Origin of the sequence: Aquipuribacter nitratireducens (assembly GCF_037860835.1) — a bacterium.
GTDB lineage: Bacteria > Actinomycetota > Actinomycetes > Actinomycetales > JBBAYJ01 > Aquipuribacter > Aquipuribacter nitratireducens.
On sequence record NZ_JBBEOG010000008.1, the window covers coordinates 1 to 55,120 of the forward strand.

General features: G+C 76.4%; 57 protein-coding genes (1 of these 57 cut by a window edge). 26 read left to right on the top strand and 31 right to left on the bottom strand.

Annotation, left to right across the window (positions count from 1 at the left end; genetic code table 11):
* Positions 1-242 precede the first annotated feature (242 nt).
* From WAB14_RS14210 to WAB14_RS14230, 5 genes are read right to left on the bottom strand one after another with little or no spacing between them, the layout of a single operon-like run.
* Entirely contained in the window at positions 243-1,034 is a 792-nt protein-coding gene (locus WAB14_RS14210) for a putative protein N(5)-glutamine methyltransferase (RefSeq protein WP_340270756.1), read from the bottom strand.
* On the bottom strand, positions 1,031-2,188 hold the full coding sequence (locus WAB14_RS14215; RefSeq protein WP_340270757.1) for a class I SAM-dependent methyltransferase: 1,158 nt from the start codon (positions 2,186-2,188) through the stop codon (positions 1,031-1,033). The genes WAB14_RS14210 and WAB14_RS14215 overlap by 4 nt, the downstream gene beginning before the upstream one ends.
* A gap of 1 nt (position 2,189) precedes the next feature.
* Positions 2,190-3,572 carry an MFS transporter gene (locus WAB14_RS14220; protein WP_340270758.1) on the bottom strand — a complete coding sequence of 461 codons (1,383 nt, stop codon included), beginning with the start codon at positions 3,570-3,572 and terminating at the stop codon, positions 2,190-2,192.
* Positions 3,569-4,024 carry a MarR family winged helix-turn-helix transcriptional regulator gene (locus WAB14_RS14225; protein ID WP_340270760.1) on the bottom strand — a complete coding sequence of 152 codons (456 nt, stop codon included), beginning with the start codon at positions 4,022-4,024 and terminating at the stop codon, positions 3,569-3,571. Before WAB14_RS14225 ends, WAB14_RS14220 begins: the two co-directional genes overlap by 4 nt.
* A 54-nt stretch (positions 4,025-4,078) precedes the next feature.
* The gene (locus tag WAB14_RS14230; protein ID WP_340270762.1) at positions 4,079-4,837 is read right to left on the bottom strand and encodes an SDR family NAD(P)-dependent oxidoreductase; all 759 of its coding nucleotides are present in this window, start codon (positions 4,835-4,837) and stop codon (positions 4,079-4,081) included.
* Between the two features lie 35 nt (positions 4,838-4,872).
* Here WAB14_RS14230 and WAB14_RS14235 point away from each other — a divergent pair, with 35 nt between their 5' ends.
* Positions 4,873-5,247, top strand: coding sequence for a DUF2530 domain-containing protein (locus WAB14_RS14235; protein WP_340270764.1), 375 nt, complete (start codon positions 4,873-4,875; stop codon positions 5,245-5,247).
* On the opposite strand, the gene WAB14_RS14240 is transcribed toward WAB14_RS14235, so the two are convergent.
* The 3 genes from WAB14_RS14240 to larE all read right to left on the bottom strand — a co-directional run bounded on the left by WAB14_RS14240 (position 5,136) and on the right by larE (position 7,331).
* Positions 5,136-6,002 carry a DUF3027 domain-containing protein gene (locus tag WAB14_RS14240; protein WP_340270765.1) on the bottom strand — a complete coding sequence of 289 codons (867 nt, stop codon included), beginning with the start codon at positions 6,000-6,002 and terminating at the stop codon, positions 5,136-5,138. The genes WAB14_RS14235 and WAB14_RS14240 overlap by 112 nt on opposite strands.
* Positions 6,003-6,004: 2 nt before the next feature.
* Positions 6,005-6,388, bottom strand: coding sequence for a cold-shock protein (locus tag WAB14_RS14245; RefSeq protein WP_340270766.1), 384 nt, complete (start codon positions 6,386-6,388; stop codon positions 6,005-6,007).
* 70 nt (positions 6,389-6,458) lie between these two features.
* Complete coding sequence (gene larE, locus WAB14_RS14250) at positions 6,459-7,331, bottom strand: ATP-dependent sacrificial sulfur transferase LarE (RefSeq protein WP_340270767.1); 873 nt, start codon at positions 7,329-7,331, stop codon at positions 6,459-6,461.
* Between the two features lie 44 nt (positions 7,332-7,375).
* Between larE and WAB14_RS14255 the strand changes: the two genes are divergently transcribed.
* The 10 genes from WAB14_RS14255 to WAB14_RS14300 all read left to right on the top strand — a co-directional run bounded on the left by WAB14_RS14255 (position 7,376) and on the right by WAB14_RS14300 (position 19,780).
* Positions 7,376-9,784: a helicase-associated domain-containing protein gene (locus WAB14_RS14255; RefSeq protein ID WP_340270769.1), complete on the top strand. Its 2,409-nt coding sequence runs from the start codon at positions 7,376-7,378 to the stop codon at positions 9,782-9,784.
* A 31-nt stretch (positions 9,785-9,815) separates the two neighbouring features.
* Positions 9,816-10,709, top strand: coding sequence for a hypothetical protein (locus tag WAB14_RS14260; RefSeq protein WP_340270770.1), 894 nt, complete (start codon positions 9,816-9,818; stop codon positions 10,707-10,709).
* 6 nt (positions 10,710-10,715) lie between these two features.
* The gene (locus WAB14_RS14265) at positions 10,716-12,380 is read left to right on the top strand and encodes a DNA repair helicase XPB (protein WP_340270771.1); all 1,665 of its coding nucleotides are present in this window, start codon (positions 10,716-10,718) and stop codon (positions 12,378-12,380) included.
* A gap of 10 nt (positions 12,381-12,390) precedes the next feature.
* Positions 12,391-12,831: a hypothetical protein gene (locus tag WAB14_RS14270; protein ID WP_340270772.1), complete on the top strand. Its 441-nt coding sequence runs from the start codon at positions 12,391-12,393 to the stop codon at positions 12,829-12,831.
* A gap of 241 nt (positions 12,832-13,072) precedes the next feature.
* Positions 13,073-13,984: a type IV toxin-antitoxin system AbiEi family antitoxin domain-containing protein gene (locus tag WAB14_RS14275; RefSeq protein WP_340270774.1), complete on the top strand. Its 912-nt coding sequence runs from the start codon at positions 13,073-13,075 to the stop codon at positions 13,982-13,984.
* Positions 13,985-14,129: 145 nt separating this feature from the next.
* On the top strand, positions 14,130-15,578 hold the full coding sequence (locus WAB14_RS14280) for a phosphatase PAP2 family protein (RefSeq protein WP_340270776.1): 1,449 nt from the start codon (positions 14,130-14,132) through the stop codon (positions 15,576-15,578).
* A complete protein-coding gene (locus WAB14_RS14285; RefSeq protein ID WP_340270778.1) occupies positions 15,575-16,597 on the top strand; it encodes an alpha/beta fold hydrolase in 1,023 nt (340 codons plus the stop codon). Before WAB14_RS14280 ends, WAB14_RS14285 begins: the two co-directional genes overlap by 4 nt.
* A complete protein-coding gene (locus WAB14_RS14290) occupies positions 16,594-17,535 on the top strand; it encodes a metallophosphoesterase (protein WP_340270780.1) in 942 nt (313 codons plus the stop codon). Before WAB14_RS14285 ends, WAB14_RS14290 begins: the two co-directional genes overlap by 4 nt.
* Positions 17,532-18,236 carry a response regulator transcription factor gene (locus WAB14_RS14295; RefSeq protein WP_340270782.1) on the top strand — a complete coding sequence of 235 codons (705 nt, stop codon included), beginning with the start codon at positions 17,532-17,534 and terminating at the stop codon, positions 18,234-18,236. Before WAB14_RS14290 ends, WAB14_RS14295 begins: the two co-directional genes overlap by 4 nt.
* Positions 18,233-19,780: a sensor histidine kinase gene (locus WAB14_RS14300; RefSeq protein ID WP_340270783.1), complete on the top strand. Its 1,548-nt coding sequence runs from the start codon at positions 18,233-18,235 to the stop codon at positions 19,778-19,780. Before WAB14_RS14295 ends, WAB14_RS14300 begins: the two co-directional genes overlap by 4 nt.
* Here the strand turns inward: WAB14_RS14300 and WAB14_RS14305 are convergent.
* A complete protein-coding gene (locus WAB14_RS14305) occupies positions 19,765-21,582 on the bottom strand; it encodes an ABC transporter ATP-binding protein (RefSeq protein ID WP_340270784.1) in 1,818 nt (605 codons plus the stop codon). The genes WAB14_RS14300 and WAB14_RS14305 overlap by 16 nt on opposite strands.
* A 93-nt stretch (positions 21,583-21,675) precedes the next feature.
* Here WAB14_RS14305 and WAB14_RS14310 point away from each other — a divergent pair, with 93 nt between their 5' ends.
* Complete coding sequence (locus WAB14_RS14310) at positions 21,676-22,938, top strand: S1C family serine protease (protein WP_340270786.1); 1,263 nt, start codon at positions 21,676-21,678, stop codon at positions 22,936-22,938.
* 72 nt (positions 22,939-23,010) lie between these two features.
* Entirely contained in the window at positions 23,011-23,691 is a 681-nt protein-coding gene (locus WAB14_RS14315) for an HD domain-containing protein (RefSeq protein WP_340270788.1), read from the top strand.
* On the opposite strand, the gene WAB14_RS14320 is transcribed toward WAB14_RS14315, so the two are convergent.
* A complete protein-coding gene (locus WAB14_RS14320) occupies positions 23,654-23,935 on the bottom strand; it encodes a DUF4031 domain-containing protein (protein WP_340270790.1) in 282 nt (93 codons plus the stop codon). The two genes, WAB14_RS14315 and WAB14_RS14320, sit on opposite strands and share 38 nt — an antisense overlap.
* Positions 23,936-24,099: 164 nt before the next feature.
* Here WAB14_RS14320 and WAB14_RS14325 point away from each other — a divergent pair, with 164 nt between their 5' ends.
* Positions 24,100-24,390 carry a WXG100 family type VII secretion target gene (locus WAB14_RS14325; protein ID WP_340270792.1) on the top strand — a complete coding sequence of 97 codons (291 nt, stop codon included), beginning with the start codon at positions 24,100-24,102 and terminating at the stop codon, positions 24,388-24,390.
* A 19-nt stretch (positions 24,391-24,409) separates the two neighbouring features.
* On the opposite strand, the gene WAB14_RS14330 is transcribed toward WAB14_RS14325, so the two are convergent.
* The gene (locus WAB14_RS14330) at positions 24,410-25,771 is read right to left on the bottom strand and encodes a GH1 family beta-glucosidase (RefSeq protein WP_340270793.1); all 1,362 of its coding nucleotides are present in this window, start codon (positions 25,769-25,771) and stop codon (positions 24,410-24,412) included.
* A gap of 59 nt (positions 25,772-25,830) precedes the next feature.
* Between WAB14_RS14330 and moaA the strand changes: the two genes are divergently transcribed.
* Positions 25,831-26,916: a GTP 3',8-cyclase MoaA gene (moaA, locus tag WAB14_RS14335; RefSeq protein WP_377002457.1), complete on the top strand. Its 1,086-nt coding sequence runs from the start codon at positions 25,831-25,833 to the stop codon at positions 26,914-26,916.
* Positions 26,909-27,199: a MoaD/ThiS family protein gene (locus WAB14_RS14340; RefSeq protein WP_340270794.1), complete on the top strand. Its 291-nt coding sequence runs from the start codon at positions 26,909-26,911 to the stop codon at positions 27,197-27,199. The genes moaA and WAB14_RS14340 overlap by 8 nt, the downstream gene beginning before the upstream one ends.
* Here WAB14_RS14340 and WAB14_RS14345 read toward each other — a convergent pair.
* Together WAB14_RS14345 and WAB14_RS14350 are read right to left on the bottom strand one after the other, a co-directional pair.
* Positions 27,186-27,764 carry an RBBP9/YdeN family alpha/beta hydrolase gene (locus WAB14_RS14345; protein ID WP_340270795.1) on the bottom strand — a complete coding sequence of 193 codons (579 nt, stop codon included), beginning with the start codon at positions 27,762-27,764 and terminating at the stop codon, positions 27,186-27,188. The two genes, WAB14_RS14340 and WAB14_RS14345, sit on opposite strands and share 14 nt — an antisense overlap.
* Positions 27,761-28,219, bottom strand: a complete 459-nt coding sequence (locus tag WAB14_RS14350) for a molybdenum cofactor biosynthesis protein MoaE (RefSeq protein ID WP_340270796.1) — start codon at positions 28,217-28,219, stop codon at positions 27,761-27,763. Before WAB14_RS14350 ends, WAB14_RS14345 begins: the two co-directional genes overlap by 4 nt.
* Before the next feature lie 110 nt (positions 28,220-28,329).
* Here WAB14_RS14350 and WAB14_RS14355 point away from each other — a divergent pair, with 110 nt between their 5' ends.
* Positions 28,330-28,812 (top strand): hypothetical protein, encoded by a 483-nt coding sequence (locus tag WAB14_RS14355; RefSeq protein WP_340270798.1) that lies wholly within the window; start codon positions 28,330-28,332, stop codon positions 28,810-28,812.
* Between the two features lie 69 nt (positions 28,813-28,881).
* On the opposite strand, the gene WAB14_RS14360 is transcribed toward WAB14_RS14355, so the two are convergent.
* On the bottom strand, positions 28,882-29,187 hold the full coding sequence (locus WAB14_RS14360) for a hypothetical protein (RefSeq protein WP_340270799.1): 306 nt from the start codon (positions 29,185-29,187) through the stop codon (positions 28,882-28,884).
* 94 nt (positions 29,188-29,281) lie between these two features.
* Positions 29,282-29,923 carry a hypothetical protein gene (locus WAB14_RS14365; RefSeq protein ID WP_340270800.1) on the bottom strand — a complete coding sequence of 214 codons (642 nt, stop codon included), beginning with the start codon at positions 29,921-29,923 and terminating at the stop codon, positions 29,282-29,284.
* A gap of 68 nt (positions 29,924-29,991) precedes the next feature.
* On the opposite strand from WAB14_RS14365, the gene WAB14_RS14370 reads away from it, so the two are divergent.
* Positions 29,992-31,452 (top strand): GAF domain-containing sensor histidine kinase, encoded by a 1,461-nt coding sequence (locus WAB14_RS14370; RefSeq protein WP_340270802.1) that lies wholly within the window; start codon positions 29,992-29,994, stop codon positions 31,450-31,452.
* Between the two features lie 71 nt (positions 31,453-31,523).
* Here the strand turns inward: WAB14_RS14370 and groL are convergent, their stop codons facing one another.
* The gene (gene groL, locus WAB14_RS14375; RefSeq protein WP_340270804.1) at positions 31,524-33,149 is read right to left on the bottom strand and encodes a chaperonin GroEL; all 1,626 of its coding nucleotides are present in this window, start codon (positions 33,147-33,149) and stop codon (positions 31,524-31,526) included.
* 317 nt (positions 33,150-33,466) lie between these two features.
* Here groL and WAB14_RS14380 point away from each other — a divergent pair, with 317 nt between their 5' ends.
* The 3 genes from WAB14_RS14380 (at position 33,467) to WAB14_RS14390 (ending at position 34,515) form a co-directional block, all read left to right on the top strand.
* Complete coding sequence (locus tag WAB14_RS14380; RefSeq protein WP_340270806.1) at positions 33,467-33,619, top strand: hypothetical protein; 153 nt, start codon at positions 33,467-33,469, stop codon at positions 33,617-33,619.
* A 111-nt stretch (positions 33,620-33,730) separates the two neighbouring features.
* Positions 33,731-33,913, top strand: a complete 183-nt coding sequence (locus tag WAB14_RS14385) for a hypothetical protein (protein WP_340270807.1) — start codon at positions 33,731-33,733, stop codon at positions 33,911-33,913.
* Positions 33,910-34,515 (top strand): type 1 glutamine amidotransferase domain-containing protein, encoded by a 606-nt coding sequence (locus WAB14_RS14390; protein WP_340270808.1) that lies wholly within the window; start codon positions 33,910-33,912, stop codon positions 34,513-34,515. Before WAB14_RS14385 ends, WAB14_RS14390 begins: the two co-directional genes overlap by 4 nt.
* A gap of 114 nt (positions 34,516-34,629) precedes the next feature.
* On the opposite strand, the gene WAB14_RS14395 is transcribed toward WAB14_RS14390, so the two are convergent.
* Positions 34,630-34,833, bottom strand: coding sequence for a cold-shock protein (locus WAB14_RS14395; RefSeq protein ID WP_336922595.1), 204 nt, complete (start codon positions 34,831-34,833; stop codon positions 34,630-34,632).
* Between the two features lie 345 nt (positions 34,834-35,178).
* Between WAB14_RS14395 and WAB14_RS14400 the strand changes: the two genes are divergently transcribed.
* Positions 35,179-35,649 (top strand): hypothetical protein, encoded by a 471-nt coding sequence (locus WAB14_RS14400; RefSeq protein ID WP_340270811.1) that lies wholly within the window; start codon positions 35,179-35,181, stop codon positions 35,647-35,649.
* On the opposite strand, the gene WAB14_RS14405 is transcribed toward WAB14_RS14400, so the two are convergent.
* The 3 genes from WAB14_RS14405 to WAB14_RS14415 form a co-directional block, all read right to left on the bottom strand.
* Positions 35,585-36,211, bottom strand: a complete 627-nt coding sequence (locus tag WAB14_RS14405; RefSeq protein ID WP_340270812.1) for a LytR C-terminal domain-containing protein — start codon at positions 36,209-36,211, stop codon at positions 35,585-35,587. The genes WAB14_RS14400 and WAB14_RS14405 overlap by 65 nt on opposite strands.
* 28 nt (positions 36,212-36,239) lie before the next feature.
* Entirely contained in the window at positions 36,240-36,536 is a 297-nt protein-coding gene (locus WAB14_RS14410) for a DUF3263 domain-containing protein (protein WP_340270813.1), read from the bottom strand.
* Positions 36,537-36,604: 68 nt separating this feature from the next.
* Positions 36,605-37,051: a DUF6992 family protein gene (locus tag WAB14_RS14415; RefSeq protein ID WP_340270814.1), complete on the bottom strand. Its 447-nt coding sequence runs from the start codon at positions 37,049-37,051 to the stop codon at positions 36,605-36,607.
* Positions 37,052-37,126: 75 nt separating this feature from the next.
* Here WAB14_RS14415 and WAB14_RS14420 point away from each other — a divergent pair, with 75 nt between their 5' ends.
* A complete protein-coding gene (locus WAB14_RS14420; protein WP_340270815.1) occupies positions 37,127-37,912 on the top strand; it encodes a uracil-DNA glycosylase in 786 nt (261 codons plus the stop codon).
* 11 nt (positions 37,913-37,923) lie between these two features.
* Here the strand turns inward: WAB14_RS14420 and WAB14_RS14425 are convergent, their stop codons facing one another.
* The 6 genes from WAB14_RS14425 to WAB14_RS14450 all read right to left on the bottom strand — a co-directional run bounded on the left by WAB14_RS14425 (position 37,924) and on the right by WAB14_RS14450 (position 42,720).
* Positions 37,924-38,355: a CrcB family protein gene (locus WAB14_RS14425; RefSeq protein WP_340270816.1), complete on the bottom strand. Its 432-nt coding sequence runs from the start codon at positions 38,353-38,355 to the stop codon at positions 37,924-37,926.
* On the bottom strand, positions 38,352-38,717 hold the full coding sequence (locus WAB14_RS14430) for a CrcB family protein (RefSeq protein ID WP_340270817.1): 366 nt from the start codon (positions 38,715-38,717) through the stop codon (positions 38,352-38,354). Before WAB14_RS14430 ends, WAB14_RS14425 begins: the two co-directional genes overlap by 4 nt.
* Complete coding sequence (locus tag WAB14_RS14435) at positions 38,708-39,958, bottom strand: amidohydrolase (RefSeq protein WP_340270818.1); 1,251 nt, start codon at positions 39,956-39,958, stop codon at positions 38,708-38,710. Before WAB14_RS14435 ends, WAB14_RS14430 begins: the two co-directional genes overlap by 10 nt.
* A gap of 3 nt (positions 39,959-39,961) precedes the next feature.
* Positions 39,962-40,732: a DsbA family protein gene (locus WAB14_RS14440; RefSeq protein ID WP_340270819.1), complete on the bottom strand. Its 771-nt coding sequence runs from the start codon at positions 40,730-40,732 to the stop codon at positions 39,962-39,964.
* Position 40,733: 1 nt separating this feature from the next.
* A complete protein-coding gene (gene gndA / locus WAB14_RS14445) occupies positions 40,734-42,176 on the bottom strand; it encodes an NADP-dependent phosphogluconate dehydrogenase (protein ID WP_340270820.1) in 1,443 nt (480 codons plus the stop codon).
* A gap of 79 nt (positions 42,177-42,255) precedes the next feature.
* Positions 42,256-42,720, bottom strand: coding sequence for a gamma-glutamylcyclotransferase family protein (locus tag WAB14_RS14450; RefSeq protein ID WP_340270821.1), 465 nt, complete (start codon positions 42,718-42,720; stop codon positions 42,256-42,258).
* Between the two features lie 83 nt (positions 42,721-42,803).
* Here WAB14_RS14450 and WAB14_RS14455 point away from each other — a divergent pair, with 83 nt between their 5' ends.
* Positions 42,804-44,501, top strand: a complete 1,698-nt coding sequence (locus tag WAB14_RS14455) for an NAD(P)/FAD-dependent oxidoreductase (protein ID WP_340270822.1) — start codon at positions 42,804-42,806, stop codon at positions 44,499-44,501.
* Here WAB14_RS14455 and WAB14_RS14460 read toward each other — a convergent pair.
* Positions 44,479-46,797, bottom strand: a complete 2,319-nt coding sequence (locus WAB14_RS14460; RefSeq protein ID WP_340270824.1) for an EAL domain-containing protein — start codon at positions 46,795-46,797, stop codon at positions 44,479-44,481. The genes WAB14_RS14455 and WAB14_RS14460 overlap by 23 nt on opposite strands.
* A gap of 26 nt (positions 46,798-46,823) precedes the next feature.
* On the bottom strand, positions 46,824-49,721 hold the full coding sequence (locus WAB14_RS14465; RefSeq protein ID WP_340270825.1) for an FAD-binding and (Fe-S)-binding domain-containing protein: 2,898 nt from the start codon (positions 49,719-49,721) through the stop codon (positions 46,824-46,826).
* A gap of 61 nt (positions 49,722-49,782) precedes the next feature.
* Between WAB14_RS14465 and WAB14_RS14470 the strand changes: the two genes are divergently transcribed.
* Positions 49,783-50,550 (top strand): hypothetical protein, encoded by a 768-nt coding sequence (locus tag WAB14_RS14470; protein ID WP_340270826.1) that lies wholly within the window; start codon positions 49,783-49,785, stop codon positions 50,548-50,550.
* 10 nt (positions 50,551-50,560) lie between these two features.
* On the opposite strand, the gene WAB14_RS14475 is transcribed toward WAB14_RS14470, so the two are convergent.
* Genes WAB14_RS14475 through WAB14_RS14485 form a run of 3 tightly spaced genes read right to left on the bottom strand, consistent with a single transcriptional unit; the run spans position 50,561 to position 53,876 of the window.
* Positions 50,561-52,039, bottom strand: coding sequence for a DUF4153 domain-containing protein (locus tag WAB14_RS14475; RefSeq protein WP_340270828.1), 1,479 nt, complete (start codon positions 52,037-52,039; stop codon positions 50,561-50,563).
* Positions 52,036-53,127, bottom strand: coding sequence for a HAMP domain-containing sensor histidine kinase (locus WAB14_RS14480; protein ID WP_340270829.1), 1,092 nt, complete (start codon positions 53,125-53,127; stop codon positions 52,036-52,038). Before WAB14_RS14480 ends, WAB14_RS14475 begins: the two co-directional genes overlap by 4 nt.
* The gene (locus WAB14_RS14485) at positions 53,124-53,876 is read right to left on the bottom strand and encodes a response regulator transcription factor (protein ID WP_340270830.1); all 753 of its coding nucleotides are present in this window, start codon (positions 53,874-53,876) and stop codon (positions 53,124-53,126) included. The genes WAB14_RS14480 and WAB14_RS14485 overlap by 4 nt, the downstream gene beginning before the upstream one ends.
* An 83-nt stretch (positions 53,877-53,959) precedes the next feature.
* Here WAB14_RS14485 and WAB14_RS14490 point away from each other — a divergent pair, with 83 nt between their 5' ends.
* Positions 53,960-55,120, top strand: partial view of a TrpB-like pyridoxal phosphate-dependent enzyme gene (locus WAB14_RS14490; protein WP_340270832.1) — the 5' portion only. It continues 198 nt past the right edge of the window; the window shows 1,161 of its 1,359 coding nt (coding positions 1-1,161); it begins with the start codon at positions 53,960-53,962; its stop codon lies beyond the right edge, outside the window.

Consider the following 55,120-nt stretch of genomic DNA (forward strand, 5'->3'; position numbering starts at 1 on the left):
TCGCACGGCGGACGGCCCCGGGACCCGAGTCGACACGGGACATGCGACCGACGGCGGTGCCCCATGTCGACCGGCCAGCGGGACGGCCTTGCCGCCCGACCTGTCTGACCTGCGCCTGAGGACGCTCCGTCCCGGATACCCCGTCCGGTGACTCGTCCCGGAACGGTGACTCCTGCGGCGCAGCTGCGCTCGCCACACGCGAGAGCTCCGACCGCGGGACGAGGCGCCGAGCGGATCGCGGCTCAACCGGCAGCACGGGCGTGCAGCGCCGTCGCGCCACGCTCGTCGTCGCGGAGGCCGTCGGCAGCGAGACCACGACCGGCCGCCAGCCGCAGCAGGTCCGGTAGCTGCGCCTGCGAGGTCTCGAGCAGGAGCGTCCCGCCCGGCCCGAGCCACTCGGGAGCACTCCGGACCACGCGACGCTGCAGCTCCGAGCCGTCGGCGCCGCCGTCGAGGGCGACGAGCGGCTCGTGGTCGCGGGCCTCCGACGGCATCGTCCGAACGGCGCCGCTCGGCACGTACGGCGCGTTGGCGACGAGCACGTCGACGCGGCCGCGCAGGCCCCGCGGCAGCGCCTCGACGAGGTCGCCCTCGTGCACCAGGGCGCCGTGCGGGCCGAGCGTGTCCCGGGCGAGGTCGACGGCGACCGGGTCGACGTCGGTGGCGTGGAGCTCGAGCCGGTCTCCGAGAGCGCCTCGCAGGGCCGTCGCGAGGACGAGGGCGACGGCCCCGCTGCCGCAGCACAGGTCGACGGCGACCACCGACCCGGTCCGCGCCCGCAGCGCCTCGATCGCCCGCTCCACGAGCAGCTCGGTCCGTCGCCGCGGCACGAAGACGCCCGCACGCACCGGCACCCGCAGCCCGCAGAACGCGGCCCAGCCGAGCAGGTGCTCGAGCGGCTCCCCGGCCTCCCGCCGCGCGACGAGCCCCTCGAGCGACGACCCCGCCGACGCCGCCTCGCGCAGCAGGGCGGCCTCCTCCTCCGCCGCGACGCAGCCCGCCCGGCGCAGCCGCGCGACGAGCGGGTCGCTCACGCCCGCAGCAGCCGGGCGAGGGCCGGCTCGACACCCAGCGCCTCGCACGTCGCCGCCACCTCGCCGGCCAACCCGTCGGGGGCGGAGCGGTCGTCGCGCACCGCCCGGAGCAGCGTGTTGCGGGGTGTGTGCTCGGGGTCGACGAGCTCGACGGCGTCCGTGCGGTAGCCGTGCAGCCGCAGCAGGTCGGCGCGCAGGGCGTCGGTGGCGGTGTCGAGGAGGCGCTGGCGGAGGATCCCGTCGCGCAGCATGGACCGCAGCGACGGGTCCGCGTGCGTGACGGCCTCACGTCGGCGGGCGTCGACCTGGCGGCGCAGGTCCTTGTGGCAGCAGGGGGCGGCGAGCACGACCCGGGCGCCCCAGCGGACGGCCTGGGCGAGGGCTTCGTCCGTCGCGGTGTCGCACGCGTGGAGGGCGAGGACGACGTCCGGCGGCTCGGCAGGTGCCCACGTCCCCGCTGCGTCGACGACGAAGTCGACCCCCTCCTCCCCGAGCCGCTCGGCGAGCGCGCGGTCGTGCGCGACCACGTCGTCGCGGACGTCGACACCCGTCGTCCGGACCGGCCCGCGGGTCGAGAGCCACCGGTGGGCGGCGAGCGTGAGGTAGGCGTTGCCGCAGCCGAGGTCGACGACCCGCAGCGGGCGGTCCGCGGGCGGCGGCGGCCCGACGGGCGCGAGGCGGCCGAGGAAGGCGTCGACCTGGCGACGCTTCGCGGCGTTCGCGCCGACCGCGGTGAAGAGCGGGTCGTCGGGGGCGAGCCGGTGCCGTTTCGCCCGGTCGTGCGTCGCCGCCGCGACGGCCGTCGCCGCGGGCGCGCCACGGTGGACCTGCGCCTCGCCCTTCTTCGTCACGCGCAGCTGGACCGTGGCCGAGCGGGTGTCGACGTGCCAGTTGCCGAACGGCTCGGCGAGGAGCTCGTCGACGGCTCCGGGCAGAGCGGCGGCGTCGAGGGTCCGGGTGAGGGGCGCGGCGCCGTCGCGCTGCTCCGTGACGACCACGCGCCGTCCGGCCGACACCTCGACCGGCCGCAGCTCGACGCGCGGCGCCCGCGGTGTCGCGCCGCGACGCCGACCGGCGGCGACCGCCCGGACGAGGTCGTCGCCGAGCAGGAGGCCGCGGACCTCCGCGAGCGCAGGGGCCAGCGGCTCGGGCACCTCAGGCCACCCGCTCGTCGTGGGTGGGGTGCGGAGAGGAGTCGGACCCCTCCCCCTTGGGGCCGGTGAGCATGACGACGTGGGGCCGGGCATCGGTCCGGAACCGGACCTCGATCGTCGAGCGTCGCGCGAGGAAGACGACGGCGCCGACCGCCGCCAGCAGGGCCGTGATGCCCCCGACCGCGATGGTCCAGCGCGCACCCCACGCCTCCGCGATCCACCCGATGAGCGGGGCCCCGACCGGCGTCGCGCCGATGAACACCGCGAAGTACAGCGCCATCACCCGCCCACGCAGCTCCGGGGGCGTCGACAGCTGGACGGTCGCGTTCGCCGCCGTCATGAGGGTGAGCGCCGTGAGGCCGACCGCGACCAGCGACACCGCGAACGACCAGTACGTCGGCATGAGCGAGGCGACGCACGAGGCGACCCCGAACCCGGTGACGGCGCCGACGACGAGCCGCAGCCGCGCCCGGCGCCGCCCCGCCGCGGCGAGCGCCCCGGTGAGCGAGCCGACGGCGAGGAACGTGCCGAGCAGGCCGTACGACTCCGGCCCGCGGTCGAACTCGATGCGGGCCATGACGGCGGTCGTCAGCTGGAAGTTGAGACCGAAGGTGCCGACGACGAAGACGAGCACGAGCACGAGGAGGATGTCGCCGCGCGTGCGGACGTACTGCACCGCCTGCCGCATCCGCTCGAGCCCGCTGAGGCCCTGCGTGCCCTGGCCGGGGCTGCGGGAGCGGGTGAGGGCGAGCACGACGACGGTGAACCCGAACGACACGGCGTTGAGGACGAACACCGGACCGCTGCCGACCCACGCGATGAGCAGGCCCGCGCTGGCGGGGCCGAGCAGGCGCCCGAGGTGGAACGTCGCGGCGTTGAGCCCGATGGCGTTCGGCAGGTCCTCCGGGGGGACGAGCGACGTGACGTACGTCTGCCGGGCGGGTGCGTCGAACGCGGTGACGACACCGAGCGCGAGCGCGAAGACGTAGACGTGCCACACCTGGGCGAGCCCGGCGATGACGAGCACGCCGAGCCCGAGGGCGAGCAGACCCTGCAGCGACTGGCTGACCTGGAGGATGCGGCGCTTCTCGAACCGGTCGGCGATGAGCCCCGCCCACGGCGCGAGCAGGACCATCGGGAGGAACTGCAGGCCCGTGACGATCCCGACGGCGAGGGCGGAGTCGGCGGTGAGGTCGACGAGGACCAGCCAGTCCTGCGCGACGCGCTGCATCCACGTGCCCGTGTTCGACACGACCGCGGCGCCCGCCCACAGCCGGTAGTCGCGGTGGCCGAGGGAGCGGAAGGTCTGGGCGAAGGGGCGGCGGCGCGGCGGGTCGGTCGCGACCGGGACCCCCGGCGGATGGAGCTCGGTGCGCTGCCTCACGACTCGCTGAGGCCCTGGAGGAGCTCCGCGGCCCGGGCGAGGGTGCGCCGGTCCTCGGTCGACAGCTGCGACAGCTGCCGGCACAGCCACTCGTCGCGGCGGCGGCGGGTCTCGGCGACCGCCTCGCGGCCGGCGGGCGTGAGCGCGACCAGCTGGGCGCGCCCGTCGTCCGGGTGGGCGGCGCGCTCGACGAGGCCCGCCTCGAGGAGGCTGCCGACGATGCGGGTCATCGACGGCGGGCGGATGCGCTCGAGCGCCGCGAGCGACGCCGCGGTCATCGGGCCCTTGACGTCGAGGAGCCCGAGGACGGCGTACTGCGAGTCGGTGATGTCGGCGTCCGACTTCTCCGCGCGCAGCCGCCGCACGATGCGCATGAGCGCGACGCGCAGGTCCGCGGACAGGGCACCGGTGCCGCCCTCGCGGGCGGCGCGGGAGTGGGGCACGGTCGTCATCGCCCGGCATCCTACCGCAGATCCGTTACCCAGGCTAATGACCCGGGGTAACCGTCACCGGTCGGGACGGTGGACGACGTGCCCGTTCGCCTGCCCGACCGGCTTGACGACGACACGGTCGATGTCGACGTTCGGCGGCCGCGTCGCGACGAAGGCGACGACCTCGGCGACGTCCTCGGCGTGGATCGGGCGGGCGCCCTCGTACACCGCGGCCGCGCGCTCGGCGTCGCCGCCGAAGCGGACGAGGGAGAACTCCGGCGTGTGGACCATGCCGGGCGCCACCTCGCTCACCCGGACGCCGTCGGCGTGCAGCTCCCAGCGCAGCGTCTCCACCGTCGCGCGGGCGGCGTGCTTGGCCGCGACGTAGCCACCGCCGCCCGGGTACACCTCGGAGCCGGCGATCGACCCCAAGACGATCACGTGGCCGCGGCCGCTGACCCGCAGCCTCGGCAGGAGCGCCTGGGTGACGCGGACGACGCCGAGGACGTTGGTGTCGTACATGCTGCGCCACTGCTCGACGTCGGCGTCGGCGACCGGGTCGAGGCCAAGCGCGCCCCCGGCGCAGTGGACGACGCAGTCGAGCGACGGCAGGTCGCGGACGGCGTCGGCGAGCGCGGCGACCGAGGCGTCGTCGGTGACGTCGAGGGCGACCGCCCGCCCGTCGATCTCCGCCGCGAGGGCCTCGAGGCGGTCGAGGCGCCGGGCGGCGACGACGACGAGGAAGCCCGCGGCCGCCAGCGCCCGCGCGCTCGCCTCACCGATGCCGCTGCTGGCTCCGGTGACGACCGCGGTGCCGCGCGGCGGGTGGCTCATGCCGGTCAGCGTGCCAGAGTCCCTACCCTGGTCCCGTGACCGGTCGGGGCGAGCACGACGACGAGCGCGCCCGCGCCCGTGGCCGCACACCTCTGCACCGGATCACGGCCCCGCTCGCGACGGACCCCGTGGGACCGCTCCTCGTGGGGACGGGCCTGTGGCTCGTGGCCCTCGTCGTCCTGCTCGCCGTGGGTCCCCGCCTGCCCGACGACGCCGGGTGGTGGCCGTCGACGGCCGTGGCCGGCGTCGTGGCGGGCCTGCCGGCGCTGGCGTGGGCGATCGCGCGTCGCCGCCGCGGTCAGCTCTCGGGTGACCGGGTGGACGCCGGCGGGGACGAGCTCGACGGCTCCGAGCCGTCCTCCGAGCCGTCCTCCGGCTCGCCGGGCAGCGGCTCCGTGTCGAGGTCCTGACGCAGCTCGTCGACGACGGGCGAGGGCAGGGGCTCCTCCCCGCCGAGGTCCCGGCCGGTCTCGGAGTGGGCGCCGCAGCCGTGGTCGAGGCTCACCACGCGGCCGTCGTCCGGGGACCACGCGTTCGCGCAGACACCGAACTGCTGGCGGAGGCTGCCGGTGAGGCCGACGAGGTAGCCGCAGGTGGCGCACGGCGCGTCGGCGGCGCGCGCCTCGGCGTTGTCCGGCCCGGCGTCGCCGCGGTACCAGCGCGTCGCGGCCTCCTCGCGACCCTCGCGGTTGAGGACGCGGCGACGGCCGAGACCGAGCTCCCACAGGAGCTCGCGCTCCTCGCCCGCGAACGCCTCGTCCCAGTCCTCGGGGACGGCCTGGAACCCCTCGTCGAGCAGCGGGTCCGTGTCGCGGAACGGCAGGACGTCGGTCTCGCCGAGGTCGCCCGGGGCGATCCGGTCCGCCCAGGGCACCCACGCGGGCGCCAGCAGCGCGTCGTCGCCGGGCAGGAGCACGACCTCGCTGACGGTCGCGACCCGCGCCCGCGGCACGCGCGCGAGCACGACCGTCCACTCCCAGCCGCGGTAGCCGCGGTGGGTGGTGGCGAAGCGGTGGACGACCACCCGCTCGGCCTGCGCCGCCACGCCGAGGTGCTCGCCGACCTCCCCGGGCCCGGCGACCGCCTCGGCGGCCTCGCGTGCGAGGTCGACGGCGCGTGCCGAGACCGCGTCGAGGGTGACGCGTGCGGTGCGGGTGCCCGCCACGCTCAGGCGTCCAGGTCGTCGGCGACGGCGCGGAGCACCTGGGCGGTCTTGTGGGCGACGGGGCGGTCCGGGTACCGGCCGCGGTTGAGCTGCCGCGACACGTTGTCGAGCAGCTTGATGAGGTCCTCGACGATGACGGCCATGTCGTCGGCGGGCTTCCGCGTGGCGGCGCGCACCGACGGCGGGGCCTCGAGGACGCGGACGCTGAGCGCCGACGGTCCCTTGCGGCCGTCCGCGACGCCGAACTCGACGCGCGTGCCCGGCTTGAGCGCCTCCGTGCCCGGGGGCAGGGCGTTGGCGTGGACGAACACCTCGCCGCCGTCGTCGGCGGCGAGGAAGCCGAACCCCTTGTCGGCGTTGTAGAACTTGACCTTGCCAGTGGGCACGTGGACCTCGTGAGCGCGGGCGGACAGGAGCGCGCACAGCCTAACGGGCGGCGCCGTCGCCCCGGGCGCCTCAGCGGTAGCGCTCGGGCTCGGCGAGCAGGTCGTTCATCGCGCCCGAGCGGAACGCGCGCACGGCGACGGCGTCGAACCCCGCCGCGCGCACCTCGGCGGTGACCGTCTCCCGGGCCCGGGCGTCGAGCCGGTCGAGGCAGGCGGCGTCGAGCTCGAGGCGGGCCGTGCCGTCCCCGAGGTCGCGGACCCGCACGTCGCGGACGGCGTCCGCCAGGTGCGCCCGCACGCGCTGCTCGGCGATCCCCACCCGCCGCAGCCGCTCCGGCGTGATCTCCGTGCCGTACGCGATGCGGCTCGACAGGCACGCCGCCGCGGGCTTGTCCCACGTCGGCAGGCCCCACGCCGCCGACAGCGCCCGCACCTCGGCCTTGGTGAACCCGGCGTCAGCGAGCGGGGTGAGGGCGCGGGCCTGCGCGGCCGCGCGGATGCCGGGGCGGAACCCCGCCCGGAGGTCGTCGGCGTTGGTGCCGGTCGCGACGTGGGCGAGGCCGAGCCGCTCGGCGAGCGGGACGAGGACCGCCATGAGCTCGCTCTTGCAGAAGAAGCAGCGGTCGCCGGCGTTGCGCCGGTAGCCCTCGCGGGCGAGCTCGTCGGTGCGGGGTTCGTGCCATGCCACGCCCAGCGCCTCGGCGAAGCGGCGGGCCTCACTCACCTCGGCGTCGGGCACGGCGTCGGAGACCGCGGTGGCACCCGCGACCGCGCCGGGCGCGAGCGCGCGGGCGGCGGCCGCGAGCACGAGGGCGGAGTCCGCACCGCCGGAGAACGCGACGAGGACCGACCCGGCCGGGCGCAGCGCCGCCAGCAGCGCCGCCTCGAGCTCGGCCACTGGCCGGGGCGGAGCAGCGGGGAGGCCGAGGACGGTCGTGCTCACCGGCGGCACGGTACGCCCCTCGCGCCCGGCGTACCGTGGTGCGGATGCCCAGCGACAGCCGACGCGGCGAGGGGAGGGCGCGGCCGGCGGCGCCGCGCAGCCTCGCCGACGACCTGCGTGCGCGCGCCGACGCCGAGCTCGTCGAGCTGCTGCGGCTGCGACCCGACCTCGCCCTGCCGGTCCCCACCGACGTCGCGTCGCTCGCGGTCCGCGCGACGACGCGCGCGAGCGTCCAGCGGGCGCTCGACCGGCTCGACGCGGGCGCCCTGCAGGTCGTCGAGGCACTGGCCGTCCTCCCCGAACCCGTCTCCCCCGCCGCGGTGTCACGCGCGTGGGGGGCCGACGCCCGTGCTCACGTCGAGCGGCTGCGGCGACTGGGCCTCGTGTGGGGGACGGCACGCGCGGTCCGGCTCGTCCGCGTCGCCCACGAGCTCCTCGGGCCGTACCCGGCCGGGCTCGGGCCGTCGCTGCGCGCGGTGCTCGACCGGCGCAGCCCCGCCCGGCTCACCGACCTCGCCGTGCGCCTGGGCCACGGCGAGACCGGCGACCCCGAGAAGGCGGTCGACGCCGTGGTGACGGCCCTCGGCGACCGCGCGGTCGTCGAGGGCCTGCTCGCCGACGCGCCCGACGGCGCCCGCGCCGTCCTCGAGCGGCTGTCGTGGGGACCGCCGGTCGGGGAGACACCCGCCGTGCTGGACCCGACGGGGCCGCTGGTGTGGCTGCTCCACCACGGGCTGCTCGCCGTCCCCGAACCCGGTCTCGTCGTCCTGCCGCGCGAGGTCGGACTCGCCCTGCGCGACGGGCGCACCCACGCCCACCCCGTCACCGGCCCGCCGGAACCCCCGCCCGGAGCGCGCGTGGACGAGCGGTGGCTCGCGCACGCCTCCGCCGGTTCCGCGGGCGAGGCCGTGCGGGTCGTGGGCGACGTCCTGCGGGCGAGCGAGCGCGTCACCCTCTCGGTGCGCCGCGCCGGCGGCGTCGCAGTGCGCGACCTCCGGCGGCTCGCCACCGCCCTCGGCGAGACCGAGACCACGACCGCCCGGGCGCTCACGGCGGCCCACGAGGCGGGGCTCCTCGACGCCTCCGACGACCCCGAGCCGCAGTGGCTGCCGACCCGCGCCGCCGACGACTGGCACGACGACGACGTCGCCGGCCGCTGGGCGGACCTCGCCGCCGCGTGGTGGGACAGCGACGCGGTCGCCTCGCTCGCCGGCGAGCGGGGCCCCGACGGCAGCGTCCGCGCCGTGCTGTCCGACGACACCCGGCGGGCGGGGTCCCTCGCGCTGCGGCACGAGGTGCTCCTCGACCTCGCGGAGCTGCCGCACGGCGTCGTCCTCCAGGCCCCGGACGTCGTCGCCCGGCTCGACGTCCGCTCACCGCGCCGCGCGGGACCGGGCCGCGCGGACCTCGTCCGGCGCCTCCTCGACGACGCCGCGTGGCTCGGCCTCACCGGGCAGGGTGCCCTCGCCCCGCCCGGCGCCGCCCTCGCGGCAGCCGCACCGGACGCCGACTCGGGCGCCGGGACACGGCGCGCGGCGGCCGCCGCCTCGCTGGCGGCGCTGCTGCCCGAGCCCGTCGACCACCTCCTGCTCCAGGCCGACCTCACGGCCGTGGCCCCGGGCCCCCTCGAGCCCGCCCTCGCCGCCGAGGTCGACCTCCTCGCCGACGTCGAGTCGCGCGGGGCCGCCACCGTGTACCGCTTCTCCGCCGACTCCGTCCGGCGGGCGCTCGACGCCGGTCGCACCGCGGACGACGTCCTCGAGACCCTGTCGCGGGCGAGCCCGACGGGGGTGCCGCAGCCGCTGGAGTACCTGGTCCGCGACGTCGCCCGCCGTCACGGCCTGGTGCGGGTGGGCGCCGCGGGCTCCTACCTGCGCGCGGAGGACCCGGCCGCGCTCGCGGAGCTGCTCGCGGACCGCCGGCTGGCGCACCTGGGGCTGCGTCGCCTCGCGCCGACCGTCCTGGCCGCGCAGGCGGACGGCCCGACCGTCCTCGCGGCGCTCCGGGACGTGGGCCTCGCGCCCGCGGCCGAGGCGGCGGACGGCACGCTGCTCGTGAGCGGACCGTCGCGGCGCCGGGCACCGGCCCGGCGCCGGCCGCGGCGGACGGTCACCGCGCCCGTGCCGCCGGCGCCCGACCAGCTGGCCGAGGCCGTCCGCCGGTGGCGGCTCGCCGAGGCGGGGCCCCGCCCGGGCAGCGTCGAGCTGCCGTTCCTCGAGCCCCGGGTGAGCCTCGAGCTGCTGCGCGACGCCGTCGCCGCCCGTGGGCGGGTGTGGATCGGCTACGTCGACGAGACCGGACGCACCACGCGCCGCCTGCTCGAACCGCTCGCGCTGTCCGGGGGCAGGCTCACCGCCGTGGAGGTCGGCCGGCCGGGCACGAGGACCTTCTCCGTGCACCGCGTCACGGGCGCGGCGCACGCAGCGCAGGCGCCCGCCCAGGTGGAAGGATGAGCGCCGCAGCCGCGACGCAGGAGGGACCACCATGACCGACCAGACCGGCCGCCCCGACGACGACGACCGCCCCGCCGACGACCGCCCCGCCGAGGGCACGCCGCCGGAGCCGCAGCGCCAGGAGGATGCGGGGTCGGTGCTCTCGGGCTTCTCGTGGGACGACCCCGCCGGCGCGGCGCCCGCCCGCCCCGACGACTCCGCCGAGGCGTCCGAGCCGACGCCAGCGCAGTCGCCGCCGACCGCCCCGTACCCGGCGGCGTCGTCGAGCACGCCGGAGCCGACCCGGGACCCGTCGCCCGGCGGGGGTGCGAGCGCGTCCAGCGACCCCTACGCCTCCCCGCCGCCGGGTGTCTCCGACCCGGCCGGCACCAGCAGCGGGTACGGCCAGCAGCCGTACGGCACCCAGTACGGCGACCAGCAGTACGGGCAGCAGCCGTACGGCGACCAGCAGTACGGGCAGCAGTACGGCGGCCAGCAGCAGTACGGGAGCCAGCAGCAGTACGGCCAGCAGCAGTACGGCGGCCAGCAGCCCTACGGGTCCGAGCAGCAGTACGGCCAGCAGCAGTACGGGTACGGCGCGACGCCGCCCGCGTCGTCGCAGCCGTACGGCTACCCGGCGCCGTACGGCGCCGGTGCCGGCGACCCCGAGGCGGAGAAGGTCCGCTCCAGCGCCGTCCTGTGGACCATCCTCAACGGCGTCGCGATCTTCCTCTGCGGCAACCTCCTCGCCATCGGCGGCGTCGTGTGCGCCGCCGTCGCCATCGGCCGGGCACGGGAGGACACGCAGGCGGCGCGCGGCCTGGTCCGCTGGTCGTGGATCCTCTTCGCCGCCGGCTTCGCCCTCGCCATCCTGTTCGTCCTCGTCCTCATCGTCTTCGGCTTCGCGGGCGCGCTCGGAACAGCGGGGATGTCCGGGGAGTTCTGACCCGGTGTGAACGGGCCCCTCATCGTCCAGTCCGACCGGACGCTGCTGCTCGAGGTCGACCACCCCGACGCGGCGGCGTGCCGTCGGTCGATCGCGCCGTTCGCAGAGCTGGAGCGCGCACCGGAGCACGTCCACACGTACCGTCTGACCCCGCTCGGGCTGTGGAACGCGCGGGCCGCGGGCATCGACGCCGAGCAGGTCGTCGACGCCCTCCTCACCCACTCCCGCTACCCGGTGCCGAACGCCCTGCTCGTCGACGTCGCGGAGACGATGTCCCGCTACGGCCGGCTGCAGCTGGTCAAGGACGGCGACGACCTCGTGCTGCGCGCGCTCGACCGGCCCGTGCTGGAGGAGGTGCTGCGGTCGAAGAAGGTCGCGCCGCTGGTCGGGCGCCGCCTGTCCGACGACGAGGTCGCCGTCCACCCCAGCGAGCGCGGGCACCTCAAGCAGGTGCTGCTCAAGCTCGGCTGGCCCGCGGAGGACCTCGCGGGCTACGTCGACGGCGAGGCGCACCCCATCGGCCTGCGGACCGACGACTGGCACCTGCGGCCGTACCAGGCGGAGGCCGTCGACGGCTTCTGGCACGGCGGCTCCGGGGTGGTCGTCCTCCCGTGCGGCGCGGGCAAGACCCTCGTCGGGGCGGGGGCGATGGCCCGGGCCGAGGCGACGACGCTCATCCTCGTGACGAACACCGTGTCGGCGCGGCAGTGGAAGGACGAGCTCCTGCGGCGCACGACCCTCACCGAGGACGAGATCGGCGAGTACTCCGGGCAGCGCAAGCAGATCCGCCCCGTCACCATCGCGACGTACCAGGTGATGACGACGAAGCGGAAGGGCGTCTACCCCCACCTCGAGGTGTTCGACGCCCGCGACTGGGGTCTCGTGGTCTACGACGAGGTCCACCTGCTGCCCGCGCCGATCTTCCGGATGACGGCCGACCTGCAGGCCCGGCGCCGGCTCGGCCTCACCGCGACGCTGGTCCGCGAGGACGGCCGCGAGGGCGACGTCTTCAGCCTCATCGGACCCAAGCGGTACGACGCCCCGTGGAAGGACATCGAGTCGCAGGGGTACATCGCCCCCGCGGACTGCGTCGAGGTCCGGGTGACGCTGCCGGAGGCCGAGCGGCTCGTGTACGCGACCGCGGAGCCCGACGAGCGGTACCGGCTCTGCAGCACGAGCGCGCAGAAGACCGCGGTCGTCGAGCAGCTCGTCGCGCGTCACCGGGGCGAGCCGACCCTCGTCATCGGGCAGTTCCTCGACCAGCTCGACGACATCGGCACACGCATCGACGCGCCGGTCATCACGGGCGCCACGACGGTCCGGGAGCGGCAGCGGCTCTTCGACGCCTTCCGTGCCGGCGAGCTCACGACGCTCGTCGTGAGCAAGGTCGCGAACTTCTCCATCGACCTGCCGGAGGCGGCCGTCGCGATCCAGGTGTCCGGGGCGTTCGGGTCACGGCAGGAGGAGGCGCAGCGCCTCGGCCGGGTCCTGCGTCCCAAGGCCGACGGGCGCACCGCCCGCTTCTACGCCGTCGTCGCCCGCGACACCCAGGACCAGGAGTTCGCCCAGCACCGGCAGCGCTTCCTCGCCGAGCAGGGCTACGCGTACCGCATCGTCGACGCCGACGACCTCGCCGGCGGGGCGGCGGACGTCGCGACCGCGGTGGACTGAGCCGCGTCGCGTGCAGCACGAGGGGTGGGTGCTCGCGCTCGTCGTCGCGGCGGCGGCCCACGCCGGGCTCGAGCTCGTCGTCCACCTCGTCGTCTACCCGGCGCTGGCGGGCGGCTCGGCGGCCTCCCCGGCGACGGCTCTCGCGGCGCACGAGGCGCACACGAGGCGGATGGCCGTCGCGGTCGCGCCCGTGTACCTCGCCCTCGTGGTCTCGGCCGCCGGCGCGCTCGCGACCGGCCCCGGTCCACTGACGGTCGTCGCGGCTGTCCTCGTCGTCGCGGTCCTCGCCGTGACGGCGTTCCTCGCGGTCCCCTGCCACGACGCGCTCCGCCGCTCCCGCGACCCGGCCGAGCGGGCCCGGCTGCACCGCCGGCTCGCCCGCACCGACCTCGTCCGGCTCCTGCTCGCGGTGGCGCTCCTCGTGGTCTCGCTCGGCCTCGCCACCGCCTGAGGGGGACGACCCCGACGACCGCCCCGACGGCCGCCCCGACAACTGGTCATGATCGATGACGTGCCTCGCCCCGCGTGGAGGGGAATCGCGACAACGGTCATGATCCATCACCGGGGTAGGCGATCAACGGGCGGCGGACCGCGGCGCGCTCCCGTCCACAGGCTCCGTCGGCGGTCGACCGTCCACACCAGGACCCACCGCCTACGAGGACCACGCCCGCCCGCCGTCACTCTGCTCGGCCATGGAGCTTCCCCCGCCGTTGACGTCCCTCGCCCTCGCCCAGGACTGGGTCCTGACCGCGAGGCAGCTTCGTGCGGCCGGCCTCCATCCCTCCGAGATCCAGCGCCACGTCGCCTCCGGCCGGTGGGTCCGTGTCCGCCGCGGGGTCTACCTGGTCGAACCCGAGAAGGCACGGCTCATGGGGGCGTGGGTGGAGGCACGCGCCCTCGCGCTCCGGTTCCCCGGCTGCGTCGTCGCCGGTCTCTCGGCGGCCCGGGTGTGGCAGCTCAAGCAGGTGCCCAGCGGCCCACCCGAGATGGTGGTCCGACCGGGCGCCGCGCTGGCGGCGCGCCACGACCTGCGCCCACGGCAGTGGGAGCTCGGCGCGGGTGACGTGCAGGTCGTGAGGGGCGTCGCCGTCACGACGGTCGCCCGTACCCTCGCCGACCTTGCGTGCACGCACGACCGGCTCGACGTCCTGCCGTTCCTCGACGCCGCGGTTCGGGCCGGGCGCGTGACCACGAAGGAGCTCCTCGCGATCGGTCAGGGGCTCACCGGGCGACCGGGCGCCTCCCACGTGGCGGACCTGTGGGGTCTTGTCGACGGCAGGGCCGAGTCGGGGCTCGAGAGCAAGGTCCGGCTCCGGTGCGTGGACGCGGAGCTTCCGCCCGACGCGGTCCAGCTCGAGGTGCGCGACCACACGGGCCGGCTCGTCGCCCGCGCCGACCTCGGCTACCGGCTCCGACGACGGCGACACGGCTGGCTGCTCGTCGAGGCGGACGGCACCGAGGTCCACGCTGCACCGGCCGCGCTGTACCGGGACCGTCACCGGTGGAACGACGTCAGCGTCCTCGACCACGTCTCGCTGCGCTTCACCACGGTCGACACCATCGATCCGTTCACCATCCCGCGCGCCATCAGGGCCGCCCTGTGAGGCACGAGGGGCGAGCCGCTGGATGGAAGCCCAAGGATCATGACGGCTGTCGCCCGGATCCGGGCCGGCACGCGACCGAGCGCATCGATCATGACGGTTGTCGTGAGGAGGTGACGAGCGCCCGCAGCGCGGGTACGGAGGAGGGATGGCGCAGCGGACCGACGACGACCGGAGGGCCCACGAGGTCCGTCCCGCGACCCGATACGCCCTGCTGAGCGGCGCCGGCCTCGCCGTCGTCCTCGCGAGCGCGACGACCGCAGGCGTGCTCCTCGCGCTGGTGGCCTCGCAGTGGCCGCCCCTGCAGGGCGTCGACCAGGCGGTCGTCGACGCGGCGAACTCCGCCGTCTCCGAACGCCCGCTCGTCGTCACGGGGCTCACGCTCCTCACGTGGCTCGGCGGCTCACCCGCCCTCACCGCGGTGGTCAGCGTCCTCGTCGTCGGGCTGCTCGTGCGCCGGCTGTGGCGGCTCGCCGTCTACGCGGCCGTGACGGGGCTCGGCGCGGCCGTCCTCAGCTCCGGCACGAAGGCGCTCGTGGAGCGCGTCCGGCCGGCGGTCGACCTGCCGGTGTCCGAGGCGCCGGGCTACAGCTTCCCGAGCGGGCACTCGCTCGGCTCGGCCGTGACGTACGGCGTCGTCGTGCTCGTCCTCCTCCCGCTCGTCCCGCAGCGGCGGCGCCCGCTGGTCATCGGGCTCGCCGCCCTGCTCGTGGTCCTCATCGGCGCCACCCGCGTCGCGCTCGGGGTGCACTACCCCTCCGACGTCGTCGGCGGCTGGGCGGCCGGGGTCGTGTGGCTCGCGGTCACCGCCCTCGCCTTCCGCGACTGGCGCCACCACGAGGGCCTCGGCGCGCGGGACGACGACGGCCTCACGACGTCACCGGACGAGCGCGCCGCGCTCGACCCCGCACCCGCGCACGACCGGCCGGTGCCGAGCGGGGCCCGAGGCGCCGCCGTCCTCCTCGTCACCGCGGTCGCGTTGTGGGGCGCGATGGCGGTGCTCGGCACGGTCCTCACGCGGGTGACGGGGCTGCGGGCAGCCGAGGCCGAGCTCGTCGCCGCGCTCGCCGACGCCCGCTCCCCCGCGGTCACCGACGTCGTCGCGACTCTCGGGCGCCTCGGCGACACGGGCGCGGTCGTCGCCGTCCTCGCCGTCACCGCCCCGCTCGCGGTCGTCCTCACCCGGCGCTGGGCTCCGGCGGTCGTCCTCCTCCTCGCCGTCGTCGGGGAGTCGCTCGTCTTCGTGGCCGTCTCGACGGTCGTCGAGCGCAGCCGCCCCGACGTCGAGCAGGTCCCCGCCGAGCTGCCGACGACCTCGTACGCCTTCCCGTCCGGGCACGTCGCGGCCGCGGTCGCCCTCTACGGCACGCTCGCGCTCCTCGTCCTCGTGTGGGTCCGCCACCCGCTGCGCCGGGCGGGCGCGGGCGTCCTCTGCCTCGTCGTCGTCGCCGTCTGCGTGTCCCGCGTCTACGAGGGCGTCCACTTCCCGACCGACGTCGCGGGCGGGCTCGTCCTCGGCGGGGTGTGGGTGGCGGTGTGCTGGTCCGTCGTCCGGCCTGCGCGCGGCGCCCCGTACGCGAGGGCGTCCGCGGCATGAGCCGACGGAGCGCCGTCGTCGCCGGGCTCGCGCTGCTCGGGACGTGGGCCGCGCTGGTCGCGGGCGTCCTCGCGCTGCGTCGGGCGAGCACGGCGCGGCTGCGTCGCCCCGGGGTGGGTCCGGGGGTGGTCGCCGACGACGGGGTGCTGCTCCACGCCCAGCAGGAGGGCCGCGCCGACGCCCCCCTCACCGTCGTGCTCTCCCACGGCTTCGCGAGCGGCGCAGGCACGTTCGAGCCGCAGCGCGAGCACCTCGGCCGCCGGGCCCGGGTCGTCGTCATGGAGCACCGCGGGCACCGGCGCAGCGGCTGGTCGGGGCGGTGGGACACCGACCTGGAGCGCCTCGGCCGCGACCTCGGCGAGGTCGTCGACGCCTGCCCCGAGGGGCCGGTCGTGCTCGTCGGGCACTCGCTGGGGGCCATCGCCGTGCTCGAGCTCGCCCGGCAGCGTCCCCGCCTGTTCGGCGACCGGGTCCGGGGCGTCGCCCTCCTCTCGGGCTCGTCGGGGCGGCGCACGCCGCGGGGTCCCATGCGATCCGCGTGGCGGGTCGTGGAGCGGGTCGCCGGCTCGCGTGCGGTGGCGGCGGCCGCCTGGCTGATCGGACCGGTGCTCGACGGTGTCGACCCCGTGGCGCGGCGGCTCCCGCGACGCGTCGTCGGTCGCGTGTTCTTCGGCCACGACGACGTCGACGAGGCGACGTGGCAGGACCTGCGGCGCATGTGGCGCGAGACGTCGCACGCGAAGGTCGACCAGCTGGCACCACGGGCGCTGTCGGTCGCCGAGGACACGGCCCTCGACGTCGTCGCGCGCGTCCCGGTCCTCGTCCTCGCGGGTACCGCGGACCCCGTGTTCCCCGCGGCGGGTGCCGCCAGGACCGCGCGACGGGTCGGCGACGCCGCGCGGCTGGTGCTTCTCCAGGGAGCCGGGCACATGGTGACGCTGTCCCGGCCCGACGAGGTGCGCGAGGCCCTCGACGAGCTCCTGGACCGCGTCACCTCCGCCGTGGGAGCGGCGACGTGAGCCGGCGAAGGGGCGCCGGACGCGCGGGCCGGTGGACCGCCGGGGTGGCGGGCGTCCTCGCGGTGCTCCTCGTGCTCCTCGCAGGCTACGGCGTCCTCGTCGAGCCCCGCCTCGTCCTCGACGAGCGCCGTCTCGAGGTGGCACTGCCGGGCGCAGCCGCGGACGCCGACCCGGTGCGGGCGGTGTTCCTGTCGGACCTCCAGGTCGGGATGTGGTGGGCGAACACCGGCATGGTCGAGCGGGCGGCGCAGCGCGGGGCCGACGTCGACCCGGATCTCGTCCTCCTCGGTGGCGACTACCTCTACAGCCGGGTGCCGGACCCGGCGGTGCAGGCCCGCACCGTCGTCGACCTGCTCGAGCCGCTGCTCGCCCTCGACGTCCCGGTCGTCGCGGTCCTCGGCAACCACGACCACGCCTCCGGCGGCGCCGAGGAGGTGACGGCGGCGCTCGAGGACGCCGGCGTCAGGGTCCTCGAGAACGACAGCACGCGCGTGGCGTCCGCGGGCCTCCACGTCGTCGGGCTCGGCACGGTCCGGCAGGACCTCGTGGACGTCGACGCGGCCCTCGACGACGTGCCCACCGCCGCGCCGCGCGTCGTGCTGTCCCACAACCCGACGGCCTTCCCGCGGCTGCCCGCGGGCAGCGCCCCGCTCACCCTCGCCGGCCACACCCACTGCGGGCAGGTCGCCCTGCCGGGCACCCCGCGCTGGTCCTACCTGGGCCTCACGGAGGAGGAGGCGCTCGTCGCCGACGGCTGGGCGCCTGCCGGGTACGGGACGGACGGCAACCGGCTGTTCGTCTCGTGCGGCATCGGCTTCAGCGCCTACCCGGTGCGGGTCAACGCCCCGCCGCAGCTCGTCGTCGTCGACCTCGTCCCGGACGCGGGCACGGCCGCTCCCAGGAACTTCCCAGCGGACTCCCGCATTCTCGTGCCGTGACGACCGAACCGAGGACCCGGCTGCTGGTGGTCGACGACGAGCCCTCGATCCGCGACCTGCTGAGTGCGTCCCTGCGTTTCGCCGGCTACGACGTCGCGACGGCGGCCGACGGCGCCGGTGCCCTCGCGCAGGCGGAGCGGCACCGGCCGGACCTCGTCGTCCTCGACGTGATGATGCCCGACATGGACGGGTTCGAGGTCACCCGCAAGCTCCGCGAGCGCGGCCGTGACGTGCCGGTGGTCTTCCTCACCGCCAAGGACGAGGTCGAGGACAAGGTGCAGGGCCTGACGGTCGGCGGCGACGACTACGTGACGAAGCCCTTCAGCCTCGAGGAGGTCGTCGCCCGGATCAGGGCCGTCCTCCGGCGGACCGGGGTCGTCGGCGACGTCGACAGCAGCGTCCTGCGCTTCGACGACCTCGAGCTCGACGAGGACGCCCACGAGGTCCGGCGCGGGGGCCGGGTCGTCGACCTCAGTCCGACGGAGTTCAAGCTGCTCCGCTACCTCATGCTCAACCCGAACCGGGTGCTGTCGAAGGCGCAGATCCTCGACCACGTGTGGGACTACGACTTCGGGGGGGACGGCGCGATCGTCGAGTCGTACATCTCGTACCTGCGACGCAAGGTCGACGTCGACGCGCCACCGCTCATCCACACCAAGCGCGGGGTCGGGTACGTGCTGCGGCTGCCCCCGGGAGCATGAGCGAGCGCTCGGCCCCCGCGGCGCAGCCGCCCGGCAGCGGCATCAGCCTCGAGCTGCGGCTCGTCGTCGTCGTCGTGCTCGCCGTCACGGTCGCGATCACCGTCCTCGGCGCGACCCTCGTCGCCGCCCAGCGCCAGCAGCTCGTCGACCAGGTCAACACGCAGCTGCAGCGGGCCGCTCCCGCCGTCGCCGACATCGCCGCCCGCAACCTGCGCGGCCAGCAGCTCACCGAGGGCAGGACGGTCTCCGTCGCGCCGGACCTGCCGAGCGAGTACGTCGTCGTCGTCCACGTCGAGGCGTTCGACTCGACCGTCGAGATCCCCGCGCAGGTGCGCAGCCGCGACGACATGCCCGCCATCCCGCCCCTCAGTGCCGCGGACGCCCGCGCGCAGGGCACCCGCCCGTTCACCGTCTCCTCCCGCGACTCCGACCTGCGCTGGCAGGTCGTGACGCTGCCGGCGGCGGACGGCAGCGCGTCGGTGTCCGTCGCCCTGCCGCTCGAGGCGGACGACACGACCAAGCGGCTCGTCGTCTGGACGCTCGTCACCGGCTCCCTCGTCGTCGCGACCGCGGCCCTGCTCGGCGGGGTCGCCGTCCGCCGCTCCCTGCGCCCGCTCACGGCGGTCGAGCACACCGCCGCCGCGATCGCCGCCGGTGACCTCACCCGGCGTGTCCCCGAGGGCGGCCAGGACACCGAGGTCGGCCGGCTCACGCAGGCCCTCAACGGGATGCTCGCCCGCATCGAGGACGGCGTCCGGCAGCGGGACGCCTCGCAGGCGCGGATGCGCCGCTTCGTCGCCGACGCCTCGCACGAGCTGCGCACGCCGCTCGCGAGCATCCGCGGCTTCGCCGAGCTCCACCGGCAGGGCGCGGTGCCGGAGGAGGAGGTGCCGGGGACCTTCGCCCGGATCGAGGACGAGGCGCGGCGGCTGGGAGTGCTCGTGGAGGACCTCCTGCTGCTCGCCCGGCTCGACGAGCAGCGCGCGATGAAGGAGGTCCCCGTCGACCTCGTCCCCCTCGCGGTGGACGCGACCGGTGACGTGCGCGCGCTCGATCCCGCGCGGCAGGTCCGCGTGCTGAGCCCCGACGGCTCGCCCGTCACCGCCACGACCGTCGTCGGCGACCCGGACCGGCTCCGGCAGGTCCTCACGAACCTCGTGGGGAACGCCGTGCGGCACACCCCGGCCGGCAGCCCCGTCGAGGTGGTCGTCGGCCCGGTGCCGCGCAGCGACGGGCGCGAGGTCGCCCTCGCGGTCCGCGACCACGGTCTCGGGGTCCCGGACGAGGCGAAGGGTCGGGTCTTCGACCGGTTCTCGCGTCTCGACGCGTCCCGCACGCGCGGCACCGGTGGGACCGGTCTCGGGCTGTCGATCGTCGCGGCGATCGTCGCGGCCCACGGCGGGACGGTCGAGGTGCGGGACACGCCGGGCGGCGGCGCGACGTTCGAGGTGCGGCTGCCCGCGGCCCCCCGGGAGTCGCGGGAGCCGGCGGATCCGGAGGACCCCGACGGGCCCGATGCGACGGCGGCTCAGACGAGCAGCTGACGCGCCGCGAGGTCGCGGTACAGCGGCGACGTCCCGACGAGCTCCGCGTGCGTCCCTTCCGCCACGACCCGGCCGTCGTCCACGACGACGATCCGGTCGGCGTCGACGACGGTCGAGAGACGGTGCGCGACGACGAGCACCGTCGTCGTGGGCCCGATGGCGGCGACGGCGTCGGCGAGCGCCTGCTCGTTGCGCGAGTCGAGGCTCGCCGTCGGCTCGTCGAGCAGCAGCAGGGCGGGGCGGGCGAGCAGCGCCCGGGCGATCGCGAGCCGCTGGCGCTGCCCGCCCGACAGCAGCACCCCGTCGTCGCCGACCTGCGTGTCGAGCCCCGTGGCGCGCTGGGCGACGAGCTCGCCGAGGTTCACCTGGTCGAGGACGGCGAGCAGCTCGGCGTCGGTGGCGTCGGGGCGACCGAGCAGGAGGTTGTCGCGCAGCGTCCCCGCGAGCGCCGGCGCGTCCTGCTCGACGTACGCCGTCGCCGCGCGCAGCTCGGCGCGCGGCAGGTCGCGGACGTCGTGCCCCCCGACGAGCACACGACCGCCGTCGACGTCGTAGAAGCGCTCGACGAGCGCGAGCACGGTCGACTTGCCCGCGCCGGACGGTCCCACGAGCGCCGTCCGACGACCCGCGGGCGCGACGAGGCTCGCCCCCCGCAGCACCGGCGGGCCCGGCGCCTCGCCCGTCTCGTCGACGTAGGCGAAGCGCACGTCGTCGAGACGGACCTCGACAGGCGCGTGCCCGAGGACCCCCCGCACCCGCACGTCGTCGTCGGCGGTCTCCTCCGGCAGCGCGAGGACCTCCTCGATCCGGGCGAGCGCACCGAGGCCGGTCTGGACCGCCGCCACGGCCGCGATGCCCTGCGCGAGCGGCTGGACGAGCAGGAACAGGAGGAGCACGAAGGCGACGAGGTCGGCCACCGACACCTCCCCCGCCGCGACCCGGACCCCACCGACCCCGAGGACGGCGAGGAAGGCGCCCTGCACGGCGATGGAGGCGACCGGACCCAGGACGGCCTCGAGCCGGGCGAGGCGGAGCCCGGCGAGGAAGGCGCCGTCGACGGCGTGCCCGACCGCCCGCTCCTCGCGGGGCTCGGCACCGGCGGCGCGGATCGTCCGCAGGCCGCCCAGGGAGCGTTCGACGCCCGACGTCATGGTCCCGACGGCGGTCTGCGCGGCCAGCGAGGCCGCCCGTACGCGGCGGACGACGAGCAGCGCGCCGGTCATCCCGACGGCCACCGCCGTGAGCGTCGTCGCGAGGAGGAACGGGTCGACGACGGCCATCGCGACGACCGCGCCCGCGATGATGACGACCCCCGAGGCGATGTCGACGAGCCCGGACGTCACGACGGTCCGCAGGAGGGTGGTGTCCGCGCCGACGCGGCTGATGAGGTCCCCGCTGCGGCGCCGGTCGAGCTCGGTGAGCCGCAGCCGCAGCAGCCGCGAGACCAGGCGGGTGCGCGTGCGCCGGACGACCGCCTCGCCGGTCCGCTGCAGGACGTAGGCCTGGACCCCGGACAGGGCGGCGGCGACGACGAGGGCGACGACGAGCCACGTCGCCGGGCGGACCACCGACACCGCCTCCTCGATGGCGCGGACGACCTCCCGGACGAGCAGCGGCTGGGCGAGGGCAGCGGCCGCGTTGGCCAGGCCGAGGGCCCCGGCGAGGGCGAGCGCCGTCGTGTGCGGGCGCAGGAGCCGGCCGAGCGCGCGCAGGTCCGCGCGGGTGCCCGTGTCGGCGGGGTCGGCGGGGTCGGCGGGGTCGGCGGGTTCGGCGGGGCCGCGGGCGGTGCCGTCGTCACTCACGCGGACATGCTCCCCCGGCCCCGCGCCCGCTTCACAGCGAGCACCCAGGTGGCTCCGACCCACCGTCGAGGCGAGGGGTGTCCCATGGTCCGCATGACGAGCCCCACCCTCGAGCGTCCCGCGCCGCCCACTGCCTTCTCCGCTGCCCCGACCGCCCTCCCCGGCTCCTCCCGCCGCCGCCGCCCCGGCCGCTGGATCGCCGGCACCACCGCCGCCGTCCTCGTGACCGGCACCGCCGTCGGGGCCGCCGCGCTCGGGCTGAGCGCCGGCGACGACCTCGCAGCCACCGTCCAGGCACGGCTCGACGGTGCCGTCGTGGAGCAGGCCGCCTCCGGCGGCCCCGACTCCGGCGGGGAGGCGCAGTCCGCCGCCTCGGGCGTGCTCGACCTCCTCGACCCCGCCTCCGGGGTCGACTGGGGCGCCGTGGCGGAGCAGGTGAGCCCGGGCGTCGTCGCCATCGCCGTGCGGGCCGCCGACGGCACCGGCGGCGAGGGCAGCGGCGTCGTCTACGACGGGTCCGGTCTCGTCCTCACGAACAACCACGTCATCGCCTCGGCCCGTGGCGGCGAGGTGCAGGTGACGCTCGCCGACGGGCGCGTCCTCACCGGCACCGTCCTCGGCGCCGACCCCTCGACGGACCTCGCGGTCGTGCAGCTGCAGGACCCGCCGGCCGACCTCACGGTCGTGCCGCTCGGGAAGAGCGCGGACGTCGCCGTCGGCGACCCCGTCATGGCGGTCGGCAACCCCCTCGGGCTGTCCGGCACCGTGACGACCGGCATCGTGAGCGCGCTCGACCGGCCCGTCACCACCCAGGCGGCGGGTGTCGCCGACGGCCAGCCGGTCGTCACCGACGCCATCCAGACCGACGCGGCCGTCAACCCCGGCAACTCCGGCGGCCCGCTCATCGACGCGGCCGGCCGGGTCGTCGGCATCAACTCCTCGATCGCGACGACGGGCCCGCAGTCCGGCTCCGTCGGCCTCGGCTTCGCCATCCCGGTCGACGTCGCCCGCGACGTCGCCGCCCAGCTCGTCGAGGACGGCACCGTCGAGCACGCCCGGCTCGGCGCCTACCTGCAGGACGCCACCGCGACGGTCGACGGTGACGGCGAGTGGGCGGGGTCCCGGCTGGGCGCCGGGCTCGCCGAGATCGTGCCCGGCTCGGCCGCCGAGGCGGCGGGCCTGCGGGCCGGGGACGTCGTCGTCGCCGTCGACGGGCGCCCCACGACGGGAGCCGAGGCCCTCACCGCCCGGGTGCGCGCCCTCGGTGCCGGCGACACGGTGCCGGTCGTCGTCGCCCGCGACGGCGAGGCCGTCGAGGTCGACGTCACCCTCGGCTCGCTCGACGCGGGGAGCTGAGCTCGGCGCGCGCGTCCTCGACGCGCGGCGCCCCTCGACGCGCGGGGGCCACGGACGGCAGGCTGGACGTCCGTGGCCCCTGCTCGTGCGTCCGTCCCCTCCGGCCCGGCTCCCGGCGCGCTCGTCGACGTGCTGAGCCGCGTGGGCGCCGCGTCCGCTCCTGCCGCGGCCGTCGAGGCCGACCTCCTCACCCGGTGGGCGGAGCCGCACCGGCGCTACCACGACCTGCGGCACCTCGCGGAGGTCCTCGAGCGGGTCGACGCCCTGGCCGGGCACGCGGAGGACCCCGACCGTGTGCGGCTCGCTGCCTGGTGGCACGACGCGGTCCACGACGGGCGCGCGGGGGACGACGAGCGCGCGAGCGCCGCGCTCGCGCGCGAGCAGCTGAGCGGCCTGGGCCTGCCGGGGCGGCTCGTCGGGGAGGTCGCGGACCTCGTCCTCGTCACCACCGACCACGACCCGGGGGAGCCCGCCGACCCCGACTCCGCCGTGCTGTGCGACGCCGACCTCGGCATCCTCGCGACGGGGTCCGACCGCTACGACGCCTACGCGGCGGACGTCCGGGAGGAGTACGGCCACGTCCCGGACGAGCTGTTCGCCGCCGGCCGCGCCGCGGTGCTGCGGCGGCTGCTGTCCCGGCGGCTGTTCCGGACGCCGGGGGCCACGGCGTGGGAGCCGGCCGCCCGCGCGAACCTGGTCCGCGAGCTGGAGGCGCTCACCGCCGGCGTGACGCCCGCCGCTGCGCCCCGCTGACCCGCAGCCCGCTCGCCCGGAGCCGCCGCAGGAGCTCTCCTGCGCCGACCGGCACCGCACCGGCGGCGACGAGGGCGTCGTAGGCCTCGGCCGGCACGTCGTAGTGGTCGAGGTCGAAGCCCCTCGCGGGGATGCCCGCGGCGGCGGCGAAGGCGTGGAGCTCGGCGAGCGAGCTGTCGCTCACGAGGTGCGACCACAACCGGCCGTGCGCCGGCCACATGGGCGGGTCGACGAGCACGGCCACGTCCACCAGCGTAGGCGGCGACGTCCTGAGCGGGGTGTGGACGACGCGTCGACGCAGGTCGGCGGCCGGGACCTGTGGACGGGCCACTCCCACGACCGGGGCGCGACGGCAGTCTCGCTCGCGTCGGGACGCTCCGGTCCCGGCCCGACGGTGAGGAGCGGTCCATGACGAGGTTCGAGGTCGACAGCGCGCAGGTCGAGGCGGCGAGCGCGCGGGTGCAGGTGGCGTCGGAGCAGGTGGGCGCCGAGGTCGACGCGATGATGCGCCACCTGGAGGACCTGCAGGGCACGTGGCGGGGGCAGGCGGCGACCGGCTTCGCGGCGCTGGTCGAGCAGTGGCGCGCGACCCAGCTGCAGGTCCGCGAGTCCCTCGACGGCATCCAGGTCGCGCTCGCGCACGCGGGCCGGCAGTACGCCGAGACGGAGGCCGCGGCCGCCCGGATGTTCGCGGGATGACGTCGCGCGCCCGCGCGGCTCAGCCGCGGCGGGCGGCGACGGCGTCGCGGTAGGCGAGGTAGCTGCGCTTCGGGGTGCGCTCGAGGGTGTCGAAGTCGACCCGGACGAGCCCGAATCGCTTGCTGAGCCCGAGCGCCCACTCGAAGTTGTCGAGCAGCGACCACGCGAAGTAGCCGCGGACGTCGACCCCCCGCCGCCGGGCCTCGTCGAGGGCCTCGAGGTGGGCGTGGAGGTACGCCACACGTCGAGGGTCCTCGACCACGCCGTCCGGGCCGGGCGTCGGGTCGTCGTCCCACGCCGACCCGTTCTCCGTGACGACGAACGGGCCGAGCCCGGCGTACTCCTCCTGCAGCCGGACGAGCACGTCGGTGAAGCCGTCCGGGGTGATCGGCCAGCCCATGGCCGTGGCGTCGGCGCCCGGGTCGGCCTGCCGCACGAGCTCGAGCCCGGGCTGGAGGAGCTCGACGGTGGGCACGGCACCCTCGCCGGCCTCGAACACGGCGTCGTTGTAGTAGTTGAGGCCGAGCCAGTCCGTCGGCGTGGCCACCTGGTCGAGGTCGCCGGGCTCGACCGCACCGTCGAGGTGGGGGTGGAGCAGCTCGAGGGCGTCGGCGGGGTAGCCGCGGCCGGCGAGCGGGTCGAGCCACACCCGGTTGCGGAGGGCGTCGTACGCGGGGAGCGCGTCGCGGGTGACGGCCGCGTCGTCCGCGGCACGGACGTTGTCGAGGTTGAGGACGATCCCGTAGGCGGCGTCGGGGTCCTGCTGCCGCATCGCCGCCACGGCCCGCCCGTGCGACAGCAGCAGGTGGTGGGTGACGCGGGCGGCGAGGGCGTGGTCGCGCACGCCCGGAGCGTGCACGCCGTTGCCGTGCCCCAGCCACGCCGCGCACCACGGCTCGTTGTGGGTGGCCCACCGCTTCACGCGGTCCCCCAGGGCCTCCTGCACCGTGAGGGCGTACTCGACGAAGTGGTCGACGGTGCGGCGCGAGGCCCACCCGCCCGCCAGCTGCAGCTCCAGCGGGAGGTCCCAGTGGTAGAGCGTCACCCACGGCTCGACGCCCGCACCGAGCAGCTCGTCGACGAGCCGGTCGTAGAAGCCCAGCCCGTCGGCGGAGAAGTCCCCGCGACCCGTGGGCTGCACCCGCGCCCACGCCACGGAGAACCGGTAGGCATCGACGCCGAGGTCGCGAAGCAGGGCGACGTCCTCGCGGTAGCGGTGGATGTGGTCGCACGTGACGTCGCCGTCGGTGCCGTCGGCGACTGCGCCGGGCACCTGCGCGAAGGCGTCCCACACGGTGTCGCCGCGCCCCGCGCGGTCGCCCTCGATCTGGAAGGAGGCGGTGGCGGCCCCCCACACGAACGTCTGCGGCAGGTCGGCCATGGCCGCGACTGTAGCGACGGGCGCGCGCGGCTGTCGGGTCCACGACCTACCCTTGGCCGGTGAGCACGGTGGCCCTCGGCATCCCGGTCGTGCCGCGGCCGGACGCGACCGGCGCGGCGCCCCGACCGGCCGACGACCCGGGCCTCGTCGACCGCTGGGGCCGGCGCGCCCGCGACCTGCGGGTGTCGCTCACCGACCGCTGCAACCTGCGCTGCTCCTACTGCATGCCCCCCGAGGGCCTGCCGTGGCTGCCGGACCCGCAGCTGCTGCAGGCGGAGGAGACGCTGCGCCTGGTCCGTGTCGCCGTCGAGCGCCTCGGGGTCGACGAGGTCCGCTTCACCGGGGGCGAGCCGCTGCTGCGGCAGGACCTGCCCGAGCTGGTGGCCGGCACCGCGGCGCTGCGCACCCCGGACGGCCGGCGCGTGCGGACGGCCCTCACGACGAACGGCGTCGGCCTCGACCGCCGGGCGGCCCGCCTGGCGGCGGCCGGGCTCGACCGGGTGACGGTGAGCCTCGACACGCTCGACCGCGGGCGCTACGAGCGCATCACGCACCGCGACCGCCTCGCCGCCGTGCTGCGGGGGATCGACGCGGCCCTCACGCACGGGCTCGACCCGGTCAAGGTCAACGCGCTGGTCGTGCGCGGCGTCAACGACGACGAGACCCCCGAGCTCGTCCGCTGGGCCTGCGCCCTGGGCGTCGAGCTGCGGGTCATCGAGCACATGCCGCTGGACGCGCACGGCGACTGGGACCGCAGCGCGATGGTGACGGCGGAGGAGGTCCTCGGGCGGCTGCGCGCGGTCTTCCGCCTCGCCCCCGTGGGCGCCCGCGGCAGCGCCCCCGCCGAGCGGTGGTACGTCGAGGAGGGAGGCCGTCGGCTCGGCACGGTCGGGGTCATCGCGAGCGTCACGCGGCCGTTCTGCGGCGACTGCGACCGGGTGCGCCTGACGGCGGACGGCCAGGTCCGCAACTGCCTGTTCGCCGCCCACGGCACCGACCTGCGAGGGCTGCTGCGCGGCGGCGCCGACGACGAGACCCTCGCCGAGGCGTGGCGCGGGGACATGTGGGCCAAGCGCGCCGGGCACGGCATCGACGACCCGTCGTTCGTGCGGCCCGACCGTCCCATGAGCGCGATCGGTGGCTGACCCGGTGGAGGCAGACCCGGTGGTGGCCGACGGCACCGGACGGCTCGCCGTCCGCTACTTCGCGGGAGCACGGGCCGCCGCGGGCACGCGCGAGGAGACGGTGGCCGCGGACCCGGGCGCGCCCCTCGCGGAGGTCCTCGACCGGCTCGCCGCGACCCGGCCCGCTCTGGCCCGCGTGCTGCCGGCGTGCTCGTTCCTGCTCGACGGCACGGCCGCGCGCCGCGAGGACCAGGTGGGTGCGGCCACGGGTCTCGACGTCCTGCCGCCCTTCAGCGGGGGCTGATCGCACCGCTCCCTGTGAGGCACCACCGCTCGAGGGAGGGCCAGGCCCCGTAGCCGGCGGTGAGGTCGAGGTGGGCCTGGCCGGGCAGCACGACCTCGTCGACGGTGCTCTGCTGGGCGAGCTCCGCCGCGAGCCCGTGCGGGCTGTAGGGGTCGTCGTCGGAGCGGACGAGGCACGGCCGGTGCCGGGAGCCCGGGGCGAGGTCCGGCCACGGCCCGCTCGGGGCGAACGCCGCGATCTCCGGGTGGCCCAGCACGACGGCCGTCGCGACGGGCGCGACGAGGACGAGGCGACCGACGACCGTCGCGCCCCCGACGAGCCCGGTCTCGACGGCCCTCACCCACAGCAGGCACGCGAGGCTGTGGCACACGACGAGGTCGACGGTCCCCTCGACGAGGTGGCGCTCGAGCACCTCGAGCCAGCGGTCGACGTCGGGGGTGTCGGCACGGGGCAGCTGCGGGTACGCGACGTCGTGGCCCGCGTCGGCGAGCCGGCGCGCGAGGTGCGCCTGCCAGTGCCCGGCGGGGCGGTGGTTCTGCCAGCCGTGCAGGACGAGGGCTCTCATCCGGGTGTGGTGTCGAGACCGCCGAGCCCCACCCACTCGTCGCTGCCGTCGGCGAAGTGCTGGTGCTTCCACACCGGCAGCTCGGCCTTCACGACGTCGACGAGCCGAGCGGCCGTGGCGAACGCCTCGCCGCGGTGCGCGGCGGCCACCGCGACGGCGAGGGCGCAGTCGCCGACGCGCAGCGGCCCCACCCGGTGCACGACGGCGAGCGCGCTCGCCCCCGACGCCGCCGCCACGCCCGCGGCGACGGCACCCACCACGTCGTCGGCGCTGGGGTGCGCCTCGTAGTCCAGCAGCGTCACACGACCACGGCCCGGGGTGTCGTGGTCGCGGACGACGCCGTCGAACGTCACGACGGCCCCGGCTCCCGGCCCGGCGACCAGGTCGGCGAGGTCCGCGGCGCCGATCGGCTGCTCCGACACCTCGGCGCGCACGACACGGCAGGCGACTCCCACGGCGGTGATCGTACGGCTGCATCCGTTTCCCCACCCACGGCGGTAGGGCGGGTAGGTGGTCCGACGACGGGCCACCGGCAGTGACAGACCCCGAGACCACGGAGGACTCCATGCGCCGTTCCGTCACCACGACCCTCGCCCTCACCGCCGCTGCAGCGCTCGCGGCCGTGAGCGTCCCCGCCGCAGCCGCCCCCAACAGCCGGGGCGCGGCCGAGATCGTGCCCAACGCCACGCTGGCGAGCCTGCTCGTCGGGGTCGAGAAGCCGTTCACCGACCGCGACGGCGACGGCGCCCCCGAGTTCGGCATCGTCGGGAACCCGTCGTCGGGCCTGATCAAGCACGTCGGCGGCATCACGATCGACACCCCCGCCAGCGGCGAGCTCACGCTGCGCAACTTCTGGATCGACCTGGGCGCCGGGACGGTGAGCGCCGACGTGTCGACCGCCGACGCCTCGCTCGGTCGCCTCGACCTGTTCGACCTCGACGGGCTGACGCTCGTCCTCAACGACACGGCGTCGACCGCGATCGCGGGCGACACGTCGCTCTCCGGGGCACCGGTCGGCAGCGCCGACATCTCCTACTGGGACTTCTGAGCCCACCCGCTCGCGGGGACGGGCGGTCGGACCACGGGTCCGGCCGCCCGTCGGCGTGTGAGGCCGGACTCAGGCCCGCGGCTGCTCCGGTTCGGGCTCCGGGGACAGGGACGCGACCGCCTGCTCGGCGATCTCGAGCTCGTACGTCGCGAGGGTGATGGCGTCGCGCAGCCCGCGTGCGCCGAAGCGGTCGCGCACCTCGTGGACGAGGGCGGCGACGGCGGGGTCGACGTGGGACTCGACCTCGTCGAGCACCGGGTCGTGGCCCGGCCCGTGCGGGTGCGGGGTGTCGGGGACGGCGCCCGACGTCGCGAGGGGGGCGTCCGGGTCGTCGAGGTGCTGACCCACCAGGGGCTCGCCGGTCTGGTCGCTCATGCCGCCATCCGACCACGACGACGGCCTCCGGGCGAACCAGGTGCCGCCGTCGGGAGGGCGATGCGGCCACCGGCGTCGCCCCCGGGGGCTCGGCTCAGGCTCCTGCCCGCGGCATCGACGGCAGCGCGGCGTTCCTCGCGTGCCAGCGCAGGAGGCCCAGCCCGCCGACCAGGGTCCCGACGAAGACGAAGAGCGGCAGGAAGCTGACGGCCGCCAGCACGACCCCGACGATCAGTGCGACGCCGGTCCAGCTCGGCAGGGGCAGCCGCAGGACGGCGACGCCCAGCGTGGCCGTGGCGGCGTAGGAGGCCATACCGGAGATCGCGGTGAGCGGCCCCAGCCACCCCGGCGCGGTGGTGCCCGGCCCGAGCAGGTACGGCACGGCCGCGAGGACGCACAGCGGCAGGACCAGCCACCTCACCACTCGTGCCACCCCGGCCGGCCAGCCGGACCCGATCCGAGCCAGGACGCCCGCAAGCAGGAACAGTCCGGCCCCCGAGGCCAGGACGGCCGCTCCGATGGGCAGCAGGATCCCCCAGATCTGCCAGTAGTGGTCACGCACGGCGGCCTCGCTGACCGCCGGATCCTCGTCGAAGTAGTCCCCGGCCCCGGTCAGACCACCGAAGCCGAAGATGCCGAGGAGGGCGACGACTGCCGCCGCGAGCATGAGCCACACGGCGAGCCGTACGTGCCGGCGGTCGGTGTCGTCCAGCGGGGTGGCTGCGGAGCGCGTCATGGCTGGTCCCTTCGGTCCGTTCGCTGCGACCACGACACCAGGCGCCGGAGCGAGGCGGGACCGGGGCCGTGCGACGACGCATGCGCTGGCTCCTCGTGCCGGTGGTGCTCGTGCCACCCGGCATCGCCACGGAGCTCCTGCTCGGCTCCGAGGACCTGGGCAGGGTGGTCGTCTGGCTGCTGTGGGCCGGCGTGACGAGCCTGATCATGACATCGGTGACGCTCGGGCTGCTTCGACCCGAGGGCGTCGACGTCGATGTGGTGCTGCGGCGCACCATCGTCTACGGCGCCCTGTGGCTGGCCATCACCGGCGCGTACGTCGGCGTGGCGACGGTCGTCGGCACGGCGGCCGGTCGCTACCTGCCGGTGCCGTGGGCGGTCGCGACCGGTCTGGCGGCGGCCCTGCTGTTCCAGCCCGCGAGAACCCGGCTCGAGCACCTGGCGGACCGCTGGGTCTTCGGGCACCGTACCGACCCCGCGCGAGCGATCGCCGACCTCGGTGCCACGCTGGCCGGGACGTTCGAGCTGGAGTCCCTGATCCCGCGTATCGGCTCGACTCTGCGGACCGGACTCGACCTCACCTGGGTCGAGGTCCGCCTCGACGTGACGGAGGCACCCGACGCCGAGCTCGTCGTGCCGGTGGTGCTCGACGGCGAGCTGCTGGGCGTCGTCGCCTGCGGACCGAAGCGTGCCGGCGGGTGGACCGCCGAGGACCGCACGGTCGTGGCGACCTTCGCCCGCCAGGCGGCGCTCGCCGTGCGCAACGTCCGGCTGACCGAGCACCTGGCCTCCCACGCGGCGGAGCTCGCCGCCTCCCGGACGCGCCTGGTCAAGGCCCAGGAAGCAGAACGCCGTCGTATCGAGCGCAACATCCACGACGGGGTGCAGCAGGACCTGGTCGCCCTCATCGGCCTCGCCGGCCAGATCCGGGCGACGTCCCCCGATGTCAACGGTCACGCCGACGACCTCCGGCTGCTCGGCACCGGTCTCGCCCGGGTCCTCGGCGACCTGCGCGACCTGGCCCGGGGCATCCACCCGAGCCTGCTGTCGGACAAGGGCCTCCTGAGCGCGGTTGAGTCCCTGACCGCGCGGCACCCGGTCCCGGTGGAGCTGCGCGCCGACCCGACGCTGCGCACGGTGCGCCTGGGTGAGGCGGTGGAGGCCGCCTGCTACTTCATGGTCGCCGAGGCCCTCGCGAACACGCTCAAGCACGCGCGCGCAGCGCGGGTGGAGGTCGAGCTGGCCCGCCGCGACGGGGGCCTCGTCATCACCGTGGCCGACGACGGCGTCGGCCTCGGCCCCGGCGGCGTCGCCTCCCGCGCCGGGCACGGACTGGCGGGGATGCATGACCGCTTCGCGGCACTGGGCGGCCGCGTCTCGGTGGCCGCCCGGCCGGCGGGTGGAACCGTCGTCTCGGCGACGGTCCCCCTCGACGAGGCGGCGCCGCTGTCCGGCGCGACGGCACCACCGGCGAGCCCCGCCTCCCCGGCCGTCAGGGACGTGCCCACCGCGCGGACCCCGACGCGCTGACGACGAAGGCCCCCGGGCGAACCCGGGGGCCTTCGTGGTGGTGACTCAGAGGTGGTGCGTGGGGACGGGACTCAGAAGTCCATGCCGCCCATGCCGCCGTCACCGGCGCCGGCGGCCGCGGGGGCCTTCTCCGGCTTGTCGGCGACGACCGCCTCGGTGGTGAGGAACAGCGCCGCGATGCTCGCGGCGTTCTGCAGCGCCGAGCGCGTCACCTTAGCGGGCTCGACGATGCCGGTGGCGACCATGTCGACGTACTCGCCGGTGGCCGCGTTGAGGCCGTGACCCGCGGACAGGCCCTTGACCTTCTCCGCCACGACGCCGCCCTCGAGACCGGCGTTGACCGCGATCTGCTTGAGCGGGGCCTCGAGCGCGACGCGGACGATGTTCGCCCCGGTCGCCTCGTCGCCGGTGACGTCGACGGAGTCGAGGGCCGGCAGGGCGTTGACGAGCGCGACGCCACCACCGGGGACGATGCCCTCCTCGACGGCCGCCTTCGCGTTGCGGACGGCGTCCTCGATGCGGTGCTTGCGCTCCTTGAGCTCGACCTCGGTGGCCGCGCCCGCCTTGATGACGGCGACGCCGCCGGCGAGCTTGGCGAGGCGCTCCTGCAGCTTCTCGCGGTCGTAGTCGGAGTCGCTGTTCTCGATCTCCGTGCGGATCTGGTTGACCCGCCCGGCGATGGCGTCGGACTCGCCGGCGCCCTCGACGATCGTGGTCTCGTCCTTCGTGACGACGACCTTGCGCGCACGACCGAGCAGGTCGAGGGTCGCGTTCTCCAGCTTGAGACCGACCTCCTCGGAGATGACCTGCCCGCCGGTGAGGATCGCGATGTCCTGCAGCATAGCCTTGCGGCGGTCGCCGAAGCCGGGGGCCTTGACGGCCGCGGACTTGAAGGTGCCGCGGATCTTGTTGACGACGAGCGTCGCGAGGGCCTCGCCCTCGACGTCCTCGGCGATGACGAACAGCGGCTTGCCCGACTGCATGACCTTCTCCAGCAGCGGGAGGAGGTCCTTGACCGTCGAGATCTTGGAGTTCACGACGAGGACGTACGGGTCCTCGAGCACGGCCTCCATGCGCTCGGTGTCGGTCGCGAAGTAGGGCGAGATGTAGCCCTTGTCGAAGCGCATGCCCTCGGTGAGCTCGAGCTCCAGGCCGAAGGTCTGCGACTCCTCGACCGTGATGACGCCCTCCTTGCCGACCTTGTCCATGGCCTCGGCGATCATCTCGCCGATCTGGGTGTCGGCGGCGGAGATCGAGGCGGTCGACGCGATCTGCTCCTTCGTCTCGACGTCCTTGGCCATGCTGAGCAGCTTGTCGGAGACGGCCGCGGTGGCCTTCTCGATGCCGCGCTTGAGCGCCATCGGGTTCGCACCCGCGGCGACGTTGCGCAGGCCCTCGCGGACCAGCGCCTGGGCGAGGACGGTCGCGGTCGTCGTGCCGTCACCGGCGACGTCGTCCGTCTTCTTCGCGACCTCCTTGACGAGCTCCGCACCGATCTTCTCGTACGGGTCGTCGAGCTCGATCTCCTTGGCGATCGAGACGCCGTCGTTCGTGATCGTGGGGGCGCCCCACTTCTTCTCGAGGACGACGTTGCGGCCCTTGGGGCCGAGCGTGACCTTGACGGCGTCGGCGAGGGTGTTCATCCCCCGCTCGAGACCGCGACGGGCCTCCTCGTCGAACGCAATGATCTTGGCCATTGGGTGGTGATCCCTCCGCACACGGTGGGTGGCAGTCGGACCGGTCGACGCCCGCGACGGACGGGCACGCCCCGCCGGTCACGTCCCGGACGGAGCCTGCCCTCGCCTGCCGGTCCCGGGGCCCGGTGGGCCCCGTGGTCTGTTGTCACTCCCGGCATGAGAGTGCCAGCCGCAATTATTGGCACTCTCGGGGTGAGAGTGCAAACCCCCGGCGTCACGGGCACCCGTCGTGGCCCTGCTGCGAGGTTTCGGGGGACCGGGGCGGGGGTACGCCACTCGCAGCGGAGACCCCCCGCTCCCCCACGGAAGGACTGGACATGCCTCTCTGGCTCATCCTCATCGTCGTCGGCGTCATCCTCGCCATCGTCGGTTTCGGTGGCGTCGGCGACATCCTCATCTGGATCGGCGTCATCGTGCTCGTCGTCGGCCTCGTCGGAATCCTGATCGGGCGCGGCCGCTCCAAGGTCTGACCCCTCGCCGGTCGCGTCCCGCGCGACCGGCCACGCCGGCGGGCGCTCCGCCCGGACCGCCCGCCGGCCCGCACGCACGACCTCCCACCTCGCCACGGAGCCCACTTCCCGATGACCCTCCTGCTCGCACTCCTCCTCGTCCCGGTCGCCGCGCTCGGCCTCGTGCTCGGCATGGACCGGGTGGAGGACACCCTCCTCAAGGCACCCGCCCGCCACCGCAGCGCCGCCCGCGGCGTCCGCAGGCCCGTCGACGCCGCGCCCGCCCCCACCTCCACGCACGGGGTCGCCGCATGAGCTCGGTCGCGTTCCTCGTCGCGCACGAGGGCATCGAGCAGGTCGAGCTCACCGAGCCGTGGAAGGCCGTCGAGCAGGCCGGGCACTCACCGGTCCTGCTCAGCACCCGGAGCGGTGAGGTGCAGGCGTTCGACCACCTCGACAAGGCGGACACGTTCCCGGTCGACCAGGTGGTCAGCGACGCCGACGCCGCCGAGTTCGCCGCCGTCGTCCTGCCGGGCGGCGTGGCCAACCCGGACGCGCTCCGCACGGACGAGTCCGCGGTCCGCTTCGTCCGCGCCGCCATGGAGTCCGGCACCCCCGTCGCCGCCATCTGCCACGCGCCGTGGACGCTCGTGGAGACCGGTCAGCTCGTGGGGCGGCGCCTCACGTCGTGGCCGAGCCTCCGCACCGACCTCACGAACGCCGGGGCCGAGTGGGTCGACTCCGAGCTCGTCGTCGACCGCGCCGGCGCGGGCCCGCTCGTCACCAGCCGCAACCCCAGCGACCTCCCCGCCTTCTGCGAGGCCGTCGTCGAGCTCCTCGACGGTCGCCTCGAGGACGCCCTGGAGGACAACGGCTCGGTCGCGCAGGGCGCCGACCTGCTCGCGGGGGACCGCTGAGGCCACCCGGGCCACTCACCCCGTCCGGACATGAGAAGGGGCGCCACCCTCGCGGGTGGCGCCCCTTCTCGTCGTCAAGGTGCGGTGTCGGACCGGCCGGGGCCGGTCCACGCCTCAGAGCGGGCGGACGGACTCCGCCTGCGGGCCCTTCTGGCCCTGGCCCACCTCGAACTCCACGCGCTGACCCTCGTCGAGGGACTTGTAACCCTGCGCCTGGATCGCCGACCAGTGGACGAAGACGTCAGCCCCGCCACCGTCGACCGTGATGAAGCCGAAGCCCTTCTCGGCGTTGAACCACTTGACCGTGCCCTGTGCCATGGTGCTCCTGTTGCTGATGGTGCCGCTGCGCGGCCCCGGGCGTACCCGGGTCGTCGGCACCCCGGGACCGGGGAGCCGGGTCTCACGCGAAACGGTCGTCAGCCCCGGAGCGGTGCCGTCTTCCTCGTACCCGTGCGGGCCGTCGTGCTCAACCACCCGCCAGCGTAGTCGGACAGCACCCGCCCGGTGCACCATGTGCGCGTGCAGCGCCCGGATGGTGGACACGCCCGTCCGCGCGCGGTGCCCGTGGAGGGGCCCGGGGCCGGGTCGCTCGCACGTCGTCGGCGCGCCAACGCCCGCTCGGGCGCCACGGCGATCGGCGCGTGGCTCGCACGGCGGAGGGGCGTGACGCTCGTACCGGGACCGCACGGGCTGCTCGTCGCGCCCGGCTACCCGCGCCGCTTCCCCGTCACGGGCGCCGCGGCGGTGACCGTCGGCGAGGTGGTGCTGGTCCGCGAGGGCCCCGGCCTGCGCACGCTCGCGGACGTCGCCCGCCGGTGGCCCGCGCTGCTGGACCACGAGGCGCGCCACGCCGCGCAGTGGGCCCGGTGGGGCGGCCCGGTCGGGTTCCTGCCCGCCTACGCTGCCGCGACCGTGTGGTCGTGGCTGCGGACGGGCGACCGGCACTCCGCCAACCACTTCGAGCGGGCGGCGGGCCTGGCCGACGGCGGGTACCGGGAGAACCCCCCGCGGCCGCTGGGACCGGCGCTGGTCTCGCTGGTCCGGGGCGCACCCGCCCGGCTGCCGGCGCTCAGCCGGGGTAGTCGGGGCCGAGCACGACCGTCACGACGTCGACGTCGGCCGACAGCTGCGTGACACCGGTCCCGAGGTCGGCGACGAGCGCGTCGGCGGTCGCGGCGAGGTCCTCGGTCGGGTGGAGGACGGTCGTCGGGATCTCGTCGCCGTCGAAGTTCGTCACCTCGCCGACCGCCCATCCCAGCTCCTCGAGGGCGGCGGCGGCACCGGCCGCGAGACCCACCGTGTCCGTCGAGTTCAGCACGTCCACCCCGACGGAGCGGTCGACCGTCGGCTCGGGACTCGGCTCCGGGCCGGGTCCGACGGTCGGCTCGGCGGTCGGCCCCGCGCTCGGGGGGACGCTGGGCTGCGTGCCCGGCTCCGCTCCGGGGTCGGCGCTGCTCCCGGGGCTCGCCGCGTCCGCCGGCTGCGTGGCCGGGGCGCTGCCGGCGTCGGTGGGGGCCGCGACCGGACCGCCCGCCGGGTCCTGGGCACCGAGCACGCCGAACGTCAGCAGCGCCCACAGCAGACCGCCGGAGACGACGGCGACGAGGACCAGCGACAGCAGGACGGCGGGAAGTGAGTTGCGGCGTGCCCGGTGGGCGCCGGAACGGTGGTGCTGGGGCACGGCGAGGTCGTCCATCGGCCGCTGAGGGTACCGCCGGTGCGCGTCAGCGACCGGCCGCGTCCGACAGGTCGAGGCGGCGCGCCGTGCGTACCCGCCGCGACCCGCTGCGCGTCCGGCGCAGCCGCGCCACGAGGACCGGGTCGTGCCGCAGCGCCGCCTCGCGGTCGAGGAGGGCGTCGAGCAGCTGGTAGTAGCGCGTCGGGCTGCAACCGAACCGGGCGCGCACCGCCTCGTCCTTCGACCCAGGGTGCTTCCACCACTGACGCTCGAGGTCGAGGACCGCGAGGTCCTGGGGGCTCAGACCGTCGACGGGCGCCGGGTCGTCGGGCGACGGGCTCACGGCGGACGACGCTAACCGGCCCGCGCCCCACCGCCGGGCAGGCACGCCGGACGGGCACGCGTGACGCGTCAGGGCAGCCGCAGGCGCGACGCGGCGACGGTGTCGAGCGCGAGCAGGAACGCCCCCTGCACGACGACGGCGGCGCCGTCCCCGACGACGTCCCGACCGCGCACCCGGCCGCGGCGGGCCAGCAGCAGGCCGGCGGCGACGTACCCGACGTCGAGCCCGGCGTTGAGGAGCAGGAGCCGGCGCAGCGCCCGCGTGGCCTCGACCGGGTCCTCGACGGGGGCCTCCGCGCCCCGGTGCGCCGCGACGGCGATCGCGAGGTCGACGGCGCCCCACGCCGCCGTCTGCCGCGCGGCGCCGCGGAGCCGGGGCCGACGACGCCCGAGCACGGCGAGCAGGCCCGCCGCCCCGAGGGAGGCGGAGGACCAGGTCGTGAGCGCGAGGGCGACCCCCCGGCGCACCGCGAGGAGCCGCGACGCGGCGGCGGCTCCGGCTGCGGGGGCGACCACCGGACCATGGTGGGTGTCCTCGTGCGGCCACGCCATCGGGCGTGCGCGCGGCGGGGCGTGCGGCAGGATCGGCGCGTGGCAGAGACGCGGCGCGACGACGGGGCGCGGCGCGACGACGGGGCGCGGCGCGACGACGGGGCGCGGCGCGACGACCCCGAGCCGTCCACGCGGCCGCTCCACGAGCTCGTCGACCCGTCGTGGGCGGACGCCCTCGCGCCGCACGCCGGGACCGTCGCGAGGCTCGGCCGCTTCCTGCGGGAGGAGGTGGCGGCGGGCCGGGGCTACCTGCCCGCGGGGTCGCGGGTCCTGCGCGCCTTCACGACACCGCTGGACGCCGTCCGGGTGCTCGTCGTGGGGCAGGACCCGTACCCGACGCCGGGGCACGCGGTGGGGCTGTCGTTCTCCGTCGCGCCGGACGTGCGCCCGCTCCCCCGCAGCCTGCAGAACGTCTTCCGCGAGCGGCAGTCCGACCTCGGTCTGCCGCCCCCGCCGCACGGCGACCTCACGGCGTGGGCGCAGCAGGGCGTGCTCCTGCTCAACCGGGTGCTCACCGTGTCGCCCGGGCGACCCGGCTCCCACCGGGGGCGTGGCTGGGAGACGGTGACCGAGGCGGCCATCCGTGCGCTCGCGACGCGCGGCGGGCCGCTCGTCGCCGTCCTGTGGGGCCGGGACGCGCGGGCGCTGGCGCCGCTGCTGCCCGGGGTGCCCCTCGTCGAGAGCGCGCACCCGAGCCCCATGTCGGCCGCGAACGGCTTCTTCGGGTCGCGGCCCTTCAGCCGGGTCGACGCCGCCCTGCGCGAGCAGGGGGCTGCGGCGGTGGACTGGCGGCTCGAGGGCGAGCCGCCCCACCCGGCCCGCTGACCGCCCGCCCGTCACACGCCGGTCAGGCCGGCGAGCAGCACCCCGGCGCCGACCCCGACCACGCCCCCGACGACGCCGAGCCCGACGCCCGCGGCCTGGGTGCGCAGCAGGGCGGAGTCACCCGCACGCACCGCCCCCGCCACCTCCAGCGCGAGGGAGGACCAGGTCGACAGCCCGCCGCAGACGCCGAGCGCCGCGGCCGCGACGAGCGCCGACGCGGACCACGTCGCGCCGAACGGCGCGCCGCCCGCCCCGACGACGAGCCACGCGAGGGCGAGCCCGGCGACCGTGGACGCGGGGACGTTGACCCACGCCGTGCCGAGCGCCCGGACGAGGTGGTGGTGGGAGGCGCCCGCCCGGGCGACCACGAGCAGGCGAAGGGCCGCGCCGGCGCCCGCCCCCAGTGCGAGGAGCACGACCTGCACGAGCACGGCCCCGCTCACCCTCGCTCCCCCAGCAGCAGCCCCACGAGGCACGCCGCGACGCACGCGACCGGCACCGTGAGCAGCAGCAGGAGCGCGAGCAGCGGTGCGGGCTGCACGAGCTGGAGCACGTCGAGGACCCAGCCGGAGAACGACGTGAAGCCGCCGAGGACGCCGGTCGTCACGACGGGGCTCGCCCACCGCCCGCCGCGGGCGGTGCCCCAGCCGACGAGGAGGCAGCCGAGGACGTTCACCCCGACGAGGGCCGCCCAGTGCGGCAGACCGGGGAGCACGGAGGCGGCGAGCTCGGCCGCGACCCGCGCGAGGCCGCCGGCGGCGCCGCCCGCGCCGACGGCGAGCAGCAGGCGGCCCCTCAGCCCCACGGGTCGGCGGCGCGGCCCACCATGCGCTCGACGTCGAAGTCGTAGACGCGCCGCCCCTGGACGTACGTCGTGAGGGCCCGGCTCATGACGTCGAGGGGGTCCCCGTCCCACACGACGACGTCGCCGTCCAGCCCAGGTCGCAGCGACCCCACCCGGTCGTCGAGGCCGAGGAAGCGGGCCGGGTTCACCGTGATCGCCCGCAGCGCGACGTCGCGGTCGAGGCCCTCCTTGACCGCGAACGTCGCCTGGTGCACGAGGAACGCGATGGGCACCACGGGGTGGTCGGTCGTGAGGGCGACCTCCACGCCGGCGGCGGCGAGCAGCGCCGGGGTGCGCAGCGTCCGGTGCCGCAGCTCGACCTTGCCCCGTGAGCCGAGCGTGGGCCCGACGACGCACGGCACCCCCGCCGCGGCGAGCTCCGCGGCGACCATGTGGCCCTCGGTGGCGTGGTTGAGGACGAGGCGGTAGCCGTGCTCGCGGGCGAGCCGCACGGCGGTCGCGATGTCGTCGCGGCGGTGGGCGTGCTGGCTCCACGGGACCACGCCGTCGAGGGCGAGGAGGAGCGTCTCGCTCGTCGGGTCCGGCGGCGGACCGATCTCGCCCTTCTCCCGGGCCTGCTCCTGCTGGAGGCGGTGGTAGCGGGCACGGGAGAACGCGTCGCGGAGCACGGCCGCCACCCCCATGCGGGTGCTGGGGAGCCGTCGCTGGTCGGAGTACACGCGCTTCGGGTTCTCTCCGAGCGCGCTCTTGATGCTCGCCGGCTCCTTGAGGAGCATGTCGTCCGCGGTGCGGCCCCACGTCTTGAGCGCCGCCGTGCGGCCGCCGACGACGTTGGCCGAGCCGGGCTTGACGACGACGGTCGTCACGCCGCCACCGAGCGCGTCGACGAAGGCGACGTCGGCGGGGTTGACGGCGTCGAGGGCCCGGAGCCGAGCCGTGTTCGGGTCGGTCGTCTCGTTGTGGTCCCGACCCGGCCAGTCCTCGCCGTCCTCGAGCACGCCGAGGTGGGCGTGCGCCTCGACGAAGCCCGGCAGGACCCAGCGACCGCTCGTGTCGTGCACCGGCACCCCCTCGGGCACCGGGACGTCGTCGACCCGGCCCACCGCGACCACGGCCCCGTCGCGCACGAGGACCGTGCCGCGCTCGACGACGTCGCCGGCCACGGGCACGACCCGACCACCGACGAGCGCGACGTCCCGCCCGGCTCCGACCGGCGGGCCTGTGAACCCCTCCGTCGCCACCGCTCAGCCCTGCGCGCCGAGCGCGGCGTCGACCGCGGCCCGCAGGTCGTCCGGGGACGGGTAGCCGCCGTCCGCGCCGGTGACGCGCTCGCCGTCGACGAGGACGGTGGGGGTGCTGAGGCGGTCGAGCTCGGCTGCGGCGGCCTCGGTGGTGGCGGTGGCCCAGCCGAGGTAGCGGCCCTCCTCGACGCACTGCCCGACGTCGACCCCGGCCTCCGACGCGATTGCGACGAGCCGCTCGTCGGGCAGCCCGGCCCCGCCCTCGGCGGGCTGCTCGGCGAACACCTGCGCGCCCCACGCCTCGAGCGCGTCCGGGTCGGCCTCCCCGACGCACGCGGCGGCGGCGGCGGCACGGCTGGAGTAGCCGTCGCTCACGCGGTCGAGGATCGCGACCGGGCGCCGGACGAGCGAGGCGTCCGTGCCGGCCGCCAGCTCGCGGAGGAGCTCCCCGGACTCCTCCTCCAGGTCCCGGCAGAACGGGCACTGGTAGTCCTCGTACACGACGACCTCGACCTCGCCCGGCTCCCCCACGAGGAACCCGCCGCTCGCGGGGTCGTCGGGGCTCGTCAGCGTCGTGCCCTCCGGGTAGGCGACCTCGTCGTCACCACCGCCTCCGGAGAGGACGACGGCGACCACCACGACGGCGACCAGCGCGACGACGACCCCGATCGCCACGCCGTACAGCAGGCGCGCGCGGCGCCGGTCCGCCTCGTTCTGCCGGCGGATCTCCTGCAAGCGGGCGTCGCGCTGGTGCGGGTCGAGGTTGCGGGCCATGTCAGGCCCGCACCTCGCGGCGGTCCTCGCCCCACAGCACGTGGAAGGAGCCCTCACGGTCGACTCGGCGGTACGTGTGGGCGCCGAACAGGTCGCGCTGCCCCTGGACGAGAGCGGCGGGCAGCCGGTCGCGGCGGGCCCCGTCGAACGCCGCGAGCGCGGCGGAGAAGCCGGGCACCGGCACCCCGGCGCGGACGGCGGCGGCGACGACGTCCCGCCACGCGTCCCCGGCGCCGTCGAGCGCCTCGTGGAACACGGGCGCGGTGAGGAGGCTGACGAGCCCCGGGTGCTCGCGGTAGGCGTCGGTGATCCGGTCGAGGAAGCGGGCCCGGATGATGCAGCCCCCGCGCCAGATCCGCGCGATCGTCCCCATGTCGAGGTCCCAGCCGTGCTCGGCGGCACCCGCCGACAGCATGTCGAAGCCCTGCGCGTAGCTCACGATCTTCGAGGCGTACAGCGCGCGGCGGACCGCCTCGACGAAGCCCGGCACGTCGTCGGGCACGGGGGTCGCGGAACCCGACGACACCCCGAAGGCGGCCTGCACGGCGTCCCGGGTCTCGCGGTGGCTCGACAGGGCGCGGGCGAAGACGGCCTCCGCGATCCCGCTCACGGGCGTGCCGAGGCTCAGCGCGGTCTGCACCGTCCACGTGCCCGTGCCCTTCATGCCGGCCTCGTCCAGGACGACGTCCGCGAACGGCTGACCGGTCGCCCCGTCGACGTGCGCGAGGACCTCGGCGGTGATCTCGATGAGGAACGAGTCGAGCTCGCCGGTGTTCCACTCGCGGAACACGTCGGCGATCTCCGCGGGCGACAGCCCCACGACGTGGCGGAGCAGGTCGTACGCCTCGCCGATGAGCTGCATGTCGGCGTACTCGATGCCGTTGTGGACCATCTTGACGAAGTGGCCGGCGCCGTCGGTGCCGAGGTGGGCGGCGCACGGCGTGCCGTCGACCTGCGCCGCGATGCTCTCGACGATCGGTCCGAGCGTCTCGTAGGCGGCCTCCGAGCCGCCGACCATGATCGAGGGGCCGTTCAGCGCGCCCTCCTCGCCGCCGCTGACCCCGGCCCCGACGAAGTGGAGCTTCCGCGCGGCCAGCGCCTGGGTGCGCCGGATGGTGTCGCCGAAGAGGGCGTTCCCGCCGTCGACGACCATGTCGCCGGGCTCGAGGAGGTCGGCGACCGCGTCGACGACCGCGTCCGTGCCCGCACCCGCCTGGACCATGGAGATGACGACGCGTGGTGTCGTGAGGGACGCGACGAAGTCCTCGAGGGACTCGCTCGGGACGAACTCGCCCTCGTCACCGTGCTCCGCGACGAGCGCGCGCGTCTTCTCGGGGCTGCGGTTGTAGAGGGCGACCGTGTGCCCGTGCCGCGCGAGGTTCCGCGCGAGGTTGCTGCCCATCACGGCCAGCCCGACGACTCCGACGTCCGCGCGTGCGCTCATGCCCCATTCCTACCGCGTGCGGGCCGCGACATGCCGGGCGGTCCCACCCGGCTGCCCGACGGCGAGGTGCACCCGGGAGTCAGGCGAGGTCGCCGGCGTGCCGGACCCAGTCCCCGCCGGGCACGAGCGCGCCGACGCCCTCGACGGCACCCGCGTAGGCGTAGGTCTGCACGTCGAGGCCTGTCGGGTGCCCGGTCTCGTCGAACAGAGGGACGAGGACCCGGACGTACTCCGAGCCGGCGGGGTCCGCGGGGTCGAAGGCCTCGAGCGCGTCGAGCGCGTCGAGCGCGGCCGGGTCGCCCACCTCGTAGGCCTCCACGCGGACCAGGTGCGTGCCGGGGACGACGAGCAGCGGGTAGCCGTAGGCGCGCCCGAGCGGGGCGCTCACCTCGTGCAGCGCCCCGCGCAGGTGGCCGTCGGCCACGTGCCGGGCCCCCGCGAGCAGCCCCGCGTTGCGGCAGCCGCGCCGCAGGGTGCCGTAGACGGCGAGGACGAGCGGCACGGCGCGGTCGGCCACCGCCGGCGGGTGGGGGACCCGGGTCACGGCACCAGCGTGCCAGGGAGGCCGTGCGCTGCGAGGCTGGGCCGGACCTGCCCGCCACCCGCCACCACCTCGCGGAGGCACGCATGACGACCTCGCCCACCCAGGGCCCGCCCGGCCCCGACCTCCCCTCGCACCGTGCCCCGACCCGGCGGCAGGAGGACGGCCGGCCCGCGCACGAGCAGCGCCCGGCCGTCAGCCCGCACGAGCCGAGCCTCGCCGACGCCGAGGTCACCCGGTCCCGCCCGGCACCCGACGACGGTCGCCGCACGACGGGGCGCCCCCACGTCGTCGTCGTCGGGTCGGGCTTCGGTGGCCTGTTCGCCACCCGGCACCTCGCGAAGGCCGACGTCGACGTCACCCTCGTCTCCCGGACGAGCCACCACCTGTTCCAGCCGCTGCTCTACCAGGTGGCGACCGGGATCCTGTCGGAGGGCGACATCGCCCCCTCGACCCGCGAGGTCCTCAGCGGCCAGACGAACGCGACGGTCCTCCTCGGCGAGGTGACGGACATCGACCTCGACTCCCGCTGCGTCCGCTCGCAGGTCCTCGACAGCGAGACGGTCACGACCTACGACCACCTCGTGGTGGCCGCGGGCGCCGGGCAGTCGTACTTCGGCAACGACCACTTCGCCCTGTGGGCGCCGGGCATGAAGTCGATCGACGACGCGCTCGAGCTGCGCGGGCGCATCTTCGGCGCCTTCGAGCTCGCCGAGCTCGCGTGGGACGAGGCGGAGACCGCCCGCATGCTCACCTTCGTCGTCGTGGGCGCCGGGCCGACGGGCGTCGAGATGGCAGGACAGATCGCCGAGCTGTCCCGGCAGACGCTGCGGCGCGACTTCCGCCGGATCGACCCCACGAGCGCGCGCGTGGTCCTCGTCGACGCTGCCCCGAAGGTGCTGCCCGGCTTCGACGACTCCCTCGGCCGCGCCGCGCACGAGCAGCTGGAGAAGATGGGGGTCGACGTCCAGCTCGGCGCCATGGTCGTCGGCGTCGACCGGTTCGGCCTCGACGTCAAGGACTCCGACGGCACGACCCGCCGTATCGACGCCCGCTGCAAGGTGTGGGCGGCCGGCGTGCAGGCGAGCGCCCTCGGGGCGCAGCTCGCCGAGCAGTCCGGCGCGGAGCTCGACCGCTCGGGCCGGGTGAAGGTCGAGCCCGACCTCACGCTGCCGGGCCACCCGGAGGTCCACGTCGTCGGCGACATGATGGCGCTGGAGGGTCTGCCGGGCGTCGCGCAGGTCGCCATCCAGGGCGGGGAGCACGCCGCCCGGGAGATCCGTCGGTCGCTGGCGGGCGAGGCGACGGGCGAGCCGTTCCGGTACAAGGACAAGGGCTCCATGGCGACCATCGCCCGCTTCTCCGCAGTCGCGGACGTCGGGGGGCGCAAGTTCTCCGGCTTCGTCGCGTGGGTGCTGTGGCTCGCGGTCCACCTGCTCTACCTCGTGGGGTTCAAGAACCGCGTGACGACGCTGCTGAAGTGGACCATCACGTTCGTCGGGCGCGGGCGCAGCGAGCGCGCGGTCACCCAGCAGCAGATCATCGCGCGTCGCGCGCTCGCGCAACGCGGCCAGGACGCCGCGACGGCCTCGACGACGCAGGCCGCCCCCACCCGCTCGGGCACGGAGTCGGTGTCGATGTCGACCGACGTCGAGCGGGACGGCCCGGCCGGCGGGGACGCCGATGGCGACGGCTCACACACCGACGAGGAGCGCGACGCCGTCCCGGGCGACCGGGGGCTGGACGTGCGCGAGGAGCGCGTCAGGGCACAGCAGGACGGCTGAGGGTCCGCTCGGCCGACAGCAGGAGGGCGAGCTCCTCCGCGGGCACGGCCCGCGACCACAGCCAGCCCTGACCGAGGTCGGCGCCGAGCCGGGCCATCTCCTCCGCCACCTCGACGGTCTCCACGCCCTCGACGACGCTCGTGAGCCCGAGGCTCCGGCACAGCTCGAGGCCGGCGAGGAGGACCGCCCGGGCGCGCGCGTCGGAGGCGGCTGCGGTGACGAGCCCGCGGTCGAGCTTCAGCGTGCTCGCGGGCACGCGCCGCAGGTAGCCCAGCGAGGCGTGCCCGGCGCCGAAGTCGTCGATGACGACGTCGACCCCGGACGCGACGAGCTCGTGGAGGTGCCACAGCGCGGGCCCGTCCTCGTCGAGCAGCACCGACTCCGTCACCTCGAGCGCGAGCGAGCCAGGCGCCACCGCGTGCGTCGCGACGACGTCGCGCACGACCTCGAGCAGGCGACGCTGCTGCAGCTGCAGCGGGGAGACGTTGACGCTGAGCCGGACGCCCGCGGCGAGGACCCCCGCGTCGTCCGCGCGACGCAGCGCCGCGCGGAGCACGTGCTCGCCGAGGTCGTCGATGACACCGCAGCGCTCCGCGGCCGCGACGAACTCCGGCGGCGGCACGTGGCCGAGCTGGTCGTCGTGCCAGCGGGCGAGCGCCTCGGCCGCGACGACCCGGCCGGTGCGGAGGTCGACGATCGGCTGGAGGAGCACGTCGACCTCGCCACGGGCGACGGCCCGCGGCAGGCGCCGCCCCACCGCGAGCGCGCGCAGCGCCCGGCAGCGCTGCGCCTCGTCGTGGAGGACGGGGCGCCCGGCGCGCTGCTGCTGGGCGCTGTGCAGCGCCTGGGTCGCGTCCTCGACGACCTCCGCGACGCTCGTGACGCCGTCGGCGGCGACGGCGACCCCGACGTGGAGGCGGGTGCCGTGCTCCCCCACCCGGGCGTGCTCCTGCGCGTCCCGCTGCAGCCGCTCGGCGAGGGCGAGCGCGCGGTCCGACACACGCGCCGTCGCGACCGGTGAGGGCAGGGGCGGGAGCACGACGGCGAACTCGTCGCCGCCGGCGCGGAAGCACGTCGCGTCCGGTGGCGCGGCCGCACGGACGAGCAGCGCGACCTGCCGCACCAGCTCGTCGCCACCGCGCCGGCCCTGGACCTGGTTGACGGCGTCGAGGCCGGCGATGTCGAGGACGACGACGGCCCGGCACGCGCGGTCGGCGGCTGCCGCGAGCGCCTGGGCGTTGGGGAGGCCGGTGAGGGGGTCGACGAGCGCCTGCCGGGTGAGGGTCCGGACGAGGTCGCGGAGCACCTCGAGGAGGAGGACCTCGCGCCCGAGGAACAGGGCGATGACGACGAGGCCGAGCACCCGGGCGACGGGGTCGAGGCCCGGCGCCCCGCCAGCGAGGACGGCGAGGACGAGCAGCACGCACGCGACGAGCGTCGTGGCGGTCGCGGTGCGGCCGCCGTCGTCCTGCGCCTCGGGCCGTGCGTCGACGCCACGGCGACCGGTGGCGGACGCCCAGGCGGTCGCGGCGGCGAGCGTCGGGACGACGACGGCGGCCTGCCACAGGGCGGAGGCGGCGAGGACGCCCTCGGGAAGGTCGACACCGAGGCCGGGCAGCACGTCGATCCCGTCGGCGACGACGAACGCGGCGACGCCGAGCGCGAGCACCAGCGGTCCCCGGCCCCGGTCGCGGAGGGCGGCGAGGACCGGGACGCTGCAGCACGCGGCCACGGCGACCAGCACGAGGACCGTGACGGTGGAGGCCCACCACGACCCGGAGGGCGCTGGGACCAGCAGCTCCCACGCGGCGAGCGCCACGCACGTGGCGACGAGGAGGGAGTCGAGCAGCAGCCGGGTGACGGGCAGCGCGGCCTGCGACGGCGCCGGGGCGTTCGCGAAGGCGGCGAGCACGAGCGGGGTGACCGCCATCGCCACGAGGTCGCCCGGTGCCCACGGGTGGGTGCCGACGACGACCGCGTTGAGGAGCTGCCCGAGCCCGTACAGCGCGAAGGCGGCACCGAGGAGCCTCGTGGTGGCGCGGCGGGCCGGGACCGCGTGGTCGCGGACGCGCAGCAGCCACGCCGCCCCGAGCACGCACGTGACGGCGACGACGGCGTGGCCGGCGCGGTCCTCGAGGTCGGGGCGGAGGCCCTGCGCGGCGAGGAGCGCCACGACGGGCCCCAGGACCCCGACGACCAGGAGGACGGCGCGGGCGGGGACGGCGGTACGGGTGCGACGGGACCGCCGCCCGTCCTCCCGTGTCGCCCGCACGACGAGCAGCATCGGCAGGCGCACCCGCCGACCTGAGCCGGCGGGCGCCCTCAGTCCGGCGGCAGCCGGTCGGCGAGGAGCTCGGCGAGGTGGCGTCCTCGGACGCCGGCGAGGTCGGCCGCCTGCGTGCGGCAGGAGAACCCGTCGGCGAGCAGCACCGTGCCGGGGGCCGCCTCGCGGAGCGCGGGCAGCAGGGCGCGCTCGGCGACGGCGACGGAGACCTCGTGGTGCCCGGCCTCCATGCCCCAGTTGCCGGCGAGGCCGCAGCACCCGGCGAGCGCCCGCACCCGCGCCCCGGCCCGCTGCAGGAGGTCGAGGTCGGCGCCGTAGCCGGTCTCGCTGTGCTGGTGGCAGTGGGGCTGGGCGACGACGTCGAGGCCGGAGAGATCGGGCGGGGTCCAGCCGTCGGCCACGCGGGTCTGCAGCTGCTGCGCGAGGGTGCGGACGGCGGCCGCCACCCGGGGTGCACGCGGGTCGTCGGGCACGAGCTCGGGCAGGTCGGACATGAGGGCGACGGTGCACGAGGGCTCGAGGCCCACCACCGGCAGCCCTGCGTCGACGTGCGGGGCGAGGACGTCGAGGGTGCGGCGCAGCCGCTCCCGGGCGCCGTCGAGCTGGCCGGTGGAGATCCACGTGAGGCCGCAGCAGGCGCCGGGGCCGGCGAGGACGACCTCGTGCCCGGCGGCCTCGAGGACGCGCCGTGCGGCCTCGCCGACGTCGGGGCCGAAGCCGTCGGTGAAGGAGTCGGCCCACAGGAGCACCGGCCCACCGGGGGCACGGTCGTGCCGCCACGGGCGCGCCGTGCGGTCCGCCGCCCAGCGTGCGCGCAACGTGCGCGGCGCGAAGCGGGGCACCCCACGCCGGGGGTCCATGCCCCCGAGGCGCAGCACGAGCCGGCGGAGGGGGGCGAGACGCAGGACGGTGTTGAGGACGGTCGCGAGCCCGGGGACGGCGGCGACGAGTGCCGACCAGCGGGGGAGCCACCCGAGCGCGTAGTGCGCCGGGGGCCGCAGCCGGCCCCGGTAGCGGCGGTGGAGCCACTCTGCCTTGTACGTCGCCATGTCGACCCCGGCGGGGCAGTCGCTCGCGCACGCCTTGCACGACAGGCAGAGGTCGAGGGACTCCGCGACCGCCGGGTGCTCGACCCCGCCGACGAGCGTGCCGACCGTCAGCTCCTGCAGGACCCGCGCCCGCCCGCGCGTGGAGTCCTTCTCCTCGCGGGTCGCGAGGTACGACGGGCACATGAAGCCGCCCGCGGCACCGGTGTCGGCCCGGCACTTGCCGACCCCGACGCAGCGGTGGACGGCGCGGGTGAGGTCGCCGGAGTCGTGCCGCAGGGCGAATCCGCCCGCCGGGGCGGCCGGGCGGGCCAGCGGCCGCCGCAGGTCGGCGTCGACGGGTCGCGGTCGCACGAGCACGCCCGGGTTGTGGACGTCGTCGGGGTCGAGGAGCGCCTTGAACCCCTCGAACAGCCGCAGCGCCTCCGGCGAGTACATGCGGGCGAGGAGCTCGGAGCGGGCGCGGCCGTCCCCGTGCTCGCCGGACAGCGACCCCCCGTGCGCGACGACGAGGTCGGCGGCGTCGTGGAGGAAGGGGCGCAGCCGCTGCGGGGCGTCGGCCAGCGGCAGGTCGATGCGGACGTGCACGCACCCGTCCCCGAAGTGCCCGTACGCGAGGCCGTCGACGCCGTGGTCGCGCAGGAGCGCCGCGAAACCGCGGAGGTAGTCGCCGAGCCGCTCGGGCGGGACGGCGGCGTCCTCCCAGCCGGGCCACGCCTGCGCGCCGGCGGGGGTGCGTCCGGCGAGCCCGGCGCCGTCCTCCCGGATGCGCCACAGCGCGGTCGCCTCCGGTCCGGGCGGGACCACGCGGACGGCGTCGGTGCCGGCGTCCGCGGCGAGGCGGCGGGCGGCGGCGAACGCCCCCGCCTCGTCTCCGCCGCCGACCTCGCAGAGCAGCCAGCCGCCGCCCGGCGGCAGGTCCGGGACGGACGCCTCGCCCTTGTGGTGCCTGACCACGTCGACGAGACGCGCGTCGATGCCCTCGACGGCGAGCGGGTGGTGCGGCAGGAGGGCGGGCACGGCGTCGGCGGCGGCCGCCATGTCGGGGTAGGCGAGCACCGCGAGGGCGGTCGCGGGCGCGAGGTCGACGAGGCGGACCGTGGCGCCGAGCAGCACCCCGCACGTGCCCTCGGTCCCGACGAGGGCCTTCGCGAGGTCGCGGCCGTTCTCCGGCAGGAGGTGCTCGAGGGAGTAGCCGGACACCTGCCTCGGGAAGCGCCCGAGCTCGGTCCGCACGAGCCCGAGGTGCGCGCCCACGAGCTCCTCGAGGCCGGGCACGGGTGACAGGTCGCCGGCACCGGCGGTGAAGCGGCGACCGCGGCCGTCGAGCCAGTCGAGGGCGACGACGTTGTCGGCGGTGCGCCCGTACGCGACGGCGTGGGGCCCGCACGCGTTGTTGCCGATCATCCCGCCGAGGGTGCAGCGGGCCTGCGTCGACGGGTCCGGGCCGAAGCGCAGCCCGTGCGGACGGGCGGCTGCCTGCAGCGACGTGAGGACGACGCCGGGCTCGACGGTCGCGGTGCGCGCGTCCGGGTCGACGGCGAGCACGCGGGTCAGGTGCCGGCTCGTGTCGACGACGACCCCGGGGCCGACGGCGTTGCCGGCGACGGAGGTGCCGCCGCCCCGCAGCGTGAGCGGGGTGCCGGTCGCGCGGCACACCTCGGCCGCGGCGAGGACGTCGTCGACGTCGCGGGCGACGACGACCGCCGCCGGCAGGACCCGGTAGTTGCTCGCGTCGGTGCTGTACTCGGCGCGCACGCGCGCGGAGTCGTCGACCCTGGCGCCGCCGCCCAGCGCCCGCCGCAGCCGCACGACGATGTCGCCCGGCACCTCGGCCGCCCCCGGTCCGGGTGCTCCGGCCGCGTGCGGCGCGGCGCCGGTCAGCGTCATGCGACCAGTCTGCCTGCCCGTCCCGCGTTTCCCGGACCGGGTCCGCGGGCACGTGGGCGGCATGGCCGGGACGGACGGGACCACGGACTGGACGCGCGCGGGGACGGCGGTGCCGCGCACGCTGCTGCGCGACTGGGTGGTCTGCGGGCTGGTGGCCGCGACGACGCGTTTCGTCCCGGTGCCGCTGCTCGACGACGCCGTGCAGGGCCGGGCCGTCCGCGAGTCGGTGCGGAGGACGCTGCGGGAGGCCGGGCGGACGTACCCGGTGGAGACGGTCGCGCCGCTGTACGAGCGGCGCGGGCGTGGCCTGCTCCGCACCGTGGCGGCCGCCCCGCTCGCCCTCGCGCTGTGGCCCGCCCGCAAGTGGGTACGTGTCGCCGGCGCCGTGCGGGGCGTACCCACCGACCTCGCGCGGGTGCTCGCGCTCGGGCGCTGCACGTACCGGGTGCTCGAGCGGGGTGGCCTGCCCGATCTCCCGGACGGACCGGACGGCATCGAGGCCGCCCGGCACGCGGTGCGCACGGAGGCCGCGCAGGTGCGCGCCGCCTTCGACGAGACGATCGACGAGCTCGACCTCCGCCTCGTCGCCGCCGCGCTGCAGGACGCCCTGGGCGGTGCCCGTGGCCTGTCGGGCGCCCTCGTCGACTACGCCCGCGGACGCTTCGACCGCGACCGCCGGGAGCACGACGCCCCCGGCGGGCTCGACCCCGGCGAGGACGTCGACCGCGGCGTCGACCGGGTCCTCGCGGCGCTCCGGCAGCCCGAGGTGCGCCGTCAGGTGGAGGAGCTCGACCGGCGCCTCGACGAGCGGCTCGCCGCGCCGTCGTGAGGTCGGGACGTCACGGGACCGGGCACTCCCCGGCCTGCGGGAGCAGAACCCGCGCGAGGAGCCGGTCGGCGCGCCACCGGGAGAGGTTCCACCCGTACCAGGGGTCCGGCGCGGCGGTGGCGAGCGGGCGGACGACGCAGCCGCGGACGTCGTCCTGCAGGCGTGCGAGCGCCGGTGCGGCGTCCGCGCTCAGCCCCATGACGTAGAGGGCGTCGCCGTAGCGGTCCCAGCGCTCGACGTCGTAGCGGGCGGCCGTCGCCTCCGGCCCGAGCGCGGCGAGCGCGACGAGGACCGCGGCGCCGCCGAGCACGACGGCCCGGGCCGAGGGGCCGCGCCGGCGACGCCACCACAGGAGGCACGCGGCGACGAGCGCCACCGCCAGGCCCAGCTCGAAGGCGACGACGTAGAGCCGCAGCGCGGTGAGGCCGAACCGCTCGGTGTAGAGCGCCATCCGCACGAGGGCGCTCGCGACGACCGAGAGGACGCACAGCGCGAGGAGGCCGCCGGCGGTGTGGAGCAGGCGCAGGTCGCGCCGGCGTGACCGGTCGACGCGCCGCGCCGCCCGCCCCAGCACGAGCAGCAGCAGGACGGACACCGCCACCAGCTGGCCGAACCCCTGCCGTGCCCACTGCGCCGGCGTCGTGCCGGTGCCCTCCAGCGCGGTCGCCGGGTCGAAGAGCACGGCCCCCTGCACGAGGAGGTACCCGAGGACGACGACGTCGGCGAGCACGAGGGGCAGCGCCCAGTCCGCGGCGCGGTGCCCCCGGGGCTCGCGGACCCGGTCGGGTCGCGGGGGCAGGACCGCGGCGGACACGAGACCGACGAGGACGGCGGCGACGAGCACACCGAGCAGCAGCCGCGGCACCGGCAGGTCCGGCAGGCGCCACCCGCCGAGGAGCCGCGCCACCGCGGCGTCCGCCGACGCAAGCAGGACGACGAGCGCGGTCGTGACGACCGCGGCGACCGCGGCGCCCCGCGTCCACGCCGCGAGGGCCGCTCGACGCACGGCCCGGTCGCCCGCCGGCAGCCGCACCGGCGGGTGCCGGACGACGTGACGCGCACCGAGCCCGACTGCCCACGGGACGAGGACGGCGAGGAGGAGGACCCCGCTCCAGCGGTCCCGTCGCAGCGCGACGAGGGCGAGGAGCAGCCCGCTCGCGAGCACGCACAGGACGACGAGGAGCGCCTCGGCCCGGACGACGGGGACGAGCGCGAGGAGCGCGGCGAGACCGAGCGCACGCCGGTCGCCGGGCAGCGGGTCGCGGGTACGGCTCGCCCACGCGCACAGCACGACGGCGATGAGGAGCAGCAGCGTGAGCGGGGCGCCGGCACGGGTGCCCGGCAGGGTGAGAGCCGCGACGAGGCCGCCGAGGGCGGCCACCGCGAGGGTGGCCGAGGGCAGCGGTGCGACCGGTGCCGGCCACCAGGGCGGCGCGGGCGGTCCGGCGGGCGCCTGCGTGGGCGGGGCGGCGGCCTCCGTCCCGCTCACCGGTCGCCCTCCTGGGCCGGCCCGGGCAGGAGCACCCGGACCCGGCACCCGACGTCGCCGGGCAGCACCGCCACCCGGCCGCCGTGGAGCTCGACGGCCCAGCGCACGATCGCGAGGCCGAGCCCGGTGCCACCGCCCCGCCCGTCGGGCTCCGGAGGAGTCGCGTGCTGCGCGCCGGTGCCCCGCCGGAAGCGGTCGAAGACGCTCTGCCGCTGCTCGTCGGGGATGCCCGGTCCGTCGTCGTGGACGTCGAGGACCACCGCCCCGGCCGGGCCCGGCCGGGCGGAGACGAGGACGAGGCCGTCCGGGGAGCCGTGCCGGCACGCGTTGTCGACGAGGTTGGTGAGCACCTGCCGCAGGCGGCGCGCGTCCGCCCACGCCACGAGGTCGGGCGCGACGTCGGTGCGCAGGTCGCTGCCGGGGTGGGCGCGCGCCGCGAGGGCGACGACCTCCTCGACCGCGGGGAGGACCGGCACGCGCGTCACCTCCAGCCGCAGTCCGGTGCCGGCGGACCGCGCGAGGCCGAGGAGGTCCTCGACGAGGTCGCCGAGGCGCTCTGTCTCGTGCAGGGCGGCGCCCAGCGCGTCGGGGTCCGGCGCGCGGACCCCGTCGACGAGGTTCTCCAGCTGCGCGCGCAGCGCGGCGACCGGGGTGCGGAGCTCGTGGGCGACGTCGGCGAGGAGCTCCCGCCGCTGCCGGTCGACGTCCTCCAGGTCGCGCGCCATCGCGGTGAAGGCGCGCGCGAGCTCGCCCACCTCGTCGCGGCTCGTGGTGGCGACGGGCGCGACGGCGGGGCCCGGGGCCTCCCCCGCGGCCATGGCACGCGCCGCCTGCGTCATCTGCCGCAGCGGCGAGGTCATGCCGTGGGCGAGGACCTGGACGAGCCCGACCGCGACGGCGAGCGCGAGCACGCTCACCCACACGACGTCACCGTCGAGCAGCCGCGTGCCCGCCGTGCTCACGGCCAGGCCCGCCGTGAGGGACCCGACGACGACGAGGGCGAGCTTCGCCTTGACGGAGCGGACGGGGTCGAGGGGACGGAGGTCGGGCAGCCGGCGCGCGCGGGTGACGGCGGACGCCGCGCTCACGCGGGCACCTCGAGGGCGTAGCCGACGCCGGTGACGGTGCGGATGCGCTCCGGCCCGAGCTTGCGGCGCAGCGCCTTGACGTGGCTGTCGACGGCGCGGGCCGCGGTGCCGCGCAGGGACCGGGCGTCGCTCGCGGGCCACCCCCACACGTCGACGAGCAGCCGCTCGCGGGTCACGACCGCGCCCGGCGCCTCGGCGAGCGCACGCAGCACGTCGAACTCGGTGCGGGTGAGGTGCACCTCCTCGCCGTCGAGGTGGACCCGGCGCCGCGGCACGTCGACGGCGACGGCACCGGCCACGAGCACGGACCCCGCTGCCGCTGCCCCACCCCCGTCGGGCGCGGTCGCGGCGAGCACCGCGGCCCGCTCGACCCGGCGCAGCAGCGCCGCGACCCGGGCGACGAGCTCGCGCGGGCTGAACGGCTTCGTCACGTAGTCGTCCGCGCCCACCCCGAGACCGACGAGCCGGTCGGTCTCCTCCGAGCGCGCCGTCAGCATGAGGACGGGAACCGGCCGGTGCTGCTGGACCCGACGGCACACCTCGAGCCCGTCGAGACCCGGCAGCATGACGTCGAGCACGACGACGTCCGGAGGCACCCGCGCCGCGTGCGCGACCGCGTCCCGGCCGTCGTGCGTGACGTCGACGTCGTAGCCCTCCGCCTCCAGGCGCCGGCGGACCGCGTCGGCGATCGCGACGTCGTCCTCCACGACCAGCACCCGTCGCCGCCCACCGGCGTCACTCGTCCCCATGGCGGGGACAGTACGGACGCGGTCGTGGGGACGGTCGGTCCGGGACGTGGAGATCGTGTGGGCGTCGTGGGTAGCGTCCGGTCATGGTGCGCCACAAGTTCCTGCTCGACGAGGAGCAGATGCCGACCCGCTGGTACAACGTGATCCCCGACCTGCCGTCCCCGCCTCCCCCGCCCCTGCACCCCGGCACGCACGAACCGATCGGCCCGGAGGCGCTCGCGCCGCTGTTCCCCATGGCGCTCATCGAGCAGGAGGTGACGGCGGAGCGCTACGTCGACATCCCCGAGGCGGTGCTCGACGTCTACCGGTTGTGGCGGCCCTCGCCGCTGTACCGGGCGCACGGGCTGGAGAAGGCGCTCGGCACGCCGGCGCGGATCTACTACAAGTACGAGGGCGTGTCCCCCGCCGGGTCGCACAAGCCGAACACCGCGGTCCCGCAGGCGTACTACAACGCCCAGGCCGGCGTGCGGCGCCTCACGACGGAGACCGGCGCCGGACAGTGGGGCACGGCGCTGGCGTTCGCCTCGGCGCTGTTCGGCCTCGAGTGCGAGGTGTGGCAGGTCGGGGCGAGCTACGACCAGAAGCCGTACCGGCGCACGATGATCGAGACCTTCGGCGGCACGGTGCACCGCTCCCCCAGCGAGCTCACGGCCGCCGGCAGGGCGGTGCTCGGCGAGCGGGCCGACCACCCCGGCTCCCTCGGCATCGCGATCTCCGAGGCCGTCGAGGTGGCGGCGCAGGACCCGGACACCCGCTACGCGCTCGGGAGCGTCCTCAACCACGTGCTCCTCCACCAGACCGTCATCGGCGAGGAGGCGCTGCTGCAGCTGGAGCTCGCCGGGGAGACCCCGGACGTCGTCATCGGCTGCACCGGCGGCGGCTCGAACTTCGCCGGGCTCGCGTTCCCGCTCCTGCGCGAGAAGCTCGCCGGGCGGATGTCCCCGGTCATCCGGGCCGTCGAGCCGGCGTCGTGCCCGTCGCTCACGCAGGGCGTCTACGCCTACGACTTCGGCGACACCGCCGGCATGACGCCGCTCATGAAGATGCACACCCTCGGCCACGACTTCGTCCCGGACCCCATCCACGCGGGCGGGCTGCGCTACCACGGCATGGCGCCGCTGCTGAGCCACGTCTACGAGCTGGGGCTGCTCGAGGCGATCGCGGTGCCGCAGTCGGAGTGCTTCGCGGCCGGCGTCCAGTTCGCCCGGACCGAGGGCATCGTGCCCGCCCCGGAACCCACCCAC

What these genes read in the sequence shown, in the direction of transcription:
- WAB14_RS14275 (WP_340270774.1), top strand. Translation starts at nt 13,073, where the DNA reads ATGGAGCTTCCCCCGCCGTTGACGTCCCTCGCCCTCGCCCAGGACTGG.
- WAB14_RS14260 (WP_340270770.1), top strand. Translation starts at nt 9,816, where the DNA reads ATGACCGACCAGACCGGCCGCCCCGACGACGACGACCGCCCCGCCGAC.
- WAB14_RS14405 (WP_340270812.1), bottom strand. Translation starts at nt 36,211, where the DNA reads ATGGACGACCTCGCCGTGCCCCAGCACCACCGTTCCGGCGCCCACCGG.
- WAB14_RS14440 (WP_340270819.1), bottom strand. Translation starts at nt 40,732, where the DNA reads ATGGCCCGCAACCTCGACCCGCACCAGCGCGACGCCCGCTTGCAGGAG.
- WAB14_RS14365 (WP_340270800.1), bottom strand. Translation starts at nt 29,923, where the DNA reads ATGACGCGCTCCGCAGCCACCCCGCTGGACGACACCGACCGCCGGCAC.
- WAB14_RS14395 (WP_336922595.1), bottom strand. Translation starts at nt 34,833, where the DNA reads ATGGCACAGGGCACGGTCAAGTGGTTCAACGCCGAGAAGGGCTTCGGC.
- WAB14_RS14380 (WP_340270806.1), top strand. Translation starts at nt 33,467, where the DNA reads ATGCCTCTCTGGCTCATCCTCATCGTCGTCGGCGTCATCCTCGCCATC.
- WAB14_RS14465 (WP_340270825.1), bottom strand. Translation starts at nt 49,721, where the DNA reads ATGACGCTGACCGGCGCCGCGCCGCACGCGGCCGGAGCACCCGGACCG.
- WAB14_RS14390 (WP_340270808.1), top strand. Translation starts at nt 33,910, where the DNA reads ATGAGCTCGGTCGCGTTCCTCGTCGCGCACGAGGGCATCGAGCAGGTC.
- WAB14_RS14255 (WP_340270769.1), top strand. Translation starts at nt 7,376, where the DNA reads ATGCCCAGCGACAGCCGACGCGGCGAGGGGAGGGCGCGGCCGGCGGCG.
- WAB14_RS14325 (WP_340270792.1), top strand. Translation starts at nt 24,100, where the DNA reads ATGACGAGGTTCGAGGTCGACAGCGCGCAGGTCGAGGCGGCGAGCGCG.
- WAB14_RS14360 (WP_340270799.1), bottom strand. Translation starts at nt 29,187, where the DNA reads ATGAGCGACCAGACCGGCGAGCCCCTGGTGGGTCAGCACCTCGACGAC.
- WAB14_RS14230 (WP_340270762.1), bottom strand. Translation starts at nt 4,837, where the DNA reads ATGAGCCACCCGCCGCGCGGCACCGCGGTCGTCACCGGAGCCAGCAGC.
- WAB14_RS14385 (WP_340270807.1), top strand. Translation starts at nt 33,731, where the DNA reads ATGACCCTCCTGCTCGCACTCCTCCTCGTCCCGGTCGCCGCGCTCGGC.
- WAB14_RS14345 (WP_340270795.1), bottom strand. Translation starts at nt 27,764, where the DNA reads ATGAGAGCCCTCGTCCTGCACGGCTGGCAGAACCACCGCCCCGCCGGG.
- WAB14_RS14225 (WP_340270760.1), bottom strand. Translation starts at nt 4,024, where the DNA reads ATGACGACCGTGCCCCACTCCCGCGCCGCCCGCGAGGGCGGCACCGGT.
- WAB14_RS14280 (WP_340270776.1), top strand. Translation starts at nt 14,130, where the DNA reads ATGGCGCAGCGGACCGACGACGACCGGAGGGCCCACGAGGTCCGTCCC.
- WAB14_RS14285 (WP_340270778.1), top strand. Translation starts at nt 15,575, where the DNA reads ATGAGCCGACGGAGCGCCGTCGTCGCCGGGCTCGCGCTGCTCGGGACG.
- groL (WP_340270804.1), bottom strand. Translation starts at nt 33,149, where the DNA reads ATGGCCAAGATCATTGCGTTCGACGAGGAGGCCCGTCGCGGTCTCGAG.
- WAB14_RS14330 (WP_340270793.1), bottom strand. Translation starts at nt 25,771, where the DNA reads ATGGCCGACCTGCCGCAGACGTTCGTGTGGGGGGCCGCCACCGCCTCC.
- WAB14_RS14310 (WP_340270786.1), top strand. Translation starts at nt 21,676, where the DNA reads ATGACGAGCCCCACCCTCGAGCGTCCCGCGCCGCCCACTGCCTTCTCC.
- WAB14_RS14470 (WP_340270826.1), top strand. Translation starts at nt 49,783, where the DNA reads ATGGCCGGGACGGACGGGACCACGGACTGGACGCGCGCGGGGACGGCG.
- WAB14_RS14455 (WP_340270822.1), top strand. Translation starts at nt 42,804, where the DNA reads ATGACGACCTCGCCCACCCAGGGCCCGCCCGGCCCCGACCTCCCCTCG.
- WAB14_RS14300 (WP_340270783.1), top strand. Translation starts at nt 18,233, where the DNA reads ATGAGCGAGCGCTCGGCCCCCGCGGCGCAGCCGCCCGGCAGCGGCATC.
- WAB14_RS14355 (WP_340270798.1), top strand. Translation starts at nt 28,330, where the DNA reads ATGCGCCGTTCCGTCACCACGACCCTCGCCCTCACCGCCGCTGCAGCG.
- gndA (WP_340270820.1), bottom strand. Translation starts at nt 42,176, where the DNA reads ATGAGCGCACGCGCGGACGTCGGAGTCGTCGGGCTGGCCGTGATGGGC.
- WAB14_RS14485 (WP_340270830.1), bottom strand. Translation starts at nt 53,876, where the DNA reads ATGGGGACGAGTGACGCCGGTGGGCGGCGACGGGTGCTGGTCGTGGAG.